Below are 54,870 nucleotides of genomic sequence, written 5' to 3'. Positions count from 1 at the left end.
TCAGCCATGACCTCAGTATGGCATTGGAAATGCCATAGAGCCCGCTCCAGGAGGAGACACACCCGCGACGGCGTCAGAACCACTACCGGGACAGGTTCGCCGGCCGGCCCCGCATTCACCAGCCCGGACAGGAGAGCTACATGGCAGCCCAGGGAAGGCGGCGCACCGGCGGACATGTGGGGAGGCCCGGTCCGGCCGCGTTTCGTTCCTCCGGGTCGTGCTCACCTGGACGGCGATCACGGTGCTGCCGCGCGTCTCGCGCGGTGATCGGCTGTGGAGCGGCCCCGGCAGGCAGGAGAGACGGGGGAAAGACGCGCGGACAGGGGGTGGGCCGCGCGACCATGCTCTACTGCCCGCCGGGGAGCCGGGAGGCACGGCGAGGAAGGGGTGACGCCCTTCCGGCCCCCTCCTCACCGGCGGACTCGCCACCTCGCCGTGCCCGTCTCAGCGACCGACGGAGCCGGCCAGAACCTGTGCGGCACCTTGAAGGTCGCTCACCGGATGACGCTTCTCCGCGGACCGCCAGGAGTAATAGGCCCCGCCGTACCCGACGAACACCCACACCGGAAGACCGGCCCCGCCGGGACGATGGACCATCAGGACACTGTCGTCGTCACGCAGCTCGGCATGGACCTTGTGCTTCAGCAACTCATCGCGCAACCGGGTGAGCGCGAACGCCTCACGCCGCCGACGCTGGTATTCGGTGAAGGCCGCGGCGGCCCGCATGATCGAATTCATCCGACGCTCCCTCCGACCCGGCCGTTCGCCGCCGTCGATTCATCGGTGACGAGAGGCTACGAGCCCATGCGCTGTCCGCCGAGGCCCACCGCATCGCGGCCTCCATCCTGCTCAAGCAGGAGGACAGGAGCCTGGCGAGGAGGTCATCGGCCGCCCGGCGACCCTTCGCCTGGTCCGCGACATCTCCACCACGGCGCCGGTCGGCGTCCGGCGCGAAGCCCGCGAGTACGCGGGTCTCCCTGGGAGTCCTCGCGGCGCTCCGCCTGCTCGGGGGCCGGGCATGCCGGCCAGGGAGCGATCAGGCCACCGGCGACTCAGACCACCGTTGATCCATATTTCCGCACCGCCACCACGATGACGCCAGGCCATCGTGGCGTTCCGATCAACCTCCCGTGTCGGCCCACGCCAGCTAAGCTCGATGGCGGATGTCCCGGCTCGCTCACCGGGTCAGGGCACCCGCGAGTGTGAGGAGGTGGCGGAATGACCGCGGAGCCGCACGGACTGATCGGCATCCGGACGCCTGTACAGATCCTTGAGTCCCTGAAGGCCGATCGGAGTCCGCGTAACATCCGTGCCTGCCTTCCCTCCAGTGATCGCGACCACTTCGACAGGGACTACCGGCAGGCCATGGCCAAGGCCACCGAGGAGCTGGACCTCGCACCCGTCAACGCCCTGCTGGCGCATTGGTGGCACATGGCCAGAATGAAGGCGACCGGAGAGTACGAAGCGGTTCTGGAGCACGGAGCTCGCATCCAGGAGCGGATCGAGCGTGACGAGTACGTTCCGGGGAGACCTCTGCGGGATGTTCTCGCTGAACGGGCGGCCGAGCTCGGCGTGGAGCTCGATCTCTAGATGTACACGGTCGGTAAGAGCAAGCAGGTGGACGAGCAGATCGCCGCCCTTCCGGCTGAAGCGCTCACGGCGTTCCACGAGGTGACCGTGTTCCTTCACGTCGCACCGTGGAGCGGCAACCCTTTCGTACGGGAACGGCCTGACGCCCCGATGCGGACCCAGACGTTCGGCGATGGCGGCTCGGGCATGGTCACCTACCTGATCGTCGAGTACCGCCGGCTGGTGGAGATCATTCAAGTCGCCTGGTACGCCTGAGAAGGCATCGCGCCGGGGGGTGCGTGGGGAAGTCGCGCAGGGGGCGGAGCGGGCCGAGCAGCAGGACGGTGATGGAGAGGAGCTGGACGGCGGCCATCAGCCACATGGTCCCGCGGACGCCGACCGTCTCGCCCAGCACGCCGCCGAGCAGCCCGCCGAGGGGGATCGCGCCGTAGTTCAGCGCCGACGTGCTCGCGGTGATCCGCCCGAACAGCTCCGCCGGGCAGTACCGCTGGCGGAAGGTGGAGGTCAGGATGTTCGAGGCGACGATGCCCGCGCCCGCGCCGAAACCGGCGGCGGTGAAGGACACCAGGCCCGTGCCGCCGCTGCCGGCCGGGCCGAGCAGCAGCATCGGCGCGGCAAACGCCTCGCACAGCAGGAACCCCCGCGCCGTCCCGAACCGGGCGGCGATCCGGCCGGCCAGCGCCGCCCCCAGCAAACCGCCCGCGCCGGCCAGGGCCAGCACCAGGCCCACCTGTCCGGGCTGGGCTCCGAGGTTCCGGGTCAGGAACACGACCTGGATCGACTGGTAGCCCATCAGTGCGATGTTGGACAGCGCGCTGAAGACGGTGAGTGTGCGCAGGTACGGGTCGCCCACGACGAACCGCAGCCCGTCGCGGATCTCCGCGCGCAGCCGCCGCTTCGCCGTACCGCCCCCGTACGCTCCGCTCGCCGTGCCGTCCCGGCGCGGCTCGTTCCCCCCGCCACCTCGGCGCGGCTCGCCCGCCGTGCCGTCCCGGCGTGTTTCGCGTATGCGGATGGAGCGCAGGCACAGTACGGCGACGCCGAAGCTGAGCGCGTCGGCCAGCACGCCGCTGACCGCACCGAAGCCCTGCGCGAGCAGCCCCGCCAGCCCCGGGCCGGCGACCTGGGCGGCCGACTCACTGCCCTGGAGCCTGGTGTTGGCCGCGAGCAGCCGCTCGTCTCCGACCAGGGAGGGGAGGTAGGCGCGGTAGGCGAGGTTGAAGAACACCTTCGCCACCCCGCCCACGATGGCCGCCACGAGCAGGTGCGTCATCGTGAGCACGCCGGACCACGCCGCGACCGGCACGCTCGCGAACACCGCCATCGAGACGGTGTTGCACGCCAGCATCACCGGCCGTTTCGGCAGGCGGTCCACCCACGCGCCCGCGGGCAGTCCGACCAGCAGCCACGGCAGCCAGGCGGCCGCGGTCAGCAGGCCGACGGCGAAGGTCCCGGCGCGCAGCGTCACCACGGCGACCAGCGGGAGCGCCACACCGGCGACGGCGCTGCCGAGCATGCTCGTCGTCTCGCCGATCCACAGCAGCCGGAAGTCGCGCGTCCTCGGCGGACCGTTCCGTACGGCCGGCGTGGCGGCCGCCGCGGTCACGGCTGCCCGGGGACGGCGCGGACGGACAGGAAGACGAGCTCGCGTTCCTGCCCGTCGTCGGGGATCTCCCGGTCCGCCAGTGAGGACAGCAGGGCGAAGACCTTCTCCTCCAGCTCGGCGAGCTCGGCGACCGACAGCCTCGCCCAGTGGTCGGTGGTGAACGCGGCCCGCCGCCACGGCTCGGGGTAGTTCTCACGCTCGGCGAACCACTGCCGGACGAGGGCGGTCTGCCGCTCCAGGACCAGGGACTCGGCCGCCGCCGCCACGGGGTCGTCGGGGAAGTCCGCCGACGACCAGCTGAGGACGCCCGGCGACCTGCGCCACCAGCGTTCCCGGCGGTCGCGGGCGAGCTCGGGGACCTCCTCCACCAGCTCGCCTGCGGCGAGGACCTTCAGGTGATGGCTGATGTTGCCGACGGCCTGCCCGGTCCTTCCGGCGAGCACGGACACCGTGGAGGGGCCGTCCACCCGCAGGATGTCCAGCAGGCGCCGGCGCAGCGGGTGGGACATCGCGGCCAGCACCTTCGAGTCGCGCACCTCGCGCACCTCGTGTACTTCGTCCGCCGCGCGGGCTTCCGGCGTCCCGTCCGCCGTACCGCTCGTCTGGTGATCACGCATTACCCCACCGTAAATGCACAAGAATCATTGTGCAATGTCTCTTGTATATATGTCCGGGGCCCACCGGCAAGTGATTCCGGGCCGGACGGCCGGCGGCATCGTCACCAGCCGGCCGGCATGACATGCCCGGCGGTCAGCGCGGTGCGCCGTGCAGCTCCAGGGCGCGGGAGACGACCGTCTCGGCGGGCCTGCCGAGCACCTTCTCCAGGTCGGGGGTCTGCCGTTCCAGCGCACCCGCGCGCACCTGGGCGTTGATCCAGCTCATGGCGGCCGGACCGGCGTCCGGGACCTCCCGGTACGGCACCCCCAGCGCCTCCGCCACCTCCGGGTGGCTCCACAGCGGGCCGGTGAGGTCGTACGCCCGGCCCAGATGCCCCTCGCCCGTCAGCACGTTCGCGGCCACCTCGGCCAGGTCCGACCGGAACGCGGTGTTCAGGCCGCGCCCCCCGGTGCTCGCGGTCAGCTCCCCGCCGGAGACCCGCGGGACGAACGCGTCGCCGTAGAAGGGGTGCCGCAGGATCGTGTACGGCAGGCCGCTGCCGAGGATGGCCTGTTCGGTGGCGTGGTACGCCTCGGTCAGGCCGGTGGCGGCGGTGTCGGCCCCCAGGAAGCTGGTGAAGACGACGGCGCCGACGCCGGCGTCCTTCGCGGCGGCCACGGCGGCCAGGTGCTGCCCGGCCCTGCGGGCGGTGTCGAGCTCCGGGGACGAGATCAGCAGCAGGCGGCCGATCCCGTCGAAGGCCTCACGCAGGCTCGCCGGGTCGTCGTAGTCGCCGCGCCGTACCGGGACGCCCTCGGGGGCCCGTCCGGGGTCGCGCACCACGGCGGTCACCTCCGTCCGGGTGCGCAGGTGAGCGATGACGAGGCGGCCGAGCGCGCCCGAGGCGGCCGAGACTGCGATCAACGGAGGACTCCCTCTGCGTGCGGTGGGCCCTCAGTGAACTCCCGGCGGGAAGCGCGTCGCCACTCGTTTTCCGGGCGGATCGTTTTCCGGGCGGAGACCCCCGTCTCGGCCCTCCGCTCCTGAACGTGACCCCAGCCGCCGCTCGCCGCCGCCCAGAAGACGGGCGCCCGATGGGCCGGCTGTCAGGCGGCAGTTTTCGGCGACCCGGCTCGGGAACCGCTGAGCAGGAGGCCCCCGGCGAGGGCGACCGCGGCGGCGGTGGCACCGTGCACGCCGAAGGCGGTTGCGGGGTCTCCGCCGGAGAGCAGCACGATGAACATGTCGCCGATCGGGGTGAGCGCCGCAGCCACCATGACCCAGCCCAGGACGCGACGGTTGCCTGTCGCCAGGACCGCGAGGATCACCAGACCGGACACCAGATCCCGGATTCCCTTGACGGCGAGGAATCCCGCGCCCTCGTCATGTGGCCAGCTCGGCAGGCCGAAGTTGGGCGCCATGGACTGAGGAGCCAGCAGGTAACTCACCCCGACATAGCCGATGAACAGGGCGCCGACGACTGCGAGGACAGTGCCGACCGTGGTGCGAGACAGCGGTTTCGTGGACATTGAGAGATCTCTTTCAAGGACGGTGGGGGTCAGGACGCCTGGCGGTCGCGGGTCCAGGCGGGGTGTCCGCGAGGTGTCACCAGGCGGGCAGGTCGATGGCGGTGGCGGCGCGGTGGATCGGCTCGACGACCTTGGCCATGATCCGGTCCTTGCCGGGCAGCAGGTTGACCAGACGCAGCATCAGCATCGACATGCGGACCTGGGAGCGGCTCGACAGGACCATGCGCTTGATGTTGGCGGTGCCCAGGGCCTGGTTGGTCGCGACGAAGGACCGCATCCGCGCCTCGTACGCGGGGAAGGCGACGGTGTGGTCGCCACCGGCCCGCTTGAGCTCGCCCGCCAGCACGTACGCGCCGACCAGCGCGAGACTGGTGCCCTGGCCGGAGGCGGGTGAGGCGCAGTAGGCGGCGTCGCCGACCAGGGCGACCGGGCCGGCGTGCCAGGTGTCCATGCGCACCTGGCTCATGGAGTCGTAGTAGAAGTCGGGGGCGCCGGTCATGGCCTCCAGCAGGCGTGGCACCTCCCACCCTGATCCGCGGTAGGCCTCGGCCAGCGCACGCTCCTGCTCGGCTCGGTCGCCTGCCTTGCCGGTGGCGGCCCACAGGAACATGGCCTTCGCGCCGGCGTCCTGGCGGGTGCTGTAGAGCAGCGCCGTGCGGCCGGGGCCGACGTAGGTGAGCTCCTCGCAGTCGAGCCCGAGGTGGTTGGGCACACTGAAGATCGAGACGTTGTAGCCCATGTCGTGGACGAAGCGCTCCTCGGGGCCGAAGGCCAGGGCGCGGGTGTTGGAGTGCAGCCCGTCGGCGCCGATGACGAGGTCGAAGTCGCGGACGAGCCCGCCGGCGAAGGTGACCCGGGTGCCGTCGATGGCGGCGATCGAGTCGCCGAAGACGTACTCGACGCCGGCGGTCGCCTCGTGGAGGAGCCGGGCGAGGTCGCCGCGGTGCAGTTCGGCGTCCTGGTGGACGCGGCCGCCGAAGCTGTCGCCGTCCATGCTGGCCACCCGGCGGCCCTCGCCGTCGACGACCGAGCCGGCGCGGACGTCGGTGCGCAGGGCGCGGATCTCCTCCAGCAGGCCCATCCTCTCGACGACGTCGAGGGCGGCGCCCCGGATGTCGACCTTGTAGCCGCCTTCGCGGATGTCGGCGGCGCGCTCGACGACGGTCGGGGTGAAGCCGTGCTCGCGGAGCCAGTAGGCCAGGGTCATGCCCGCCATGCCGGCGCCGGAGATCAGGATGTTCGTCACGCCACGAATAGTACATATGTGTTAGACGCATGTGCAAGACGGCTGTGTAAGCTCGGGTCCATGGGAAATCGAGAAGATCTTCTGGAAGGCGCCAAGCACTGCCTCTACGAGAAGGGCTACTTCCGCACGACCGCGCGTGACATCGCCACGGCCGCGGGGGTCAGCCTGGCCGCGATCGGCTACCACTACGGCACGAAAGACGCGCTGCTCAACGAGGCGGTGGTGGAGGCGATGCAGGAATGGGCCGACGACCTGGGCCGGGCGCTGGCCGGGCCGGGAGACTTCGAGACGACCTGGGCCAAGGTCATCGAGTCCTTCACCCGCGCCAGGCCACTGTGGGTGATCCAGTTCGAGCTGGTCGCGCACATGGCGCGCACCCCCGAGATGCGCGAGTCCTTCGCGGAGGCGGGACGGCAGGCCAGGCTGGGGCTGGCGGAGCTGTTCGGCTCCGACTCCGAGAAGGTGGGAGCCGTGATCCAGACCCTGGTGGGCGGCCTGGCGGCGCAGTGGCTGGTGGACCCCGACGGCGCGCCGGCTCCGGCGGACCTGCTGGAGGGCTTGCGCGTCCTGATGGAACCCGCGCCGACGCCGCCAGAAGGGTGAGGCCGCGCACCGCAGGCGGTGACGGTGCGGCGGATCACGGCTCGCCGTGGCGATGCCGCCGGGCCTTCGAACACGAACTCGCCGGGCACGGCGTCAAGCGGAGGGCCGCCTCACGGCCGGGCGGCGATGGCCGTCATCGCCGTCGCCACGCGCACCGGCCACCGCTCTGGAGCCCCGGCCCGAACTCCCCTACGATCGACGCCGGCCCCCGGCAACCGCCCGCAGAGGAGTCGCGCCCATGGCCAACGGCTTCGGCGACGGTCCTCGTGTCCTGAGGCTCTCCAACGGCGCGACCGACGCGTTCCTGTCCGTGCTGCAGTTCGCCCTGTCCGACCTGGCCGCCGGCGAATGGGAACGGGCGCTGGCGCAGTGGATCGCCTGGCACGACCAGAACCTCGCCGGCCGCGGCTGCGTCGGCTTCGACCTGAAGGAGATCGCCTGGGACCCGGCGGAATTCCCCCGGCAGAAGGCGTTCCTCCTGCGCGCCATCGACCTGGCCGGCACCCGCCACCGCTGGGACGAGCTGTGCTACGACCCGGCCCTCGCGGAGCCGCACCTGCGCGCGTACCGGGACATCGTCGAGCGGTTCGAACTGCCCGCGCGGTACGGCCCGTCCGGGACGTGGAGCTGGCCGGGCGCGGATGACGAGGAGACGTTCTGCCCCGCCCACGGCGTCCACTGCTCCGAGCTCGGCTGGTGCCGGGTCTGCGACGACTGCCCGCCCGGCCCGAGGACATGAACCCGCCACCCGGCGGCGCCACCAGGCTTCGGATCGGGCTCTGGATTCTGTTCTGTGGATTTTCGCCGTGGCGAGGTCCCACAGAACAGAACCTGGGCGAGCCGCCGGGCGAGGAGGCCGTCGGGCGCGCCGACCCGCGTGAATCCCGCCCCGGCCAGGAGCGGGGGCAGCGTCCTGCGGATCTCCGGAACGTGCGCGTCCTCGTGGATGAGGTCGTAGAAGGGGAGGGCGATGAAGTCGGTCATGGCGGGCAACGCTATTCCGGACGGCCTGCCGCGCCGGGTTCCGGCGGCGGGACTCGACGGTCTACCGGTTCGAGCCGGACCCCGCGGAGCCGTGAAGGGCGGAACCCGTCCCGATGCCACCGGAACCGTCGGCGGGATCCGTCCCGCCGCCCGGCCCGGGGCGGGTCCGGGAGCGGAAGGTGCGGCGGTAGGTGTCCGGGGGCACACCGACCGTGCGGTTGAAGTGCCGGCGCAGCGTCGTGGCGGTGCCCATGCCGGTGGCCGCCGCGATGGCGTCGACGCCGTCGCCGGTGGTCTCCAGCAGTTCCTGGGCGTGACGGATCCGCTGGGTCATCAGCCACTGCAGCGGGGTGGTGCCGGTCACCGACCTGAAGTGGCGGTTCAGGTTCCGTGAGCTCATCCGCGCCCGGCGGGCCAGGTCCTCCACGGTCAGCGGCCGGTCCAGCCGTTCGATCACCCAGGGGAACAGTTCGGCGAGCGGGTGGTCGTCGGGGGCGGGCACCGGGGCGGTGACGAACTGGGCCTGACCGCCGTCCCGGTGCGGTGGCACGACCAGGCGGCGGGCGACCGTGTTGGCGACCGAGGAGCCGTGGTCGAGACGGACGAGGTGCAGGCACAGGTCCATGGCCGCGGCCTTGCCGGCCGAGGTGAGCACGCTGCCGTCGTCCACGTACAGGACGTCCGGGTCCACCTCCACCCGGGGGTGGCGGGCGGCCAGGTCCCCGGTGTGCGCCCAGTGCGTGGTCGCGCGCCTGCCGTCCAGCAGACCGGCGGCGGCCAGCACGAACGCGCCCGTGCAGAGGGAGGCCACGCGCGCGCCCGCCTCGTGGGCCTCGCGCACCGCGTCGACCAGGTCGGCGGGCGGATCGACGTCGACGTCGGCCCAGCCCGGGACGATCACGGTGCCGGCGTGCCGGAGCCGGTCGAGGCCGTGGTCGGGCTCCAGCAGGAACCGGCCGAGCCGTACGGCGCCCGGCCCGCAGACGGTGACGTCGTACCAGGGGACCGTCACACCGGCCGGGGCGGTGGCGAAGACCTCGTACGCCAGGGACAGCTCGAAGTGCAGCATGCCGTCGGTGGCGGCCAGCGCGACAGTGTTCATGTCCGAAATTGTACGGGCAATGGCATTCCGGACACTCACGGTGGGACGCCCGCCGTCACCAGGATGTTCACCACGGATCGCGGCAGGGCGTTCGAGTGCGAGGAGAGAAGCCATGGCATCGGGGACATCAGAGGCGTCGGGGGCGTCGGGACTCAGGGTGGCGGTGTTCGGCGCGTACGGGCACACCGGGCGCTTCGTGGTGGCGCGGCTGCGGGAACGCGGGTTCGTCCCGGTCCTGTCCGGCCGTGACAGCGGAAAGCTGGAGGCGATGGCGTCCGGAACCCGGCTGGAGGTTCGCCCGGCGTCGGTCGGCGACCCGGCCTCGCTCGACCGCGCGCTGACCGGCGCGGCGGCCGTGATCAACTGTGCCGGGCCCTTCGCCGCCACGGCCGCCCCGGTGATCGAGGCGGCGCTGCGCGCCGGGATCCCGTACGTGGACGTGGCGGCCGAGATCGAGGCCAACGCCGACACCTTCGCGCGCTTCGCGGACCGCGCCCGCGACGCGGGGGTGGCGGTCGTCCCCGCGATGGCCTTCTACGGCGGCCTCGGCGACCTGCTGGCCACCGCCGCGATGGGCGACTGGACCGAGGCCGACGAGGCGCACGTCGCGTACGGGCTGGACAGCTGGCACCCCACCCCCGGGACCCGCGCCGCGGGCGTGGTCTCCGGGGAGCGGCGGGGCGGGCGGCGCGTCCGTCACACGAACGGCCGGCTGGAGTACCACGACGACGAGCTGCCGGTCCTGGAGTGGCCCTTCCCCAGCCCGATGGGCCCCCGGACCGTCATCGGGGAGTTCACGATGGCCGACGTCGTGACCATCCCCAGCCACCTGCCCATCCCCGAGGTGCGCACCTACATGACGGCCGAGGCCGCCAGGGACCTGTCGGACCCGGACACTCCGGCGCCGGCCCCGGTCGACGAGCACGGGCGGTCCGCGCAGACCTTCCTCGTCGACGTCGTCGTGCGCTCCGGCGGCGCCGAACGGCGCGCCGTGGCGAGCGGTCGGGACATCTACGCCGTCACCGCGCCGCTCGCGGTGGAGGCGGTCGAGCGCGTCCTCACCGGGCGGGCCGGGACGGCCGGCGTCGCCTCCGCCGGCGAGATCTTCGACGCCGCCGACTTCCTCCGCGCGCTGGCCCCTCACATCTCCTTCGAGCCGCTTCCATAGCGGGTCCTCCGGAACCGCGGCGACCGGCGAGCTCCCCCTCGCCGGCCGCCGCGGGCGTGTCAGAATCCCTGCGCGAGCCGGTAGTACGCCTGGTTCCAGCGCAGTTCCTTGGCGAACCGCCGGGAGGTGGTCTCGGCGTCGATGACGAGCAGCTCGACGCCGAGCATGTCGGAGAGGTCGGTGAGCTCCTCGGCCCCGACCGCCGCGGACAGCACGGTGTGGTGCGGCGCGCCGGCCGTCAGCCACGACTCGGTGGAGGTCCGCATGTCGGGCCGCGGCCGCCAGACGGCGCGGGCGACCGGCAGGTTCGGCAGCGGCTCCGGCGGGGCGACGACGTCGATCTCGTTGGCCACCAGGCGGAACCGGTCGCCCATGTCGGCCAGGCCGATCACCACGGCCGGTCCGGGCCGGGCGTCGAACACCAGCCGCACCGGGTCCTCCCGGCCGCCGATGCCCAGCGGGTGGATCTCGCACGAGGGCGTGTCCTCGGCGATGGTGGGGCAGACCTCCAGCATGTGCGCGCCGAGGATCAGCTCCTCCCCCGGGGTGAGGTGGTAGGTGTAGTCCTCCATGAACGAGGTGCCGCCCGGCAGCCCGGCCGACATCACCTTCAGCGTGCGCAGCAGCACCGAGGTCTTCCAGTCGCCCTCGCCGCCGAAGCCGTAGCCGTCGGCCATGAGGCGCTGTACGGCGAGCCCCGGAAGCTGCCGCAGCCCGCCGAGGTCCTCGAAGTTCGTGGTGAACGCCCGGAAGCCGCCGGCCTCCAGGAAGGCGCGCAGGCCCAGCTCGATGCGGGCCGCGTAACGCAGGGAGTCGTGCCGCCCGCCGTCCGCGCGCAGCTCGGGGGCCACCCGGTAGACGTCCTCGTACTCCTTGACCAGCGCGCCCACCTCGGCGTCCGACGCGGAGTCCACGGCCTCGACCAGGTCGTTGACGCCGTAGGTGTTGACCGACACGCCGAACCTGAGCTGCGCCTCGACCTTGTCGCCCTCGGTCACCGCCACGTCGCGCATGTTGTCGCCGAACCGGGCGAGCCGGAGGGAGGTCAGCTCGGCCCTCCCGGCGGCGGCGCGCGCCCACGCCGCGACGCGCGCCGCCACGGCGGGGTCGCTGACGTGCCCGGCGACGGTCTTGCGCGGCACCCCGAGCCTGGTCTGGATGTGACCGAACTCGCGGTCGCCGTGCGCGGCCTGGTTGAGGTTCATGAAGTCCATGTCGATGGAGCTCCACGGCAGCTCGACGTTGGCCTGCGTGTGCAGGTGCAGCAGCGGCTTGCGCAGCGCGTCGAGCCCGGCGATCCACATCTTGGCCGGGGAGAACGTGTGCATCCACGCGATCAGGCCGGCGCAGTCGTCGTCGGCGTTCGCCTCCAGGCACACCCGGCGGATGGCCGCCGCGTCGGTGAGCACCGGCCGCCACTCCACCTCGAACGGCAGCGACTCACCCAGCTTCCCGGCGATCTCGCGGGACTGCCCGGCCACCTGGCGCAGCGTGTCCTCGCCGTACAGGCCCTGGCTGCCGGTCAGGAACCATAGCTTCACCGGTGACTCCTCTGTCCGTAGACGTTCTGGTAGCGGTCGTACAGGCTGTCGACGTCGCCCGGGGCGATCGGCACAGGGGTGCCGAGCTGGCGGGAGACGTGCACGGTGCGGGCGACGTCCTCGCACATCACGGCCGCCTTGACGGCCGCCTTCGGCGACTCGCCGATCGTGAAGACCCCGTGGTTGCGCATGAGGACCGCGCGGGAGCGGTGCCCGGTCAGGGTCTCCACGATGCCCTTGCCGATGTCGTCGCCGCCGATCAGCGCGAACGGCCCGACCGGGATCTCGCCGCCGAACTCGTCGGCCATCGCGGTCAGCACGCAGGGGATCGGCTCGTCCCGGGCCGCCCAGGCGGAGGCGTACGTGGAGTGGGTGTGCACCACCCCGTTCACCTCCGGCATGTGCCGGTAGACATAGGCGTGCGCGGCGGTGTCGCTGGACGGCGCGAGCGTCCCCTCGACGAGTTCGCCGGAGAGGTCGCACACGACGATCGACTCCGGGGTCAGGTCGTCGTACGAGACGCCGCTGGGCTTGATGACGAAAAGGTCCGCCCCGGGCACCCGCCCGGAGATGTTCCCCGCGGTCCACGCCACGAGGCCGTAGCGGACCAGCTCGGTATGGAGGCGGCAGACGGTCTCCCGCAGCTCCTCGATCACACGCCTGTCCCCGCTCATGAGCCCGCCCCGATCACACGCTTCTCCTCGTTCCGGTCGCGCCCTGGGCGCTCGTCCCGTTCCCGGTGGCCGCTCACACGCTCGTCCTGTCCCTGGTCGCCGCTCACGCGCCCGCCCCGTCTCCGGTCGCCGCTCACGCGCTCGCCTCGTTCCTGATCGCGCGGAGCCGGTGCAGCATGCCGCCGTCCGCGAAGTGGTCGTGCAGCCGGCGGTACTCGGCGTACAGCCGGTCGTAGGCGTCGGCCCGCTTCTCGTCGGGCAGGTAGGCGTCGGTGACGCGCTTTCCCATCGCCGCCGCGGCCGCCGTGATGTCGGGGTGGGCGCCCGCGGCGACGGCCGCGTGGATCGCCGAGCCGAGGGCCGGCCCCTGGCCGGAGCCGATCACCGACAGCGGCCGGCGCAGCACGTCGGCATAGACCTGCATGAGGAAGGGGTTCCTCAGCAGGCCGCCGGCGACCACGAACTCCTCCACCGGCACGCCGGAGGACTCGAACGTCTCCACGATCAGGCGGGCGCCGTACGCGGTGGCCTCGATGAGCGCGCGGTAGACGTCCTCCGGCCGGGTGGCGAGCGTCTGCCCGGCGATCACGCCGGATAGGGTGTGGTCGACCAGGATGGAGCGGTTGCCGCCGTGCCAGTCGAGCGCGACCAGCCCGTGCTGCCCGACGTTCTGCTCCGCGGCCAGCTCCGTCAGGTACTCGTGGAGGCCGAGACCCCGCTCCGCCGCCCGCCCGGCGTACGGCGCGGGCACGCAGTTGTCCACGTACCAGGCGAGGATGTCGCCGACGGCCGACTGACCGGCCTCGTAGCCCCACAGGCCGGGCACGATGCCGTCGCGCACCACCCCGCACATCCCGGGCACCTCGGCCAGGCGGTCGGAGCACATGACGTGGCAGGTGGAGGTGCCCATGATGGCGACCATCTGGCCGGGCCGGACCGCGTCGGCGGCGGTCGCGGTGACGTGCGCGTCGACGTTGCCGACGGCCACCGCGACACCCTCGGGCAGGCCCGTCCACCCGGCGGCCCGCGCGGTCAGCCGACCGGCGAGGCCGCCGAGCGGCGCGAGCTCCCGGCCGAGTTTGCCGGTGAAACCGGCGAAGGCGGGGTTGAGCGCGGCCAGGAAGCCGTCGGAAGGGTAGCCGCCGTCCTGGAAGACGCCCTTGTAGCCGGCGGTGCAGACGTTGCGGGTCTCCACGCCGGTGAGCTGCCAGATGATCCAGTCGGCGGCCTCGATCCAGCGTTCGGCCAGCGCGTAGGTCTCCGGGTCCTCCTCCAGGACCTGGAGACCCTTGGCGAACTCCCACTCGGAGGAGATCCGGCCGCCGTACCGGGGCAGCCAGGGCTCGCCGCGCTCGGCGGCCAGCGCGTTGATCCGGTCGGCGTGCGGCTGCGCCGCGTGGTGCTTCCACAGCTTGGGCCAGGCGTGCGGCCGGTCGGGCCGCGACTCGCACAGCGGGACGCCGTCCGCGGTGGCGGGCAGCACCGTGCAGGCCGTGAAGTCGGTGCCGACGCCGATCACCTGCTCCGGCGGGACCCCCGACGCCGCCAGGGCCTCCGGTACGGCGTGCCGCAGCACGTCGATCCAGTCCTGGGGCGACTGCAGCGCCCAGTCGGGGCCGAGCCGGACGCCCGACCCGGGGAGGGCGTCCTCGATCACCCCGTGGGCGTACTCGTGGACCGCGCCGCCCAGCTCCGCGCCGTCGCTCACCCGCACCACCACGGCCCTGCCCGACAGGGTCCCGAAGTCGACGCCGACGACGTAGCGCTCGCCGTTACCGCTCACATGCTCTCCAAAACTCGTCACGCGATCTTTCGGACCGACGGTGGGGACTTCCCGGCGGCTACCGCCTGCGAGCCGTGATCAGGCGTTGCATCAGGATGAAGACGAACAGAAGCAGGCCGATGAGGATCCGCGTCCACCAGGAGTTCAGCGTGCCCTCGAAGCTGATGATCGTCTGGATCAGGCCGAGCACGAGCACGCCCAGCACGGTGCCGAACAGGTAGCCGGAGCCGCCGGTCAGCAGGGTGCCGCCGATCACGACGGCGCCGATCGCGTCGAGCTCCATCCCGACCGCGTGCAGGCCGTACCCGGACAGCATGTAGAACGACAGCACCAGGCCGCCGAGGGCGGAGCAGAAGCCGCTGACCGTGTAGACGGCGATCTTCGTCCGCGCCACCGGGAGGCCCATGAGCAGCGCCGACTGCTCGTTCCCGCCGGTGGCGTACACGTTCCTGCCGAGCCGGGTGTAGTGGAGCGTGTACCCCGCCACGACGACCACGGCGGCGGCGACCAGCACGCCGTGCGAGATCCACATGTCCGCGCCGAGGTCGATCCGCGTCTGCGCGAACGCGGTGAACACCGGGTCCTCGATGGGGATCGACCGGGTGTCGATCGTGTAGCACAGGCCGCGGGCCAGGAACATCCCGGCCAGCGTCACGATGAACGGCTGGATCTCGAAGTAGTGGATGATCGCGCCCATGCCGAGGCCGAGGACCGCCCCGATGAGCAGCACGATCAGCATCACCGGCCAGGGGGACCAGCCCTGTTTCAGCAGCGTCGCGGCGACCATGGTGGACAGCGCCACCACCGAGCCGACCGACAGGTCGATGCCGCCCGCGAGGATCACGAAGGTCATCCCGACGGCCACGACCAGCAGGAACGCGTTGTCGATGAAGACGTTGAGGATGATCTGCCCGGTGGCGAACCCCTCGTACCGGATGCCCCCCGCGGCGAACATGGCGAGGAACAGCGCGGCCGTGACCAGGACCGGGACGTACCTGCGCGGCACCCGGACCCGGAGCCGGCGGCCCGGGACTGTCGCGACGGTCATGCCGAGACCCTCACCTTCTCTTCCGCCACCGGGGACGCACCGGCGGGGCGGCGGCGCCGGTGGAAGACCTTCGCGCGGAAGGCCGGGGACTGGATCAGGCAGACGACGGTCACCACGAGCGCCTTGAACAGCAGCGTCGTCTCCGGCGGAACGCCGATCGAGTAGATGGTGGTGGTCAGCGTCTGGATGATGAGCGCGCCCAGCACGGTGCCGCCGATGGAGAACCGCCCGCCCGACAGCGGGGTGCCGCCGATCACGACCGCCAGGATCGCGTCCAGCTCGATCCACAGGCCGGCGTTGTTGCCGTCGGCGCTGGAGACGTTCGAGCTGATCATGAGCCCGGCGATCCCCGCGCACAGCGCGCAGAACGTGTAGACGGTCAGGAGCACCCCGCGCGCGCTGATGCCGGCCAGCCGGCTCGCCTCGGCGTTGCCGCCGACCGACTCGATGAGCAGGCCGAGGGCGAGCCGCCGGGTGAGGAACGCGGTCAGCGCCAGCACCGCGAGCACGATGATGATCCCGAACGGCAGCGTGAGCCAGTAACCCCCGCCGATCAGCTTGTACGGCGCGCTGTTGATCGTGATGATCTGACCGTCGGTGATGAGCTGGGCGAGGCCGCGCCCGGCGACCATGAGGATCAGCGTCGCGATGATGGGCTGGACGCCCACGGTCGCGACGAGCAGGCCGTTCCAGGCGCCGAGCACCACCGAGAGCGCGAGGGCGACGCCGACCGCCCCCAGCACGCCGCCCACCGAGTTCTGGTCTCCGAGGTCACTGATCTGCAGGCACGCGAGGGCTCCGGAGATCGCCACGACCGAGCCCACCGACAGGTCGATACCGCGGGTCGCGATGACCAGCGTCATGCCCAGCGCCACGAGGATCAGCGGCGCGCCGAACCTGACGATGTCGATCAGGCTGCCGTAGAGGTGGCCGTCCTTGAGCTCGATCCTGAAGAAGCCGTCGGTGAACACCAGGTTGACCAGCAGCAGCGCCGCCAGGATCACGACGGGCCACAACAGGCGGTGCCCGAGCAGGCGGCGTCCGGGCGAGGCGGACGCGGGCGCGGAAGCGGAGGAGGGTGCGGGTGCGGGTGCGGTCATGACGCGGCTCCGCTCGCGATCGTCTCCATCAGGGCGCCGGTGGTCAGCCGCTCGTCGTTGTCGATCTCGGCGACGAGGCGACGGTCGCGCAGCACGCCGACCCGGTGGCTGAGCCGCAGGACCTCCTCCAGCTCGGCGGAGATGAACAGCACGGCCATCCCGCCGCCGGACAGCTCGGCCACCAGGCGCTGGATCTCCGCCTTCGCGCCGATGTCGATGCCGCGGGTGGGCTCGTCGAGGATGAGCAGCCGGGGCTCCAGGATGAGCCAGCGGGCCAGCAGCACCTTCTGCTGGTTGCCGCCGCTGAGGTTCCTGACGAGCTGCTCGGGGTCGGCCGGGCGGATGTTCAGCGCGGAGACGTACTTGGCGACCAGCTCGTCCTGTCTGCGCCGGGGGATCGGCCGGGTCCACCCGCGGGACGCCTGCAGCGCGAGGACGATGTTCTCCCGCACGGTGAGGTCGGGCACGAGCCCCTCCTCGCGCCGGTTCTCGGAGCAGAAGGCGAGCCGGTGGCGGATCGCCGCCCGGGGCGTGCGCAGCCCGACCGGCTCTCCCGCGATCCGCAGCGAGCCGGTGCCCGCGTGGTCGGCGCCGAACAGTAGCCGGGCGATCTCGGTACGGCCGGAGCCGAGCAGCCCGGCCAGGCCGACCACCTCGCCTTCCCGGATGGTCAGCGTGAACGGCTCGATCGCCCTGGACCGGCCGAGCCCGTCCGTCTCCACGAGCGGCGCGCCCTCCCTGGCCGGCGGCCTGTCCTCCAGCCGCTCCAGGTCGGCGAGCTCGCGACCGATCATCTTGCCGACCAGGTCCACCTGGCTCAGCTCGCTCGTGAGGTACTCCCCCACGAGCCGGCCGTTGCGCAGGACCGTCATGCGGTCGGCGATCTCGTAGATCTGGTCGAGGAAGTGCGAGACGAACAGGATCGCGATGCCCTGCTCCTTCAGCCGCCGCATCACCCGGAACAGCTGCGCGACCTCGCCGGAGTCGAGGCTGGAGGTCGGCTCGTCGAGGATGAGGACCCGGGCGTCGACGTCCAGGGCCCTGGCGATGGACACCATCTGCTGCACGGCCGGCGAGTACGCCGACAGGGGGGCCGACACGTCGATGTGGAGGTCGAGACGGCCCAGCAGTTCGGCGGCCCGGCGGCGGGCCTCCTTCCACCGGATGCGGCCGAGGCGGCGGGGCTCCCGGCCGATGACGACGTTCTCGGTGACGGAGAGGTTCGGGCAGAGGTTGACCTCCTGGTAGACCGTGCTGATGCCGGCCTCCCGGGCGGCCTGCGGGCCGGAGAAGACCACCGGACGGCCCGCCAGCTCGATCTCGCCGGCGTCGATGTCGTACACGCCGGTCAGCACCTTGATCAGCGTGGACTTGCCGGCGCCGTTCTCTCCCATGAGCGCGTGGACCTCGCCGGGCAGCAGCCGGAAGTCCACGCCGTCCAGCGCCTTCACGCCGGGGAACTGTTTGCCGATCCCTTTCATCCGCAGGATCGGCGCGGGTGGGGCCATGTGGCGTCTCTCTCCTCGTCGGCTGTGCTCACCGGCTGTCCTCGCCGGCCGGCGGGCCGCCCCCGTCCCGCGGGGGCGACCCGGTCCGGGATCAGTACTTACGGCCCGGCAGAGCCTCCTTCGCCTGCTCCTGGGTGAAGGTGGTCTCCTCCGTCACGACGCGGGCGGGAACCTGCTCGCCCTTCACGACCTTCTTGGCCAGGTCCATGAGCTGGGGGCCGAGCAGCGGGCTGCACTCGACGATGAAGCTGATCTTGCCGTCGGCCAGCGCCTGCATGCCGTCGTGGACCGCGTCCACCGAAATGATCTTGATGTCCTTGCCGGGCGCCTTGCCGGCGCCCTCGATGGCCTCGATCGCGCCGAGCGCCATGTCGTCGTTGTGCGCGTACAGGACGTCGATCTTCGGGTTGGCCTTGAGGAACGCCTCCATGACCTCCTTGCCCTTGGCCCGGGTGAAGTCGCCGGTCTGCGAGGCGATGACCTTGAACTTGGGGTCGGCGGAGATGACCTGCTCGAAGCCCGCCTTGCGGTCGTTGGCCGGGGCGGAGCCCGTCGTGCCCTCGAGCTGGACGATGTTCACCTGGTCGGTGCCGTCCTTGTACTGGTCGACCAGCCACTGGCCGGCCTTCTTGCCCTCCTCGGTGAAGTCGGAGCCGAGGAAGGTCTTGTAGAGGCTCGTGTCCTTCGAATCCACGGCCCGGTCGGTCAGGATGACCGGGATCTTGGCATTCTTCGCCTCGTTCAGCACGGTGTCCCAGCCCGATTCGACGACCGGTGAGAAGGCGATGACGTCGACCTTCTGCTGGATGTAGGAGCGGATCGCCTTGATCTGGTTCTCCTGCTTCTGCTGAGCGTCGGAGAACTTCAGGTCGACGCCCGCCGACTGGGCGGACTCCTGGACCGACTTGGTGTTGGCGGTTCGCCAGCCGCTTTCCGCGCCGACCTGGGCGAAGCCCATGACGATCTTTCCGTCGGACGAGCCGCCCGAACCGCCGGAGCCGCCCGAACCACTGCAACCGGCCATGGCCAGTGTCGTGACGCCGACCAGGACCAGCGCCGAGATCCTCTTGAACACGGGGGTTCCTTTCTGGGTGTCAGTGCCGGGACGACGGAGCTCCCCCCTTCGCCCGGCTTCGATGCCCGGCGCTCGGCCCCGCCGAATGCTCGTCGCGTTCGGCCTGAGAAAACTGTGAGCGTTAACATTAGTTGTCGTCAAGGTGGGCCCCGGTTACGTTCTGATCACACCGAAATAATCCGTTAACACCCGTTGACGTTCCCGCCGAAGCACTCTTAAATGGGATTCGGGCCCTGGATGTTAGCGCTCACTACCGGACGGTCAGGTAGGTCGCCGACATCCGGACGGCAGCGACGTCGCAGGTGAGAGAGGCCGGACGGCCGGGATCGCCGTACCCGGGCACACGAGACGGAGCGGTTTTCCGCAGTGCCCGCCGTCGGACTCCGTACTGCCCGAATTCCACCGGGCCGGCGCCGCCGTGAATTCCATCCGCCGTGATTCACCGACCGGCCACGACGACCGGTCCGGCCGGTCCGGCACCCGGGCGCGACGGCGGGTTCGACGCGCCCGCGTCAGGCACGCCGACGGGTTCGGCACCCCCTCACCGGCCGCGCGTCGACCGCGGACCGGCTCGGCCGGTCCGGTGCCGGTCGGCGGCGACGGGCGCTCCGCCGCCGGCCGGCATCGGGCCGGCGACGGCTACCGGCGCGGGAGCACCGAGCGGACGGCCTCCTCGCTGCGGCCGACGACGGCCGATCCGTCGTCGGTGGTGATGATGGGGCGCTGGATCAGGACGGGATGGGCGGCCAGCGCCCGGATCCAGCGGTCGCGGTCCGCGGGGGTACGGGGCCAGTCGGCCAAGCCGATCTCGGCGGCCACGGGCTCGCCCAGCCGGGCGATGTCCCAGGGGTCGAGGCCGAGCCGGGTCAGCACCTCGCGGAGCTCCAGCTCATTGGGCGGGTCCTCCAGATACCGGCGGACGGTGTAACCGGCCCGCTCGGAATCAAGGACGGACAGCGCGGAACGGCACTTGGAGCAGTCGGGGTTGATCCAGATCTCCATATGGTCATCCTTCGGCGCCTGGGCGGCGGGTACGCGGCGGGAACTCGGGGAGCGGGTCTTCCCAGCAGCGTAGAGGCGACCGGCGGGAAGATGTCCATCCGGACGCGGTCACGTCGTTCCGGTCGCCTCGCCCGCCCCGGCGTGCGCCTGCGCATGACCCGCGCCGGGACGTCCCGGCCGCGGGGCCCACCCCCGGCGCGGCCCCGGCGGCACCGCCGGGGCCACCGGCCCCGGTGACACGGCCCTGACCGGGGCGAGGGCCCGCCCGCCGGCGGGCACGTCTCCGAGAACGAGCGCCCGTGCCCCGATGACGGCGTCGTCTCCCACGTGCACCGGGCCGAGGACGGTCGCGCCGACGCCCAGCACCACGCGGGCGCCGATCACCGGGTGCCGCCGCTCCCCAGCGGCCCGCCGGTTGTCGCGCCACCACCCGACCGCGCCCAGCGTCACCTGGTGGTAGATGGTCACGTCGTCGCCCACGACGGCGGTCTCCCCGATCACCACCGCCGCTCCGTGGTCGACGAACACCCTGCGCCCGAGCACCGCACCGGGGTGGATCTCCACCCCGGTGAACCCGCGCGCGAGGAGCATCAGCAGCCGGGCGGGCAGCCGCCGGCCGCGCCGGTGGAGCCGGTGGGCGATCCGGTGCAGCCACATCGCCGGCAGCACCGGGTGCAGCAGCGCCTCCCACCGGCTGCGGACGGACGGGTCCCGCTCGACGATCGTCCGCAGGTCCTCCCCCAGGGTGCGCAGCAACTCCCGGGGGCGGTCTCCGCGCGGCGTCGGCTCGGCGGGGCTCCCGTGTGCCGGGTGGGGCTGGTACATCACCTCATCGTCGGGGGCGCCGGATCCGGCCCGCTTCTTCGCGCGTGCCCGCATGCCGCCATCCGTTCTCACGGTGTGCGGATCATGTGACGGCGCGGTCCCCGGCCGCCGGCGGCGCGACGATCGCGCCCGGCAGGGCCGGGAGTTACCGTTGATCGCAGGGAAGGCACACGGTTCACCCGATCCCTGGAAGGGATGTGGAATGAACGCGTTCACATGGGTCCTCGTCGTCCTGTTCGGCGGGGCGGGGGCGATCTGGGCCGCTGACATCCTCAGGTCCAGGGGACGCCCCGGGCACCGGCGGATCTCCGTGCCGTCCAGCCTCCTGAGAGGCGCCCGGCTCCACCGGACGTACGGCGGCGTCGACACGAGGCCGCTCATCCAGGAGATGCGGCGGGCCGACAGACGTCATCCCTGAGCCGACGCCCGCCGGGTGCCACCGGGGAACGCCACGGTGAGCGCCCGGTGGTCGCCTCGGGAACGGCACGACGGCCGCCCGGAGGCCGTTTCCCGTCAGCCGCCTATCGGACCCCGTCATCGGCGGGGGCGGCCATCCCGGCGGGCATGAGCAGGAACACCTTGGGAGAGAGCCGGTCCATGTCCCCTCTCCTGCCGAACACCAGGCCGGCGGCGAAGTCGACGAACTGTTTGGCCTCGTCGTCCGGCAGCTCGGTGAGGTCCATCACCACCGGCGTGCCCGTGCGGAAGAAGTGCCCCACGTGGAGCGCCTCGTTGTAGTTCTGCGGGCGGAGCGTCTTGATCACCGCTCCAGTCTGCCCTGTTCACGGCCCCGGTCAAGGCGCGCCGGGATGCGTCCGGACGCGGCACGCCGGATGCGGCCGCCGAACGCGGCGCGCCCGAAGCGGTGGCCGAGGCCGGCACGCCGGAAGCGGTGGCCGAACGTGACGCGCGATGTCCGGTCACCGCCCGCGCCCCGGCGTCCTGGGTCGAAGGCCCCCGAGGATTCTAAAAATAGGTAGATCGGTCTACTTGAAATTAATGAACCGATCGGTCTAGCGTCTACGGCATGGCGCGAGCCGAGCCGAGGACGTCGCACGCGCCAGACGGAGCACTCCTCGCCGGCTCCGGGCTCCTCCGGAGCCCTGCCACACACCCACACCGACGCGACGTCACACCATGCACTCGGACACGGGGCACAACGCGGCATGATCTCCGCCGCCCCGTACGGAAGGACACCGATGAAGATCCACCACCTCAACTGCAGTTCCATGCGCGAGGTCGAGGCCACCTACGACGGCCCGCGGCCCGCGGCAGCCGTCTGCCACTGCCTGCTGATCGAGACCGACGCCCACGGCCTGGTCCTCGTCGAAACCGGCCTCGGGCTCGGCGACATCCGAGACCCCGCGACCTCACTGGAGGCGGAGTGGGCGGAGCTGGTGGGGCCGGCACTCGACCCGGCGGAGACCGCCCTGCGCCGCATCGAACGCCTGGGCCACTCGCCCGCCGACGTGCGGCACATCGTGCTGACCCACCTCGACGTCGACCACAGCGGCGGCCTGCCCGACTTCCCGGACGCCCGCGTCCACGTCATGGAGGCGGAGCTGCGGGCGGCGATGGCCGAGGCCCCCAGCCGGCGCTACCGCCCGGCGCACTGGGCGCACCGGCCGCACTGGGTCACCTACGGCGCGGGCGAAGGAGAGTCCTGGTTCGGCTTCGGCGGCGCGCGGACCCTGGAAGGACTGCCCCCGGAGATCCTGCTGGTCCCGCTCGGCGGGCACACCGCCGGTCACGCGGGCGTGGCCGTACGGGATCAGGACCGGTGGCTGCTGCACGCGGGCGACGCGTACTTCTACCACGGCGAGCTGCGGGCCGGGGAGCCGGAGCCGCACCCGCTGATGGACATCCTCCAGAACGACTCCCAGGTCGACCCCGGGCTGCGGCTGAGCAGCCGCGACCGGCTGCGCGCCCTCACCCGTGACCACGGCGACGAAGTGGAGGTCTTCTCCGCCCACGACCCGTGGGAGTTCCAGCGCCACACCACCGCCTGACGCGCTCCGAACGGACGCCGTCCGCGCAGCCGTCCGCGAGGCGTCGGCGGCACCGGCGGCGGCCTCCGAGCGGCCCCGGAGGCGGGCTCAGGGGAGGGTCCGGAAGTGGTAGCCGTGTGAGTAGATGAAACCGATCCGCTCGTAGAGGGCGAGGGCCGCCCGGTTGTCCTTCTCCACCTGCAGGTACAGCCGGTCGGCGCCCTGTCCCGCCGCCCAGCGCGCGCCGGCCCCCAGCACGGCGGCCGCCAGCCCCCGGCGTCGCAGGTCCGGCCGGGTGGCCATGCAGAAGACACCGGCCCAGCCGGAGTCGGCGACGACCATCCCCATCGAGGCGGCCCGTCCCTCGTGCGAGACGCTCAGGAAGGCGGCGGGCCCGGCGACCCGCGAGATGACCTCCCTGCCGACGGTCTCGCTGTCGGAGTGGCCGTCCAGGTCCGCGAAGACGGCGAGCCACCGGTCCGGCTCGCCCGCCACCTCGACCGGCACGGACCGCGCCGCACCCGCTCGTACGGCGTGCGCCTCCGCGGTTTCGTCCGTCGTGACCTCCCCGGTCCCGGCCTCACCTGCCGCGACCTCACATTCCACGGCCGTCGATACCGTGGACACCGCTGCTCCGATCACTGCCGCTCCGATCACCGGCGCCGTACCGGCCGACGACGTGGCGGCGAGGACGTCCTCGGTGCGCGCGGAGAGGACGGCGACCCCGCTCTCGACGCGGTAGCCGAGGCCGGCCAGCCGGGCGTCCAGCTCCCGGTGGTGCTCGGCCGGGCTGATCTGGACGCGGACCGGGGCGCCCCGGTCGCGGTAGAACCTCTCCACGTGCTCGATCGAGGTCACGGGGGCGGGCGGCGGCAGCGCGGAGTTGGAGCGCCGCCGCGTCACGCCCGGACTGTGCCGGAGCAGCCACCCCTCCCGCTCCTCGGTGACCGCGGCCGGCCAGGCCAGTGCCGCACACCGCTCGATCCGCCAGGCGGACCCGGCCTGGAAGGCCCCCCGCCGCCGAGGCGTTCCCATGTCCATGACATCGTGCACTTCGTCCCCTCCCATCACCCGACCCAGTCTCCCGCGAGCAACACCGCTGACAGGACCGAAGGACCCGCTCAGGAGTGCCAGTGCCCGGACCCACCTCAGGAACGCCGCTGCCCGGACCCGCTCAGGAACGCCGCTGCCCGGACTCGCCTCAGGAATGCCGGTGCCCGGACCCGCTCGGGGGCGCCGGTGTCTGGACTGAGGAACGCAGCCGCGAAGCGGCGGAGAGACGAGGGAAGACACCGGGTAAGAGCCCCCGAGCCGCGACGCGCCAGCGTCGCAATGAGCACTACCCCGAGCCGCGACGCGCCAGCGTCGCCATGAACACAACCCCCGAGCCGCGACACGAAGTGTCGCCATGAGCACAGTAAACGGCGTTCTGTACGTCATCGTGTGCGCTTCCGGCGGGGCCGGTGAGGTCGGCCGCCTCGTCCGGCTCGCCCAGGAAGAGGGGTGGGTCGTCCAGATCGTCGCCACCCCGCCCGCCCTGGACTTCATCGACGTCCCCGCCCTGGAACGGCAGACCGGCCGTCCGGTTCGCAGCCGTTACCGCAGGCCGGACGAGCCCAAGCCTCCGCGAGCCGACGCGATCATCGTCGCCCCGGCCACCTTCAACACGATCAACAAGTTCGCGCTGGGCATCGCCGACACCTACGCCCTCGGGCTCCTCGCCGAGGCTCCGGGCCTGGGCATCCCGGTGGTCGTACTGCCGTTCGTCAACGACGCCCTCGCTTCCCGCGCGCCCTTCCGCCGGAGCGTCGAGAGCCTGCGGGCAGAGGGCGTCTCGATCCTGTCCGGGCAGGGGCAGGACGGGTCCGGCTCCCCTGCCGTCCACGACCGGACCGGGGACCCGGAGGACCGGCCGTGGGCGCGGGCCCTCGACGCCCTCGGACGGCTGCGCCGGGAGACGCCCGGCGAGGTGAGCGGCCCCTGATTCCCGGGGCGGTCCCCGGGTATCCCGGAACGGGCCTCCACCAGGTCGGCGACCGGAAAGGGAGCACCTCACCGCGGCCCCGGAGCCCTGACGCGGCCGGAGCGCCCTCGCCGGATCCCCGCCGGACCGGGCGGACGGGAGTACCCCTGAATCGGAACGCCACACCCCAGAATCACGCGGAGGAAGTGGCCGCGCGCACCACGCGTGCATACCGTTTCGACCATGGGTGACACGAAGAAAGTAGACGATTTCCTGAGCAAGCTCGACCACCCGATGAAGGCCGAGATCGTGGCCGTCAGGGACATCATCGCCAAGGTGAGCCCTGACATCGAGGAGGACGTCAAGTGGGGCGGCCCCAGCTTCTTCTACAAGGAGGACATGGCCAGCCTCAACCCCCGGGTGAAGAACTACGTCGCGGTCATCTTCCACAAGGGGTCGCTGCTCAGCGACGAGACCGGACTGCTGGAGGCGGGCCCCAAGGGCAGGGCCTACGTCAAGTTCCACTCCATGGCCGAGGTGGAGGCCGGTCGGGAGACCCTTGAGAAGCTGGTGAACGACTGGATCAAACTCATGGACCAGTGACGGAGCCGGCCCGCGCCCGCGCCCGCGGCCGCGGCCGCGGGCGGGCCGGCCGATCGACCGGAGGCCCCAGGGCCCCCGGAGGACCGGCCGGCCGGAGACCCCCGGATCCCGCAGAGGACCGGTCAGCCTGAGATCCTCCGGTCCCCGGAGCCGTTCGCGGCGGCCGTGGCGCGCTCCGCCGCCGCGACCGCGTTGCGGAACAGCATGGCGACGGTCGTCGGGCCCACGCCGCCGACCCTGGGGGTGATGGCGCCGGCCACCTGGGCGCAGGACTCGTCCACGTCGGGCAGCAGGCGGCGTCCGGCGTAGCGCACGCCGCCGCCGATCACGACCGCGCCCGGTTTGACGTGCTCGGGCCGGATGATGCCCGGCACCCCGGCGGCGGCGATCAGGATGTCGGCGCGCCGGGTGTAGCGGGTCCAGTCGGGCACCCCGGTGTGGACCACCGTGACGGCCGCGTTGGCCGTGGGCCGCTTCTGCCCGAGCAGCATCGCCAGGGGGCGGCCGAGGGTCGCCCCCCGGCCGAGGATGACCACCTCCCGGCCGGACACCGGGATGCTGTGGTGGGCGAGGAGTTCCTCGATGCCCGCCGGGGTGCAGGGCAGCGGACCGGGCAGCCCGAGCGCGAGCCGTCCCATGTTGAGCGGGTGCATGCCGTCGACGTCCTTGTCCGGGTCCACGGCCATCAGCGCCCGGTCGTAGTCCAGGTGCGCCGGGACGGGGTACTGCACGAGCAGCCCGTGCACCGCGGGGTCGGCGTTGAAGGACTCGATGACGGAGTGCAGGTCGGCCTGGGTCGCGTCCGCGGGCAGGTGCGCGTGCGGGGAGGCGAAGCCGAGTTCGGCCGCCTGGCGCTGCTTGATGCGGATGTATCCGGCGCTGGCGTCGTCGTCGCCGACGAGGACCGTCGCCAGGGCGGGCGTGACGCCCCGCCGTACCAGGGCGGCCACCCGTCCGGCCACCTCGGCGAGGATCCGCTCGGCCACCGGACCGCCGGGAAGGAGCCGCGCGGTGGGCGCGGCGTCACCGGAGACGGCGGAGGCGGTGGGAGAACCGGACGGGCCGGAAGCGGTGGGCGCGGCGTCGCCGGAGGAGCCGGGAGAACCGAAAGGGCCAGGGGGGCCGGAGGTAACGGGCGCGGGGTCACCGTACGGAGGCTGGGACATGTGTCTCCTCGGAGTGGGTGCCCAGGCGGTCGACCCCCACGACGAGCTCCCCGATGGTTGACGCCATCCCCGTGCCGCCAGTCGCTTGGCCTCCAGGATGCCCGATCGACGCCCTTCCCGCCAATCGACCCCGCCAATCGACCCCGCCGATCGACCCCGCCGATCATCCGCGCCGGTCGGCCCCGCCGGTCGTCTCGACCGGTCGGCGGCCGGCCGGGGCGGCGCGTCCGTCAGCGCAGCAGCCCGACCCCGCTGTAGCCGTCGACGCCGGGCATCTTGGGGAGGCGGGGCTCGTTCGCCTCGGGACGCCAGTCCTCGGTCGTCGTCAGGCCGGGCTCCACCAGTTCGAAGCCGTCGAAGAGACGCAGGATCTGCGCGTGGGTGCGGGGGGTCGGGGAGCCCGCGGCGGTCCGGGTGTACAGCTCGCGCCCCTGGCGGACGCTGTTCTCGTCGAGGTCCCCGAAGGACAGGTGGCTGATCGCCACGGCGCTGCCGGGGGCGAGCCGGCCGCGCAGCGTCGCGACGATCCGCTCGGCGAGGTCGTCGTCCGGGACGAAGTGCAGTACGGCGAGCAGGAGGACGCCCACCGGCCGGGTGAAGTCGAGATGCTTGGTGACGCGGGGGTCGTCGAGGACGGCCTCGGGTTCCCTGAGGTCGCCGTCCACGACGATGGTCCGCTGGTCTTCGGCCAGCAGGGCGCGCCCGTGGGTGAGCACGATGGGGTCGTTGTCGACGTAAACCGTACGGGAGTCGGGGTCGGCTCCCAGCGCCACCTGGTGCACGTTCTCCTGCGTGGGCAGGCCCGCGCCGACGTCGAGGAACTGCCGGATCCCCTGCTCCGCCATGAACCGTACGGCCCTGCGCAGGAAACGCCGGTTGGCCCGGACCCCCTCCCGGACGTTCGGCGTGAGCTCGATGAGCTTCTCGGCCGCGGCCCGGTCGGAGGCGAAGTTGTCCTTGCCGCCCAGGAGGTAGTCGTAGATCCGGGCGGCGCTCGGAATCGCCGGGTCGATCCCTTCGGGCACAACGCTCACGTCTCATCCCACCTTCACGCGTTTCCGCCGATCATAAAGGAGCGGGCGAGGATTATGGCGGACCAAAGCCGAGAACCCCTCACATTTTCCCGGCCCATATTCCCCCGCGGCCTCCGGAGCAGGCGTCGGCCCGAGTGAAGACCGCGCGGCGGTCGCCCGGAACCGGTCCTCCTGGGAGAACCGGCCCTCCCGGGGTAGGAGGGGCCCGTCCGGGAAGGCCGTCGGCCCCGGTTTGGAAGGCCCCCGTCGCGGTGAGGATCCATCGGCGAGCCGGAGGAGGAACGATGTGGACGACGTGAGCGATCTGCCGATCTGCGTGACCTGCGGGGTCCAGTACGGCGGACCGCGTGACGACTGCCCGATCTGCGAGGACGAGCGGCAGTACGTCGGCTGGGAGGGGCAGCGCTGGACCTCCCTGCGCGAGCTGCGCGGAGCCGGGCACCGGTCCGTGGTCGCCGAGGAGGGGACGGGCGTGTTCGGGGTGGGCACCGACCCGGCCACGGCCATCGGGCAGCGGGCGCTGCTGGTGCGCACCCCGTCCGGCAACGTGCTGTGGGACATGGTCACCCATCTGGACGACGACCTGATCAGACAGGTGAACGAGCTGGGCGGGATCGACGCCATCGCGATCAGCCATCCGCACTTCTACGGCACGATGGTGGAGTGGGCGCACGTATTCGACGCCTCGATCCACATCCACTCGGCCGACCGCCGGTGGGTGGCCCGTCCCGACGAGTCGGTCGTCTTCTGGGACGGCGACACGCACGAGATCGCCGACGGCCTCACGCTGATCAACGCGGGTGTGCATTTCGACGGCGGGCAGGTGATGCACTGGCGTGACGGCGAGGACGGCCGGGGCGCGCTGTTCTCCGGCGACATCCTCCAGGTGGTGCCCGACCGCCGCTGGGTGGGCTTCATGCACAGCTATCCGAACCTCATCCCGGAGCGTCCCCGCACGGTCCGCCGGGCTCTGTCGCTGCTGGAGCCGTACGGCTTCGACCGCGTCTACGGCGGGTGGTGGAAACGGGTCGTCCGCACCGACGGCGCCGCGGCCGTGCGCCGCTCCGCGGAGCGCTACCTCCGCTTCGCCCTGGACGACGCCCCGGACAGCGATCCAGACAACGCTCCGGACGAAGCCCCGGACAGCGCCCCGGGCGGCTCAGGAACCGGAGCCGCAGCAGGCGGCGCGGCCGGCGCTCCGGGCCATGGCGGACGGCAAGGAATCGCTGTAAAAACCGGTCATACCCCGCCCCGCAGCCCGTATACCTGGTAAGACGGATGGATACCCGCCCTGTGAACTGCGGGTCTAAGGAGCCCCCTGATGTCATCCGAAGGCGCGACGGCGCTCCTCATATCATCGGACTCGTACGGCGTCGTCACCGTCGTCCGTACCACCGGTGAACTCGACTACGACTACGCCCAGATGTTCCAACGAGAGCTCGCCCGGGCTCTGGACCGCGGCTCCGGCCCGCCGGGGCTGCTCGTCCTCGACCTCGCCGGGCTCACCTTCTGCGACTCCACCGGAATGGCCGGGCTGCTGTGGGGCATGCGCCGGAGCCGGGAGGCCGGGACCCGCATGGTGCTGGCCGGCGCGTCCAGCGCCCTGCTCCACATGCTGAGGATCACCGGCCTGCTGCCCTACTTCGAGACGGCGGTCTCCACGGCCGAGGCCGTGGAGCGTTTCGAGACGGCGGCGGACGCGGATCCGGAACGGGACCCCGGCCGGCCGGAACCGGAACCGGGATCAGTACGGATCGAGGTCGATGTGCAGCCGGATGACCGTGCCGGTCCCGGGAGCGGACCGGATCTGGACCAGGTCGCACAGCTGGTGGATCAGCCAGAGACCCCGGCCGCCCAGTGAGCCGGCCTCGGGGAGGCGGCGGCCGGCCATGGGGTCGGCCATCACTCCCTCGTCACGGAACTCGCACACGAACGTACCCCGCCACGTCCAGACGCGGAGGGTGCCGTGCCCTCCCCCGTGGACGATGCTGTTGGCGGCCGCCTCTGTGACCGCGACGAGGACCTCCTTGAGCCGCTCCCTCCGCAGCCCGTACGGCGCCGCGCGGGAGGCGACCGCGTCACGGACCGCGGCGAGGTCCCCCGGGCCGTAGGGGATCTCCTCGGAGGGGCCTGGGGCGGGTTCGAGCTCGTCCCAGGCGAAGGGCTCGGCGCTGTACGCCTCGTGTCCCCGATGGACGCCCCCCTCCAGAAGGAACGGGTGGCAGCGGGCGATCTCCCGCACGGTCCCGGCGCCGACCGCGGCGGTGTCGCAGGGGCACAGCAGCCACCAGTCGGGCGCGGCGGTGAACGCCACGTTGAGCAGCCACTCGTGGTAGCACAGCTCGGTGGTCTCCGCGGCGTTCCGCCCGTCCCAGCCGCTCTCCCCGATGCCGCGCACCGGCCGCCCCCGCTTCGCCCACTCGGCGATCCACCGCTGCCAGGCGGGGATGAGCCGGGCGGGGTTGCGGCCCAGCCCGGAGGGGTCCATGAACGCCACGCGAGGGTCGGGGGCGGGAAGCGCCGCGCGCAGGATCCGCTCCCTCCGCTCGGGCACGGAGACCAGGACGACCTCGTCGGCCGTCAGGGCGTCCTCGATGAAGGACAGCGCCCCGGAGAGGAACTGCGCCTCCCCGGAGTAGAGATAGAGCTCGTGGTGCAGCCCCGGCGCCTTCGCGGATCCCGTGAGTGTGTCGTGTGTCCCGGTGATGTCCATCGGCTCCAACCCGTCCTTGCGGGGCCGCGGCGGCCCGGATACCCGGATGCCCGGATGCGTGGTGCCGCGACCACGGAGGGCCGCCGGACGACGCGCCGCCGGAACAGCCGGCTCCGGCGGGCGTCCCGGTCTCCGATCCCCGAGCCGGAGTCCCGGGACGACGACCCTCGCGTTCTCGTGCCCCGTGCGCGGGGAGGCACACCTGCCGTGGAGCGGTCGGCCGAATTAACTATAAAACACAAGAAAAATAATGAAAAAAGAGAACTTCTCGAACGATGTCGCGAAACCCTGCGCGCGGCGCTGACAGGTGCGTCAAAATCGTGTCACCAGGGACGGTCCACTACATCGCGAAAGTGGGTCCCATGCGAAAAATGGTGCCGCGCATGACCGCGGAGTCGTTGCCCGAGCGGCTGGACGACCTGCCCGTGGAGCCGAAGGACTTCCTCCAGCTCGTGGCCGTCGACTTCACCGGGACCTACAACGTCTACCTCTCCGCCAAGGACGAACGACTCAAGATGACCAGGCTCTCCATGAGCCTGCTGTCGGCGCCGTTCGCCGCCGCGATCGCGCTGGCCAGCACGAAGGTGATCGACCCCCGGGCGCTGACCTCGTGGGACGGTGTGCCGGGCTACCTGTTCGCGATGGTCACCGCGTTCGGGCTGCTGAACATGCTGCCGTTCCTGCGGCTGATCGAGGCCGTGAACGCCCACATGCGGACCGCCCGCGCCATCAACAACTTCCGCCTGCTCTACGTCGTCCAGCTCAAGGACCACCTGTCCGCGCTGGGCTGGACCCCCAACCTGCCGGTGGACCCCCGCTATCCCGAGACGTACGCGCCGCTCGCCTGGCCGGGCGTCAACGTGATGATGCTCGCCGTGGTCAACGGCGCCTACATGGCGGTCGGCGTGCTCGGCCTGGTGGGCGCCGATCCAAATCCGGCGTTGCTCATGGTGGTCATCGGACTGATCGCGCTGATCCACTATTTCATCTACTACGTCCGCGCGAACGTCTCCCGCCGCCGCAGGCTTCCCCACAATCCCTACCATTTCCCCAACGTGGAGACCTGAATGCCCAACTACCTCAGATTCGCGTCTTGTGGGGAGACGTGGATCTGGCTGATGCGCCACGTGCGGCGCCACGGCCTGCCCGCCGAGGACGACCGCGGCCCGGTCCTCGAGGCCCCGCCGGCGCTGTTCGAGATCACCGGCCTCGGCTGGGACGACCCGATCCTGCGCTCCTACGGCGACGCCCGGAAGATCCCGCCGTACTCCAGGAAGTTCAGTGAGCGCGTGGTGATCCCGCCGTTCAAGTACAGCTACGGAGGCCGGCTCCGGCAGCTCCTCGGCGTCGACCAGCTCCGCTGGGCGGCCGGCGTGCTGCGCGCCAAGCCGTACACCAAGAGCGCCTGGATCTCCCTGACCGTCCCCGGCGAGCCGCCGGACGCGGTGCCCTGCCTGACCAGCCTCGCCTTCCGGCTCCGCGAGGGGCGGCTGGCGATGACCGCGGCCTTCCGGTCACAGAACGCCCTCACCTCCTACCTGAACTACGTGCCGCTGCGTAGTATCCAGGGCGAGGTCGCCGAAGACCTCGGAGTGGGCTGTGGGGCGATGAGGGTCTTCGTCGACGTTCCGCACATCTACGCGGTGGACGCGGCGGCGGTCGAGGAGATCCTCCGGCTGTCGGAGCGCGATGGGCTCGGCGAGGGCGGGTCGGCACCGGGTGATGCTGGTCGACCTGGACGGGACGGTGGTCGACTATGCCCGGACGGAGCGCGCCGCGCTGGCTGAGGTCCGCCGCCGGTTCTTCCGGATGGACCACGCCGAGTTCCTGACGGCCTTCCACGCCGCCAACGAGCCGCTCTGGGCCGCCTACCGCGAACACCGGATCACGCTGGCGGAACTCCGGCTGGAACGCTGGGCACGGCTGGGCGCCCCCCGCGGGGTGGCGGCGGCGTTCGAGGACGCGCTCGGGCGGCACGTGGCCCTGTTCCCCGAGGCCCGCGCCGCCCTGCGGCGGCTGGCGCGGCGCCTCCCGCTGGCCCTGGTGACCGACGGCCTGGCCGACGTGCAGCGGGCCAAGCTACGCCGTACCCGTATCGGGGGGTTCTTCCGGCACGTGGTGATCGCGCCCGAGGTGGGCATGCGCAAGCCCGACGGCGACCTGCTGCACCACGCCCTCGGCCTGCTGGAGGCCAAGGCCGGCGACGCGCTGATGGTCGGCGACTCCCCGGCGAGCGACGGCGCCTGCGCGCGGGCCGCCGGGGTGGACTTCTGCTGGGTGAACCGCACCGGGGCGGCGTGCGTCCCGGAGGTCCCGGTCCACCGGACCGTCACCCATCTCGGAACCGTCTGAAGGGATCAGACCGGCTCGGGGGACGCCTCGAACGCCTCGGCGACCGCGGCCCGGACCCGGTCCATGCCGACCGGGGAGCCGATCTCGCGGCTCAGGGAGGTCATGTCGACCTCCGGCATGCCGCACGGCACCGCCCAGTTCCACGGGGACAGGTCACCCTCGACGTTGAGGGCGAACCCGTGGCTGGTCACGCCGCGGCTCTGCCGCATGCCGATCGAGACGATCTTCCGGCCGGTCTCGACGGTCCACACCCCGGTGAGCAGCTCGGCGCCGGGCGGGGTGTCGCGGCGCTCGGCCGGGACGCCGAGCGCGCCGAGCGCGCGGACGAGGCGCAGCTCGACCTCCCGGACGTAGTCGACGATCTTCTCGGTCTCGTCGAGCTTGACGATCAGATAGCCGACGAGCTGGCCGGGGCCGTGGTAGGTGAGCTGCCCGCCGCGGCCCGTGGTCACCACCGGGATGCCGTGGGACGGGTCGGGCAGGTGCTCCTGGAGCGTGCGCTTCCCGACGGTGTACACCTGCGGGTGGCTGAGGAGCCAGAGGGCGTCGGGGCGCTCGTCGCGCTGCCTTCCGCCGACCAGGTCGGTCATCCGCTCCATGGCCTTCTCGTACTCGACCAGCTCGTCCTGGATCAGCGACAGGGGACGTTGCCTCATGCCCCCAGCATATTTTCCCCTGCGGGTCCCGTCGGCGGCCGCCCTCCGTCGGCGGCCGGCCTCCGGTTCGGGCGGCCTCCGGTTCGGACGGCTCCCGGTAGCGGGCGGCTTCTAGTAGCGGAGGGCTTCTAGTAGCGGGGGGCCGCGGAGGCCTTCGGCATGACGATCCACAGCACGACGTAGGCGACCCACATCGGCCCGGGGAGGAGCGAGAGGATCAGCCACAGCACCCGGACGAGGGTGGGCGGCACGCCGAGGCTCTCCGCGATCCCGCCGCAGACGCCGGCGATGACCTTGTGGTTGACCGAACGGTGCATTTCTTCCTCTTTCCGAGTCGTCGTTTCCACCCCGTTCAACGAGGGCCCGAGACGTCCACGTTCCCCATGCGACCCTGAGAAAACCCTGACAGGGTCGCGCCGGCCTCGCCTTTCCCGGACGCGACCCGCTTCACCTGGTAAAACCCGTGTCCGCCTTCGCGTTCCCGACCGGCGCGTCAGACCCGCCTCGGGGTTTTACGCCGCTTACGGTTTACGGGGGTGCGCGCCCCTCGGAGTGCCCCGCACGTCCTTTCCGACCCGAGGAGCATGAATGCGCAACCACCTGGCCGCCGGAACCGCGGCGATCCTCACCGTGCCCCTGGTGCTCGTCGCACCGGCCGTCTCGGCGGCCGTCCCGCCGACGGTGCCGCCCGTCGCCACGCCCCCGGCGGCCCCGCACGCCGTCCCGGTCGCCGTCCCGGTCACAGCCCCGGGCGCCACTCCCCCGACGACGCCGCACGCCGTCCCGGCGCCGGCCCCGCCGGCCCCGACGGCTCCCCCGGACATCGCGGTGCCGACGCTCATCCCGCCCCCCACTCCGCCGACGTTCGCCCCGGCGACGTTCGCCCCGCCGACGGCGACCCCGCTGCCCGTGCCGCCCCTCTCACTGGCGAACATCAAGGCGCACCTGGCCCGGTTCCAGGCCATCGCCGACGCCAACGGCGGCAACCGCGCCCACGGCAGCCCCGGCTTCCTCGCCTCGGCGAACTACGTCAAGAACCTCCTCGACGGCGCCGGGTTCACCACGACCCTGCAGCCGTTCACCTACGGCGGCCTGACCGGCTACAACGTCATCGCCGACTGGCCCGGCGGCGACCCCGACGACGTCATCATGCTGGGCGCGCACCTCGACAGCGTCAACGCCGGACCGGGCATCGACGACAACGGCTCCGGCAGCGCCGCCCTGCTGGAGACCGCGCTGGAGGTCTCCCGCCGGGCGCTGAAGCCCACCAGGCATCTTCGGTTCGCCTGGTGGGGCGCGGAGGAGCTGGGCCTGCGCGGCTCGGCCCACTACGTGAACAACCTCACGGCCGCCGAGCGCCAGAAGATCAAGGCGTACCTGAACATCGACATGATCGGCTCCCCCAACCCCGGCTACTTCGTCTACAACGGCGGCAACGCCGACAACACCACCGGGGTCCCGGCCCCGGAGGGCTCCGAGGAGCTGGAGCGGACTTTCCGGGCCTACTACGCCTCCATCGGCGTGCCCGTCGCGGAGGTCCAGCTGAACGCCCGGTCCGACCACGGCTCGTTCCTCGCCGCGGGCATCCCGGTGGGCGGCATCTTCAGCGGGGCCGAGGACATCAAGTCCCTGACCCAGGTCCAGCTGTGGGGCGGCACGGCGGGCAGGCCGTTCGACTCCTGCTACCACCAGCAGTGCGACACCACCTCCAACGTCAACGACACCGCGCTCGGCCGCAACGCCGGCGCCATCCCCTACGCGGTGTGGACGCTCTCGCTGAGCGCGCCGCCGAAGGCCGTCTGGCAGGACGAGTTCGAGTCGGCGACCGGCTGGATCACCAATCCCGCGGGCACCGACACCGCCACCAGCGGCCGGTGGGAACGCGGCCGCCCCGAGGCCACCTCCTATGAGGGTCCCAAGCAGCTCGGCACCACGACCAGCGGCGTCAACGACCTGGTCACCGGGCGGCGGGCCGGGTCGTCCGCGGGCGCGAACGACATCGACGGGGGCAGGACGAGCATCCAGTCGCCGCCCATCACGCTGCCGGCCGGCGGCCCGCTGAAGCTGTCCTTCTCCTGGTATCTCGCGCACGCCGCCAACGCCACCGACGCCGACCACCTCCGTATCAAGGTCGTCGGCCGCACCACGCGCCAGGTGTTCGAACGGCTCGGCCAGCCCGCCAACCGCGACGGCGTCTGGGCCACCGTGGAGACGGACATCTCCGAGTTCGCCGGTCAGACCGTCCGCATCCTCATCGAGGCCGCGGACGAGGCCACCCCCTCGCTCGTCGAGGCCGGTGTCGACGACGTCAGGATCCGCTGGGGATCCGACCGGCTCCCCTAGGGACCCCGGGGTACGGCTCCCGCCGGGCGGGAGCCGTACCCGCGAAGCGAGCCGCACCCCGGGAAGTGAGCCGCAACGCGGGGCCGGGAGGGGCCCCGCGCGGGCCGTACCGTGGCGACCAGGGGCGCCCCCATAACGTTTCACATCCCCGTTCGGGAGGATCTAGGCGCGGACCGTTTATGACGGTACGTTCCGCCTTAGTACACACGGGGGACCTTCCACGTTCCACCTCCCGAGGAGCGCAATGCGCCTTACGTCACGCCGCGGCACGGTCAGGACGGCCGTCCTGGTCACGGCCGTCGCCCTTCCCCTCGCCCTCGCGGCACCCGCCGCGACGGCCGGGACCGCCGCGCCCGCCGCGCCCGGCGTCTCCGACATCCTGGCGGAGGCCGTCTCCCACCTGGTCAAGGGCCAGAACGTCAAGAAGCACCTCGACGCGCTCCAGGCCGTCGCCGGCGCCAACGGCGGCAACCGGGCCGTGGGCACGCCCGGTTACGACGCCTCGCTGGCCTACATCAGGGACAAGGTGACCCGGGCCGGCTACAAGGTGTCCACCACCGACGTCGAGTTCCCCGTCAAGTGGGAGGAGTTCTCCCCCTCGGTCCTGCAGAAGGTCTCCCCCGAGGCGAAGACGTACGCCAACCCCACCGACTTCGTCACCGTGACCCCGTCCGACGGCGGGGACGTCACCGCGGAGGTCCAGGTCGTCGACCCGGTCATCCCGCCCGCGCCCGTCCCCAACACCTCCACCGCGGGCTGCGAGAGCTCCGACTTCGCCGGCTTCGTCCCCGGCCGGATCGCCCTCATCCAGCGCGGCACCTGCGCGTTCATCGACAAGGCCACGAACGCGAAGGCCGCGGGCGCGGCCGGCGTGATCTTCTTCAACGAGGGCCAGCCCGGCCGTACCGACCCGTTCGGGTTCGACATCCGCGAATGGCGCTTCGGCTTCCCGATCGTCATCACGAGCACCGCCGTCGGCCTCGACCTGGCCCGCGACCCGGGCACGGTCGTCCACCTGAAGGTGGACGCCAAGACCACGCTCGGTCACGCGAAGAACCTCATCGCCGAGTCCCGGTACGGCGCCGCCGGCGAGGTCGTGATGGCCGGCGCCCACCTCGACAGCGTCCCCGCGGGTCCCGGCATCAACGACAACGGCTCCGGCAGCGCCGCCATCCTGGAGACCGCGTTGAAGACGGCGCACCTGCCCACCAAGAACCGGCTGCGGTTCGCCTGGTGGGCCGGCGAGGAGCTGGGCCTGCTCGGCTCCGACCAGTACGTCGCGGGCCTGTCGCAGGCCGAGCGGGACCGGATCCGGCTCTACCTCAACTTCGACATGATCGCCTCGCCGAACGACGTCACCTTCCTCTACGACGGCGACGACTCCGACGCCGAGGGCTCGGGCCCCGGCCCGGACGGCTCCTCCGGGATCGAGAAGGTCTTCGAGCGGTACTACGGCAAGCGCGGCCTGTCGTACAAGGGGACCGACTTCGACGGCCGCTCCGACTACGGCGCGTTCATCGCCAACGGCATCCCGTCCGGCGGCATCTTCACCGGCGCCGAGGGGATCAAGACCGCCGAGGAGGCCGCCCGCTTCGGCGGCACGGTCGGCCAGCCGTACGACCCCTGCTACCACGACGTGTGCGACACCATCGCCAACGTCAACGCCGCCGCCCTCGACCGCAACGCCAAGGCCGTCGCCTACGCGACCGCGCGTTACGCCTACGACCTGACCGGCATCCCCGACCGGAACGCCGCCGCCCGGGCCAAGGCCGCCGCCCCGGCGCGGACCCCGGCCCGCGGCGCGGCGAGCTGACCCACCCGGCCGCGCCGCGTCCACGGCGCGGCCGGGCCACACCAGAACCACACCGGGCGTCGCCTCCGCGGCGCGCCGGGCCGCACCCGCGCCGTGCCCACGGCGCACCGGACCGGACCAGAACCACACCGAACGCGCCGCGTCCGCGGCGCGCAGGCGCACCACCAGGTTGTACGGCGCGCGCCCCACGAAGGCGCGCGCCGATCGGGGGATCCCCTCACCTCCCAACCCGAGGAGCATGATGCGCAGACTGTGGAGCATCGGGGCGGCGGCGATCCTGGCCGTCCCGCTGACGCTCACCGCACCGGCCGTCTCGGCGGCCGCCCCGCCGGACATCTCGCTGACGAACGTCAAGGCCCACCTCACCCAGCTCCAGTCGATCGCCACCGCCAACGGCGGCAACCGCGCCCACGGCCGCCCCGGCTATCTCGCCTCGGCGAACTACGTCAGGAACCTCCTGGACGGCGCGGGCTTCACCACCACCCTGCAGTCGTTCAGCTACAACGGGGCGACCGGCTACAACGTCATCGCCGACTGGCCCGGAGGCGACGCGAACGACGTCCTCATGGTCGGCGCGCACCTCGACAGCGTGACCGCCGGACCGGGCATCAACGACAACGGCTCCGGCAGCGCCGCCATCCTGGAGACCGCGCTGGAGGTCTCCCGCCAGCGGCTGACGCCGTCCAAGCACCTGCGCTTCGCCTGGTGGGGCGCGGAGGAGCTGGGTCTGCGCGGCTCGCAGTACTACGTGAACAACCTGCCGTCCACCGAGCGGTCGAAGATCAAGGGTTACCTGAACTTCGACATGGTGGCCTCGCCCAACGCCGGTTACTTCATCTACGACGGCGACAACTCCGACGGCGTGGGCTCGGGCCCCGGCCCGGCCGGCTCGGCGCAGCTGGAGGCGACGCTCGCCGCCTACTTCGCCTCGATCGGCGTGCCGACCCGGGGCACCGACTTCGACGGACGCTCCGACTACGGGCCGTTCATCAGCGTCGGCATCCCGGCGGGCGGCACGTTCACCGGGGCCGAGGGCATCAAGTCGAGCGCCCAGGCGAGCCTGTGGGGCGGCACGGCGGGCGCGGCGTTCGACTCCTGCTACCACCGCTCGTGCGACACCGTCTCCAACGTCAACGACACCGCGCTGAACCGCAACGCCGACGCGATCGCCTACGCCGTGTGGACGATCGCCACCGCCACCCCGCCGGTGACGGTCTACTCCGACACCTTCGAGACGGCGACCGGCTGGACCGCCAACCCGTCCGGCACCGACACCGCCACCAGCGGGCAGTGGGAGCGCGGCGACCCCGAGGCCACCGCCTCCAGCGGCGCCAAGCAGCTCGGCACCACGGTCAGCGGCACGAACGACCTGGTCACCGGACGTCTGGCCGGGGCCTCGGCCGGTGACCACGACCTCGACGGCGGCACCACCACCGTGCAGTCGCCGCCGATCACGCTGCCGTCGGGCGGCCCGCTCAAGCTGGGCTTCTCGTGGTACCTCGCGCACGGCTCCAACTCCTCCAGCGCCGACTACCTGCGCGTCAAGGTCGTCGGCTCCACCACCACCCAGGTCTTCCAGCAGCTCGGCGCGGCGGCCAACCGCAACGGAGCCTGGGCCGCGGCCGAGGCGGACGTCTCCGCCTACGCCGGGCAGACCGTCCGCATCCTCGTCGAGGCCGCCGACGCCTCCACCGCCTCGCTCGTCGAGGCCGGCATCGACGACGTGAAGATCACCCGCTAGAACCCGCGGGTATCCGCGGGGCCCGCAGGACCCCGCGGATACCCGCGGCTCGCAGGACCCCCCGTACGGCTCCCGCCCCCTCGCGGGAGCCGTACCCGTGTTCACGGGCCGCACCGTTCCGCGCCGCCCGGCGACGGCGTCCTGGTCACGGGAGCCTCCTAGCTCCGCTAGCCTCGCCTACGGCACGTACACGCCGGGACGAAAGGCACCAAGTTGATCGGCTGGTTCGAAGCGGTGGTCCTCGGGCTCGTACAGGGGCTGACGGAGTTCCTGCCGATCTCCTCCAGTGCCCACATCAGGGTCGTCTCGGCGCTCCTGGGCTGGCAGGACCCGGGTGCGGCGTTCACGGCGGTGATCCAGCTCGGCACCGAGGCCGCGGTGGTGATCTACTTCCGCCGGGACATCTGGGAGATCATCTCCACCTGGGCCCGGTCGCTGTGGCGGCCCGACCTGCGGTCCCACCACGCGGCGCGGATGGGCTGGTACGTCATCGCCGGTACGATCCCGATCGTCGTGCTGGGCCTGCTGTTCAAGGACAGCATCGAGACGGTCTTCCGCGACCTGCGCCTGATCGGCACCACCCTGATCGTCTTCGGTGTGATCCTGTGGCTGGCCGACCGCACCGCCCGCAACAAGCTCACGCTGCAGAAGAACCTCAGCCTCACCCACGCCCTGGTGTACGGCCTCGCCCAGTCGCTGGCCCTGATCCCGGGCGTCTCCCGCTCCGGCGGCACGATCAGCGCCGGTCTGGTGCTCGACTACCGCCGGGAGGAGGCCGCCCGGTACTCCTTCCTGCTGGCCATCCCGGCCGTGCTGGGCTCCGGTTTCCTGGAGCTGTTCAAGATCGGCGAGGGCCGGGCGCCCGAGTGGGGGCCGACCATCCTGGCGACGGTGATCTCGTTCTTCGTCGGCTACGCCGCGGTGGCGTGGTTCCTGAAGTACATCAGCACCCACCGCTTCACCGGCTTCGTGGTCTACCGGATCATCCTGGGCGTCGCCATCATCGCCCTGGTCTCCTCCGGCGTCCTCAACCCCATGGCGTAGTCCCCGCGCGGACGGCGCAACCGGGACGACGGACGCCCCGGAGGGCCGGGACCGCGCGGTCGTCCGGATCGGGAAGACTGGACGGGTGCGTCCCGACCGCTTCGACCTGCCCGTCCGCCACGCCCTGCCCGAGCTGCTCGCGGCACTGGACGAGCGCGGCGTCGCCGTGCTCGCCGCGCCGCCCGGCACGGGCAAGACCACGCTCGTCCCGCTCGTCCTGGCCGGACTCGCCGGAGCCCGCCGACCCGCGGGCGAGCCGGTTCCCGGCCAGGAACCGGGGCGGGTGATCGTCTCGGAGCCCCGCCGGATGGCGGCGCGGGCCGCGGCCCGCCGGATGGCCTGGATGCTGGACTCCCGGGTCGGTGCGGAGATCGGGTTCTCGGTCCGGGGCGAGCGCAGGGCCGGACCGGACACGGTCGTCGAGGTCGTCACCACCGGGGTCCTGCTCCAGCGGCTGCAACGCGACCCCGAGCTGGCAGGCGTCGGCACCGTCCTGCTGGACGAGTGCCACGAGCGCCACCTGGACGCCGACACCGCCCTCGCCTTCCTCCTCGACGTCCGCGCCACCCTCCGCCCCGACCTGCGGATCGTCGCCGCCTCCGCCACCGCCGACGCCGAACCGTGGGCCCGGCTGCTCGGCTCCGGCGCCCCGCCGTACGGCGACGCGGCGTCCGGTGACCCTCGCGGCGCCTCGTCCGGCACGGCACCGCCCTCGCCGTCCTCCGGCGCGGCGGGCGGCGACCACGCGGCCGGCGGCCCGCCGTACGGCACCGGCGTCTCCGGCGGCGACGTGGCGCCGGTCGTGCGGGCCTCCGGTGAGGCGCACCCCGTCACGCCCGTCTGGGCGCCCCCGCCGGGCCCGGTGACGCCGCCGCGCGGCCTGCGGGTGGACCCGGCGTTCCTGTCCCACGTCGCCGCCGTCGTACGGCGCGCCCTGGCCGAACGGGAGGGGGACGTACTGTGCTTCCTGCCGGGGGTCGGCGAGATCGGCCGGGTCGCCGCGCTGCTCGGCGGGCACACCGGGGGCGCCGAGATCCTCCAGGTTCACGGGCAGGCCCCGGCCCGCGTCCAGGACGCGGTGCTCTCCCCCGGCCGGGGACGACGGGTCGTGCTCGCCACCTCGGTCGCCGAGTCGAGCCTGACCGTGCCCGGCGTCCGGGTCGTGGTCGACTCGGGTCTGGCCCGCGAGCCCCGCACCGACCACGCCCGCGGCCTGGGCTCGCTCGTCACGGTCCGCGCGTCCCGGGCGTCGGCCGTCCAGCGTGCCGGGCGGGCGGGCCGCGAGGCTCCGGGGACGGTGTACCGATGCTGGTCGCAGGCCGAGCACGACCGTCTGCCCGAGTACGCGCGGCCCGAGATCGCCCTGGCCGACCTGACCGGCTTCGCCCTCCAGGCCGCCTGCTGGGGCGACCCCGAGGCCACCGGTCTCGCGCTGCTCGACCCGCCCCCGCCGGCCGCGATGGACGCCGCCCGGCGGACCCTCCTCGCCCTGGGAGCCCTGGGAGCCCTGGGAGCCTCCGCCGGACCCGTCGCTCCCGGTGGACCCGGCGTCCCCGGAGGCCGGGTCACCGCCCGGGGCCGCATGATGGCCGCCGCGGGGGTCCACCCCCGCCTGGCCCGCGCCCTGATCGACGCGGGTCCCCGGGCCGCCGAGGTGGTGGCGCTGCTGTCGGAGCCGCTGCCCCGGGACGCCGGTGACGACCTGGTGGCGATCTGGCGTTCCGTCCGGCGGGGCGGGAACGGGCCCGGGGACGGCTTCCCGGCCCGCTGGCGCGGGGAGGCCGCCCGCCTGGCCCGCGCCGTACCCCGTGAGGACGCCGGCCGGGACGGGACCGCGCCGGAACCGTCACGCCGCCCGGGGAGCGGTGAACGCGCGGCCGGCCGCTCCGGGACGCGGCGATCCGGAGACGGCGGCCCCGGAACCGGCGGGCCCGGGTCCGACGACGCCGTGGCCGGGCTGACGGTGGCGCTGGCCTACCCGGAGCGGGTGGCCCGGCGGCGCGGCGGCGCGTACCTGATGGCGTCGGGGACGGCGGCGGAGCCGCCCGCCGGGTCGCGGCTGGGCGACGCGGAGTGGCTGGCGATCGCGGTGGCGGACCGGCCGGTGGGGTCGGCGGCGGCGAGGATCAGGCAGGCCGTCGTGATCGACGAGGAGACCGCCCGGCTGGCCGCCGCGTCCCTGTACGAGGCCGCCGAGGAGGTCGCCTGGCGGATCCCGCCGGGTGAGCGGCGCGGCGACGTCTCGGCGCGCCGGGTGGAGCGCCTGGGCGCCGTCGAACTGTCGTCGGTCCCGCTGCGCGACGCCGATGTCCGGCCCGCCGTACTCGCGGGCCTGCGCGCCGAGGGTCTCTCGCTGCTGCGCTGGACGCCCGAGGCCGTCGCGCTGCGCGAGCGTTTGGCGTTCTGCCGGCGCGCGCTCGGCGACCCCTGGCCCGCGACGGACGACGACGCCCTCGTCGAGGCTGCCGACCGGTGGCTGGAGCCGGAGCTGTCGCGCGCCCGCCGCCGCGCCGACCTGGAGCGCGTCGACGTGGCCGCCGCGCTGCACCGCCTCGTCCCGTGGAACGCCCGGTTGGCGGAGGTCGCCCCCGAGCGGATCGAGGTGCCCAGCGGCTCGCGGGTCAGGATCGACTACTCCGGCGACCGGCCGGTCCTGGCGGCGAAGCTGCAGGAGCTGTTCGGCTGGGAGGAGGCCCCGCGGATCGCCGGGGTGCCGCTGGTGGTGCACCTGCTGTCCCCGGCGGGCCGTCCGGCCGCCGTCACCGGCGACCTGGCCACGTTCTGGCGCGAGGGCTACCGCGCGGTCCGGGCGGAGCTGCGGGGCCGCTATCCCCGCCATCCCTGGCCGGAGGACCCCCTGTCGGCGGTCGCCACCCGCCGCGCCAACCCGCGCCGCTGACGGGGTTCAGCGCGGGCGGACTCCGTCGATGGCGAGTGCCAGCAGGCGGTCGGCTTCGGCCGGGCCGTCGGGCTCCTGCTCGGTGGCCAGGGAGATGGCGCCGACGAGCTTCAGGAGATGGGTGACGGCGATCCCGGGGCGCACCGCGTCCGCGGCCCGTGCGCGGGCGAGGAGCCCCTCGCCCGCCGTGATGATCATTTCGTGACAGGTACGGCCGAGCGCCGGGTCGCCGCCGCTCATCAGCGAGGCGCCGAGGCCCCGGTTGGCCGCGGCGTGGGCGCCGACGGCGCGAAGCCAGGTGAACAGCGCCTCTCCCGGGTCGGAGGCGGTGAGCAGGTCATCGGCCCTGGCGCAGAGCGCCTTCACCCGGTCTTCGAAGACCGCTTCCAGGAGGGCCCGCCGGGTGGGGAAGTGCCGGTGCAGGGTCGCCGAGCCGACTTCGGCACGCCGGGCGATCTCCTCCAGCGACGCCTCGGCACCGTGCTCGGCGACGAGGGCCCCGGCGGCGGCCACGATCCGGTCGAAGTTGCGGCGGGCGTCGGCACGCATCCGCTGCCGGGATGGCACGACGGCGTCCTTGGACACTGCGGCTCCTGATGACTTGCTAAACGGGGTGGTCCTCCATATCGTAGCGAACGCCAAACGGAGGACCACCCCACTTAAGTGGACGGCTCCTCCTCGCATGAGCGCAGAGCTCGCATGAGCACAGAGGGAGAAGCGGTGACACCGACGAACAGGACCGTCGTGGTGGTGGGGGCGACCGGCTCGCAGGGCAGGGCCGTGACGCGTCACCTGCTCCGCGACGGCTGGCGGGTGCGTGCGCTCACCCGCGATCCGGACGGGGACGGCGCCCGGGCGCTGGCGCGGTCCGGTGCGCAGGTGATGCGGGCGCGGATGGAGGACGTCGCCTCCCTGACCGCGGCGGCCGAGGGCGCCTGGGGGCTGTTCAGCGTTCAGCCCACGGTCGGCTCGCCCGGCACCGCGCCCGGCTTCACCACCGAGGACGAGGTGCGCTGGGGCGTGAACGTCGCCGAGGCCGCGCACGCCGCCGGTGTCGGGCACCTGGTGTTCACCTCGGTCGCAGGCGCGGACCGCCATCCCGGCGAGAAGGTGCCGGTGAACCTGGTCAGCAAGTGGCGGATCGAGAGGCGCATCGCCGAGCTCGGCCTGCCCGCGACGATCCTGCGGCCGGTCTCCTTCATGGAGAACTTCACCGGCGGCTACGCGTTGCGGAACGGCATCCTGTCCACCGGGATCGCACCGGACACCGTCCAGCAGCTCATAGCCGTCGACGACGTCGGCGCCGTCACCGCGCTGGCCTTCTCCCGGCCCGGGGAGTGGATCGGCCGGGCGGTCTCCCTGGCCGCCGACGAGCTCACCCCCGTCCAGGTCGCCGAGGCCGTCGGGAAGGCACTGGGGATCCCACTGCCCTACGTCCAGATCCCGATCGAGGTGATCCGGGACCTGAGCGAGGACTTCGCCTACGCCAACGAATGGCTCAACGAGCGCGGCTACCGCGCGGACATCCCCGCCACCCGGCGGATCCATCCCGCCGCGATGGACTTCTCCACCTGGCTGAGCCGCACCGGCGCCGCGCGGATCTCCGCGTTCCTGGACTCCGCGCGCACCGCCGGGCAGGGCGCGTGAGCGTCCGCGCGCCCGGCCTCGGACGCGTCGGGATCTGGGCGGGGGAGTTCGACGCGCTCCCCGCGGCCGACGTCCGCCAGGCCGCGGCCGTGATCGAGGACCTCGGTTACGGCGCCCTGTGGATCCCCGAGACCACGGGTCGCGAAGCCGTCGCGCAGGCCGCGATCCTGCTGGCCGGCACCCGGCGGATCACCGTGGCCGCCGGGATGACCGACGTCTACGCCCGCGACGCGGTCACGGCCGCCGCCGCGCAACGCACCCTGGAGGAGGCCTTTCCCGGACGGTTCCTGCTCGGCCTGTGGGACGGCCATCCGAGCCTGGCCGAGGACGTCCGCGGCCACCGCTTCGGCCCTCCCCTGGCCACCATGCGCTCCTACCTCGACGCTCTCGACACCGCCCCGTTCGGGCCCCCCGCCACGACGGCCTCACCCCACCGCGTCCTGGCCGCACTGGACCCCGGCATGCTCGCCCTGGCCGCCGAACGCGCCCGGGGCGCGACCGTGCTGGGCATGCCCGTCGAGTACACCCGCACCGCACGCGAGATCCTCGGAGACGATCGTCTTCTGGCCGTCACCCAGTTGTGCGTCCTCGGCCGCGACCGCGCGCACACCGCCGAACCGGCCCGCACCACGGCCGCGGCCGCCCTGCCCAACCGCCGCGAACTGCTGCGCGGGCTCGGGCACCCGTCCCCGGAGACACTCGACGACCGGCTCGTCGAGGCGATCGTGGCCCACGGCCGCGCCGAGGACATCGCCCACCGTGTCCGGCGGCACCTCGACGCCGGAGCCGACCACGTCAGCCTGCACGTCGTGACGGCCGGGTCGCACGTCCCGCTCACCCGGCGGTGGGAGGAACTCGCCGCGCACCTCCTCGCTTGATCCGGCGCCGCCGGCCTGCGGTGAACGAGCCTCGGTGAAACCGGGCGGCCGGCCCCCGCGGCTGCGGCGCGGCCCGTGTCCCACCGGGCGCCGCCCCGGTCACGGGGAGGCCGTACGGCCGGGCCCGGCCGGTCCGGTCAGGCGGGTGCGGCGGTGATCTTGGACGGGTTCATCATCCACAGCACCCGGTCGATGCCCTCGGCGGAGGCGTCGACCGTGAGGACCGTGAACACCTCGCCGTCGCGGCTGAGCAGAGCGGACGTCTGCCCGTTCGTGCTCGCGTACCGCACGTCGACGCCGTCCCAGAAGTGGCTCGCGAACGCCCTGACGTACTTCGCCACCCGGGTCGCGCCCACAACGGGGAAACGGGAGGCGCGCACCGCGCCGCCGCCGTCGGAGTAACTGATCGCGTCCGCGGCGAGGATCTCCTCCAGCGCGTCCAGGTCGCCGGAGCGGGCGGCGGTGACGAAGGCCGTCAGCAGCCGGCGCTGCTCGTCCCTGGCCACGGGCGCGCGGCGTCCTTCGAGCACGTGCCTGCGGGCCCTGCTGACCAGCTGGCGAACGGCCGGCTCGCTCGCCCCGACGATCTCGGCGATCTGCCGGTAGGGGTAGTCGAAGGCCTCCCGCAGCACGTAGGCCGCCCGTTCGGTGGGCGAGAGCCGTTCCAGCAGGACCAGCACCGCGAACTCCAGCGCCTCGCCCCGCTCGGCGCCGAGGTAGGGGTCGGCGCCGGTGTCGACCGGTTCGGGCAGCCAGGGGCCGACGTAGGTCTCGCGCCGCGCCCGCGCGCTCTGGCTCTCGTTGATGGCCAGCCGGGTGGTCACCGTCGCCAGGAACGCGGCGGGGTTGTCCACCGCGGCGCGATCGCAGCCCTGCCAGCGCAGCCAGACGTCCTGGACCAGGTCCTCGGCCTCGGCGGCGCTGCCCAGCATCCGGTAGGCGATGCCGAACAGGCGGGGCCGCACGTCCGCGAACACCGCGACGGCGTGGTCCAGATCCCCCGCTCCGCCGGACGTCCCCACCGGCCCGCCGTCCACCACGCCGTCACCTCCCGCTCGGGTCTCCCCTCATCCTGTCATCCGCCCTCAGTGGAGCCCGACCGGGGCGGTAAGAGGTCTACCACCGTTTGAGGCCCCCTCAGATGAGGAGGCCGCTGCGGGCGGCCAGACCGCGCAGTTCCGGTGTCGTGCGCCCGGACGTCAGGAGACCGGAGACGAGGGACCTCACCGCCGGACGGCTGTGTGTTTCTTCGGGGGCGTGGCGTTCGGCGGTCAGGATCGCGCGTATGCAGTCGTCGCGACGGCCCAGTTGTCCGAGGGCTGCGGCGATGTCGGTGTGGTAGCGGGAGCGGCGTTCCACACTGGGAAGCTTCTGCGGTGTGATGGCGCTTGCGGCGGCCAGCGCCGCAGCGGGGTCACCGGCTGAGTTCTCCGCCGAGATGAGATGCAGCTGAACGGTGACCGGGCTGATGCCTCCGCCGTGGTCGCGCAGGAGAGTGGCGCCGCCGAGTTCGGTGGCGATGGCGGCGGCTTCGGCGGTGAGCTGCCGCATGCCCTGGCGGTCGCCGCTGCGCGCGGCGGTGTAGGCCGCCGATTGGATCAGCAGGCCACGTTCGGCGGCACCGGCGCGTCCTGCGCTGCGCAGGCCGGGATCGTCGGCGGCGGCCAGCGCGATGGACATGGCCTGGTCGTTCCACCCGGCTTTGCGAGCCAGGACGGCGAGGTTCCGCGCGGCTTCGGCCATGGTGAGCATGTCACCCCCTACTTCGGCGAGTTGGCGGGCACGGTCTGCCGCCATCCATCCGAGGTGATGCTCGTCGAGTTTGACGAGCATCCGGGTCACCAGGACGTAGGTCTGCGCGAGGGTCGTGTACTGATCCGTACCGGCGCCGAGGGCGTGCCCCGCGCGGATCAACCAGGGCAGGCGCACGGCTAGGCCGCCGTAGCAGCAGGCGTGGAAGTCGCTCAGGGCACGCGCAAGCTCCGCGGGTACCTGCTCCGGCGACAGCGCCGCCGGAGCGTCGCCCAACCCGAGCATCGCGTCGCGCAGGCCGACGACAAGCGCGTCGCCGAGCGTCGCCTCGCCGGGTTCCGCGCCTCTTACGGGGATGCGGGAGCTTGCGGCAGCGACAGCCGTGACCGCCAGGTTCGCCAGCAGATTCCTTCGCCGCACCGGGTCTTCACCATCCCCCCGCCGAGTGCTCTCCACCTTATGAGGAGGAGGCAGGCGAGGGTAAGCGACAGGCGCGGTGACCTGGCTGTGCCGGACATTCCATGGCGGGGCCAGACCGAACGCCTCACAGGCGATGCCCAGCGCCCCGGCGAAGCGGCGCAGCACCGCGACGTCGGTCATCGGTGAGATACCCCGTTCGTAGCGGGAGACCTGAGCGGCGGAGTACCCCGTCCTCTCACCGAGCTGGGCCAGCGTCAGCCGTTGCGCCTGTCGTGCTTGACGAACGAGATCCCCGGGCGTTGTGATCACCTGGGGGATTGCTCGTGGACTGCCAATCGCATCCATACCCTGTCCCCGCTGGTAGCCGAGACTGTGTCTTTCCACGGTAGCCGCCAAGGGGGCCAGGGAAAGGGGCTTTGCGTCGGATGCAAACGCCTTTGCAGCTCATGCCAGTGTCTCTCCCGCAGGCCGACGAGATGCGGTGACCTCGAAGGGCAGACGGCTCGCGCTGTGCGGGCCGCCATCCGGATCCCTTCCAGGAGGTCTCGATGCACTCTCCGCTTCCCGTCCGGCCCCCAGCGCTTTCCGCCGTGGATGAACGCCTGGCCCCCGGCTACTACGTACAGGTCGGCGACCTCACCCCTCGCATCGCGCAGCTGCTGGCACGCTGCACAACGGTCTTCGACATCAAGGACGCGATGGCCGCCGACCTCGACGGCTTCACCGGTGCGGGCGAGGAGCCGCGCGGTGCCGTGGAGGACGGCGCCCTGATCGAGGGCGACGTCATCGTCCAGGCCGGCGCTCGCGTCGAACAGGGCGCTCGAATCGCTGGGCCGGTGCTGATCTGCGCTGGTGCGGTCATCGCCGCCGGCGCGCTGGTGCGCGACCACAGCATCGTCGGTCCCGGCTGCCGCGTCGGGTTCGGTGCTGAGATCACCCGTAGCCTGCTGGCTGGGCACGTCTTCGCCAAGCACCCGTGCTTCATCGGCGACTCGGTGATCGGGCGGCGCGTCAACGTCGGCGCGTTCTGCTCCACCACCGGGTTACGGTGCGATCGAGGATCGGTCGCCGAACCGGCGATCGAGGAGATCACCGTCACCCTGGACGGCCATCGGATCGGCACCGGGCAGACGAAGTTCGGCGCCATCATCGGCGACGAGGTCGCCCTACCGGCCGGGACTGTGCTGTCTCCGGGGACGCTGATCGGCCCCGGCACAGTGATTTACCCGCGCGGCCACGTCGGCGGGTTCCTGCCAACCGGCTCCCGGGTGCGGTGACAACCATGATCATCATCCCTGACCGGGCCGCACTGGACACCGCCGTCGTGCAGGTCGCCGGCGGACGGCCCCTGCACGGCCGTGTCCCGGTGCAGGGCAGCAAGAACATCGCCCTGCACCTGTATGCCGCCGCGCTGCTGGCGGACGCGCCGGTTACGCTCATCGCGGCGCCCGACATCATCGACACCGGCGTATGTGCCCAGATCCTCACATACACCGGAGCCTGCGTCACCACCGCGCTGGGCCGGTTCGCCGTGGCCCCGGCCGAGGCGGTCCGCCCGGTCATCCACTCCGACCTCGGCCGACAGGTCCGCACGACCGCCGTCCTGGCTGCCGCGGTGCTGGCCCGCGCCGGGCAGGTCGACTTCCCTTACCCTGGCGGGGACGCCTTCTGTGCCCGGCTGATCGACCGGCATCTGGCGGCGATGCAGTCCGCCGGTGCCGAGATCACCGCTGATACCACCGGCATCCGCGCCCGCTACGGTCCCCGTGGTCCGCAGGCGTTCACCATGGATGTGGCGACCCCGTACGGGCCGAGCCTGGGGGCGACGGTGACGGCGATGCTGCTGGCCGCCCGGATCCCGGGCACCAGCCTGATCACGAACCCGTCGATCGAGCCGGAGGTCATCGAGACCGCCCGGTTCCTGGCCGAGCGCGGTGTCGGCATCGGGTTCGACGGCCACGGGCTGCACGTCAATGGGACCGACCGGATCGGTGGCGGGGCGTTCACCGTCATCGGTGACCGGATCGAAGCCGCCACCATGATCATGGCTGCTGCCGCCACCGGCGGTGACGTCCACCTTGATGGGATCACCACCGCCGCCTTCCCCGAGGGCCTCACCGCGGCCCTGGCAGCGACGGGCGTCACCGTCACCGACGACCGGGCCGGCGGCGTCCACACCACCCTGGACGGTCCCCTGCGAGGCATCGACGTGGCCACCGGCCCGCACCCGGCGTTGCCGACCGACACCGCGCCGCAACTCGCGGCGATGCTCACCCAGGCCCGCGGCACCTCCCTGATCGCCGAGGGGGTGTATCCGCGTCGCGACACTCACGTGGAGGGCCTGCGAGCATTCGGCGCCGACATCTTCTCCACCGGCGCGGTCGTCTGCCTGCGCGGACCCGTCCGGCTGCACGCCACCACGGCGGCCGCCGCCGATATCCGCGCGGTGACCGCTTTGCTGATCGCCGCGCTGACCGTCGACGGTGTCTCTACGATCCGGGGGGCGTACCACCTCCGGCGCGGCTATGGCCATCTGCTGGCCAACTTCGTCACGCTGGGAGCCGACGTCACCACCGTGGAGGGCCCCTGATGCCTGCCGTACCGTTCAGTGCCGACGACACCGCCCGGCTGCGGGACGCCCTGGGGAAGGTGATCGCTGACGGCGCCGCCCCCGGTGGCGTCATCGTCTGCGGCACCATCGACGGGCAGCGCGAGGTCCTCACCGGCGGCATCATCGCCACCGAGGCGGGGAATGCGGTCCCGGCCGAGAGCACGATCTATGACATCGCGTCACTGACGAAGATTGTTTCGACGTGGCCGCTGGTCGGCCGGGCCCTCGACGCCGGCCTGCTAGACCTGGACGCGCCCGTGCGCAACGTCCTGCCCGCCGTCAGCGGGGAGGCGCCGAGCGGCGAGGCGACCGTACGCCAGCTCTTGGCCCACACCTCCGGCGTGCGGGCGGCGACCCGGCTGGACCGCTACCGGGGCGCGGACGCGCCGCTGCACGAACTGCTGTGCCGTGAGCCGCTCGAGGACGCGCCCGGCTGCCACCGTTACATCAACCGCGGCTACATCCTCCTCGGCCTGGCCCTCGCACACGTCCACGGCCGGCCACTGGATGCTCTCGCCGACGAGCTATGGCGGTGCCTGGGGATGCGGTCCACGATGTACGGGCCCGTGGGCCGCGGACCGCACGTCGCGCCGACCGAGCAGCGCATCCCCGGCGCACCGCGCATCTGGGGTGCCGCACACGATGACAACGCCGCGCTCATGGGCGGCGTGGCCGGCCACGCCGGCGTGTTCTCCACCCCGCACGACCTGGCTGTGTACGCCCATGCCCTGCTCGCCGCCCACGCCTGTGGTGACGGTCTGGGCGACTGGCTACGGGCGAGCCTTGTCACGCAGGCCGAGATCGAGCCGGGAGTGGACCGCGGCCTGTCGTGGATCCTCACCACCGGCAGGCGTGTCGCCTACCATCACGGTTTCACCGGCACCAGCCTCTACCTCGCCCCGGACGCCGGTCGCTACTTGGTGATCTGCACCAACGCCGTCTACCACGGCACCGCCCGATCCCGGATCGCGCCGCTGCGGACCCTTGCGCTCAAGCTGATCTCCGCCGCCTGGCGTTCGGAGACACGACATGAGTGACCTGCTGGCCGACCACACCACGCTGCGCGTCGGCGGTCCCGTCGGTCGACTGCTGGCCCACACCGACCCCGCCGCTTGGCCCGACCTCGTCCGCGCCGCCGCCACCGAATCCGCGGTGCCCTTCACCCTCGGCGGCGGCAGCAACGTCCTTGCCGACGACGCCGGATACCCGGGACCGGTGATCCGCGTGGCGACCCGCGGCATCTCCATCCGTCCCCTCGGTGGCGGCGTCGTGGACGTCACCGCTCACGCCGGCGAACCGCTGCAAGCACTCGTCGACGTCGTCCTCAACGAGGGCCTGTCGGGCATCGAGTACCTCGCGGGAATCCCGGGCACCGTAGGCGCCGCCCCAGTGCAGAACACCGGCGCCTACGGGCAGCAGATATCCGACACCCTGACACATTTGACCGTCTACGACTGGAGCCGCCATCAGTTGGGCGTCTTCCGCCCCGAGGCGTGCGGCTTCGGCTACCGCACCAGCATTTTCAAGACCCATCCGGGCCGGTGGACGATCCTGGAAGCCACCGTGCGCCTCACCTACAGCGCCCTGGCTGCTCCCGTCGCCTACCGGCCTCTCGCCCAAGCGCTCGGCGTGCCCCTCGGCACCCGGCCGCCGCTCAAGGAGGCGGCACACGGGGTCCTCGCCGACCGCCGCAGGCGTGGCCTGTCCCTGCCGGAAAGCGGCCCCGATGCCCGCCAGGCCGGGTCGGTCTTCCTCAACCCGGCCATCACCGCAGTTCAAGCAGCCGTGGTTCAGGCGGCGGGCGGCGTGGTCACGGTGGGAGACCGCGGTGTCCTGCGGACCAGCGCCGGATGGCTGCTCGAACTGGTCGGTTATCGTCCGGCCAGTCCCCTCACACCGGGGGTGTCCTGCTCGACGCGCCGAACCCTCACCTTCACCGCTCACGACGGCGTCACCGCGGCTTCCTTCCACGCTGCGGTACAGAAGGCGGCCGACGACGTGTTCGACACCACCGGCATCCGTCTGCATCCTGAGCCGGTGCGGCCTGCTCCGATACGACCGCTGCAACGGCCATACGGCTGAGCGGCCGGGTCTCGGGCTCCCCGGCGGAGCCGAAGGCCGACCTCGGTGAGGCGTGCGGCCCCTGTGCCCCACCCTGCCGGGCGCATTCCAAGAAAACGGGGCGGCGGGATACGGGTTGCGTGCGGTTCCGCTTTGGGCGCTATCGTGGTGATATCACTCCGATAGCAGAGGAGAGCACATGGAACGACGCGCCTTCCACTTCAACGGGTTCGCCGTGCTGGGCGGGCTGGTGCTGCTCGGCGCCGCCCTGGCCGCGGCGGGCCTGGCGGCCGGACCGGCCGTCCTGGTCGCCGCCGCGATCGCCTGGGGCGTCGTCGCGCTCGTCGTGGCCAGCGGTTTCACCGTGGTCAACCCGAACGACGGGATGGTGGTCCAGTTCCTCGGCCGCTACATCGGGTCCCTGCGCGACGCCGGTTTCCAGTGGACCGCGCCGTTCACCAACCGGCGGCGGATCACGCTGCGGGTGCGCAACTTCGAGACCGCCAAGCTCAAGGTCAACGACGCCGACGGCAACCCGGTGGAGATCGCCGCCGTCGTCGTCTACAGGGTGACCGACACCGCCAAGGCGGCCTTCTCCGTGGACGACTACGAGCAGTACGTGGCGATCCAGTCGGAGGCCGCCGTCCGGCACCTGGCCACCAGCCACCCCTACGACTCCCACGACGACAGCCGCACCAGCCTGCGCGACGGCGCGGAGGTCGCCACCGAGCTGACCGCCGAGCTGGGCGAGCGCACCCACCTCGCCGGGGTGGAGGTGCTGGAGGCGCGCATCACCCACCTGGCCTACGCACCGGAGATCGCCCAGGCCATGCTGGTCCGCCAGCAGGCCGCGCAGGTGGTCGCGGCGCGCACGCAGATCGTCGCCGGCGCGGTAGGAATGGTCCAGCTCGCGTTGACCCGGCTGGCCGAGGAGGATGTGGTGGATCTCGACGAGGAGCGCAGGGCCCAGATGGTGTCCAACCTGCTGGTGGTCCTGTGCGGTGACCGCGCGACCCAGCCGGTGGTGAACGCCGGCAGCCTGTATGGCTGAGCGCAAACGGATCCTGCTCAGGCTCGACCCGGCCGTCTACGAAGCGATCGCCAAGTGGGCGGCCGACGACCTGCGCAGCGTCAACGCCCAGCTGGAGTACGCCCTGCGCCTGGCCCTGCGCGGGGTGGGCCGCGAGGTCAGGCGGACGGGACGGGAGGCCGCGGACCATGACGAGCAGGGTGATAAGGGTGAACCCGGATAGCGCCGGATGACACGGACGGTACCCAACAAGTCACCTGATTGAGACGTGTAACGCTTCCGTCGGCGTGCCGTCCGTACCAGACTCGGGGCATGCCGTGGGTGGGGAAGTCCGCAGGTGAGATCGCGGAGGCCGTTCGACGTGGCAAGGCCGGCGCTCCGGAGGTGGTCGAGGAGCACCTGCGGCTGATCGCCGAGCGCGACGGGCGCGTCGGCGCGTTCCGCAAGGTCCGGACCGAACGGGCCATGGCCGAGGCGCGCGCCGTACAGGGGCGGCCGGACCTCGCCGAGCTGCCGCTGGCCGGGGTTCCGGTGGCGGTCAAGGACAACATCCCGGTCCGCGGCGAGTCGACGCGCAACGGGTCGGCGGCCTCCTCCAGCGAGGCCGCCGCCGCCGACCACCCGGTGGTCGCCCGGCTCAGGGCGGCGGGCGCGGTGGTCGTCGGCCTCACCAACGTGCCGGAGCTGTGCCTGGTCGGCTTCTCCGACAGCGTGTACGGCATGGCGCGCAACCCCTGGGACCCGCGGCGCACGCCGGGCGGCTCGTCGGGCGGCGCCGCCGCCGCGGTGGCCGCCGGGATGGTCCCGCTCGCCCAGGGCAACGACGGGCTCGGCTCGCTGCGCATCCCCGCCGCCTGCTGCGGGCTCGTGACGATCAAACCGGGTCCGGGCGTGGTCCCGCCGCCCGGGAACGACTGGCACGGGATGTCGGAGAACGGCCCGCTGGCCACGACCGTGGGCGACCTCGCGCTGGGCCTGGCGGTGATGGCCGGAGACATGTCCCTCGCGACGCCCGGCGACAGCGAGTACCTGGAGGCCGGCAGCGCCATCGACGACTACCCGGGCGGGCTGACCCCCGCGGAGCCGGTGCGGCTGCGGATCGCCACGGCGCCGGCGCCGCTGCCGCCGGGCTTCTGGGTGGACCCCGAGCTGCAGCGGGCCGTGGTCGAGGCGGG

55 protein-coding genes and 1 riboswitch (2 of these 56 only partly in view) are annotated in these 54,870 nt (G+C 72.4%); of the genes, 28 read left to right on the top strand and 27 right to left on the bottom strand.

The window, feature by feature from the left end:
• A protein-coding gene (locus AB0D67_RS18860; RefSeq protein WP_362936691.1) for a hypothetical protein crosses the window boundary here: on the bottom strand, positions 1-8 show its 5' portion. 271 nt of this gene lie to the left of the window's left edge; only the first 8 of its 279 coding nucleotides appear in the window; it begins with the start codon at positions 6-8; its stop codon lies beyond the left edge, outside the window.
• Positions 9-444: 436 nt separating this feature from the next.
• Positions 445-738, bottom strand: coding sequence for a hypothetical protein (locus AB0D67_RS18855; RefSeq protein ID WP_362936688.1), 294 nt, complete (start codon positions 736-738; stop codon positions 445-447).
• A gap of 480 nt (positions 739-1,218) precedes the next feature.
• Here AB0D67_RS18855 and AB0D67_RS18850 point away from each other — a divergent pair, with 480 nt between their 5' ends.
• Complete coding sequence (locus AB0D67_RS18850; protein WP_362936685.1) at positions 1,219-1,590, top strand: DUF6247 family protein; 372 nt, start codon at positions 1,219-1,221, stop codon at positions 1,588-1,590.
• Positions 1,591-1,845: a hypothetical protein gene (locus tag AB0D67_RS18845; RefSeq protein WP_362936682.1), complete on the top strand. Its 255-nt coding sequence runs from the start codon at positions 1,591-1,593 to the stop codon at positions 1,843-1,845.
• Here AB0D67_RS18845 and AB0D67_RS18840 read toward each other — a convergent pair.
• The 5 genes from AB0D67_RS18840 to AB0D67_RS18820 form a co-directional block, all read right to left on the bottom strand.
• The gene (locus AB0D67_RS18840) at positions 1,820-3,196 is read right to left on the bottom strand and encodes an MFS transporter (protein ID WP_362936679.1); all 1,377 of its coding nucleotides are present in this window, start codon (positions 3,194-3,196) and stop codon (positions 1,820-1,822) included. The genes AB0D67_RS18845 and AB0D67_RS18840 overlap by 26 nt on opposite strands.
• Complete coding sequence (locus tag AB0D67_RS18835) at positions 3,193-3,813, bottom strand: helix-turn-helix domain-containing protein (RefSeq protein WP_362936676.1); 621 nt, start codon at positions 3,811-3,813, stop codon at positions 3,193-3,195. Before AB0D67_RS18835 ends, AB0D67_RS18840 begins: the two co-directional genes overlap by 4 nt.
• Before the next feature lie 133 nt (positions 3,814-3,946).
• A complete protein-coding gene (locus AB0D67_RS18830; protein WP_362936673.1) occupies positions 3,947-4,717 on the bottom strand; it encodes an NAD(P)H-binding protein in 771 nt (256 codons plus the stop codon).
• 182 nt (positions 4,718-4,899) lie between these two features.
• The gene (locus AB0D67_RS18825) at positions 4,900-5,322 is read right to left on the bottom strand and encodes a DUF4267 domain-containing protein (RefSeq protein ID WP_362936670.1); all 423 of its coding nucleotides are present in this window, start codon (positions 5,320-5,322) and stop codon (positions 4,900-4,902) included.
• Between the two features lie 76 nt (positions 5,323-5,398).
• Complete coding sequence (locus tag AB0D67_RS18820) at positions 5,399-6,568, bottom strand: FAD-dependent monooxygenase (RefSeq protein WP_362936667.1); 1,170 nt, start codon at positions 6,566-6,568, stop codon at positions 5,399-5,401.
• Between the two features lie 60 nt (positions 6,569-6,628).
• Here AB0D67_RS18820 and AB0D67_RS18815 point away from each other — a divergent pair, with 60 nt between their 5' ends.
• Positions 6,629-7,171, top strand: coding sequence for a TetR/AcrR family transcriptional regulator (locus tag AB0D67_RS18815; RefSeq protein WP_362936664.1), 543 nt, complete (start codon positions 6,629-6,631; stop codon positions 7,169-7,171).
• Between the two features lie 238 nt (positions 7,172-7,409).
• Entirely contained in the window at positions 7,410-7,910 is a 501-nt protein-coding gene (locus AB0D67_RS18810) for a hypothetical protein (RefSeq protein ID WP_362936661.1), read from the top strand.
• 306 nt (positions 7,911-8,216) lie between these two features.
• On the opposite strand, the gene AB0D67_RS18805 is transcribed toward AB0D67_RS18810, so the two are convergent.
• Positions 8,217-9,257 (bottom strand): helix-turn-helix domain-containing protein, encoded by a 1,041-nt coding sequence (locus tag AB0D67_RS18805; RefSeq protein WP_362936658.1) that lies wholly within the window; start codon positions 9,255-9,257, stop codon positions 8,217-8,219.
• A gap of 112 nt (positions 9,258-9,369) precedes the next feature.
• On the opposite strand from AB0D67_RS18805, the gene AB0D67_RS18800 reads away from it, so the two are divergent.
• Complete coding sequence (locus tag AB0D67_RS18800) at positions 9,370-10,425, top strand: saccharopine dehydrogenase NADP-binding domain-containing protein (protein ID WP_362936655.1); 1,056 nt, start codon at positions 9,370-9,372, stop codon at positions 10,423-10,425.
• A 59-nt stretch (positions 10,426-10,484) separates the two neighbouring features.
• Here AB0D67_RS18800 and araA read toward each other — a convergent pair whose 3' ends face one another.
• The 9 genes from araA to epsC all read right to left on the bottom strand — a co-directional run bounded on the left by araA (position 10,485) and on the right by epsC (position 21,035).
• A complete protein-coding gene (gene araA, locus AB0D67_RS18795) occupies positions 10,485-11,966 on the bottom strand; it encodes an L-arabinose isomerase (protein ID WP_362936652.1) in 1,482 nt (493 codons plus the stop codon).
• On the bottom strand, positions 11,963-12,640 hold the full coding sequence (locus AB0D67_RS18790; protein ID WP_362936649.1) for an L-ribulose-5-phosphate 4-epimerase: 678 nt from the start codon (positions 12,638-12,640) through the stop codon (positions 11,963-11,965). The genes araA and AB0D67_RS18790 overlap by 4 nt, the downstream gene beginning before the upstream one ends.
• A 133-nt stretch (positions 12,641-12,773) precedes the next feature.
• Positions 12,774-14,423: a ribulokinase gene (gene araB / locus AB0D67_RS18785; protein WP_362936646.1), complete on the bottom strand. Its 1,650-nt coding sequence runs from the start codon at positions 14,421-14,423 to the stop codon at positions 12,774-12,776.
• Positions 14,424-14,481: 58 nt separating this feature from the next.
• Positions 14,482-15,471: a galactofuranose ABC transporter, permease protein YjfF gene (gene yjfF, locus AB0D67_RS18780; protein WP_362936643.1), complete on the bottom strand. Its 990-nt coding sequence runs from the start codon at positions 15,469-15,471 to the stop codon at positions 14,482-14,484.
• Positions 15,468-16,571 (bottom strand): ABC transporter permease, encoded by a 1,104-nt coding sequence (locus AB0D67_RS18775; protein WP_362936640.1) that lies wholly within the window; start codon positions 16,569-16,571, stop codon positions 15,468-15,470. Before AB0D67_RS18775 ends, yjfF begins: the two co-directional genes overlap by 4 nt.
• Positions 16,568-18,079 (bottom strand): sugar ABC transporter ATP-binding protein, encoded by a 1,512-nt coding sequence (locus AB0D67_RS18770; protein ID WP_362936637.1) that lies wholly within the window; start codon positions 18,077-18,079, stop codon positions 16,568-16,570. Before AB0D67_RS18770 ends, AB0D67_RS18775 begins: the two co-directional genes overlap by 4 nt.
• 91 nt (positions 18,080-18,170) lie before the next feature.
• The gene (locus AB0D67_RS18765) at positions 18,171-19,154 is read right to left on the bottom strand and encodes an ABC transporter substrate-binding protein (RefSeq protein WP_362936634.1); all 984 of its coding nucleotides are present in this window, start codon (positions 19,152-19,154) and stop codon (positions 18,171-18,173) included.
• Between the two features lie 639 nt (positions 19,155-19,793).
• On the bottom strand, positions 19,794-20,156 hold the full coding sequence (locus tag AB0D67_RS18760; protein ID WP_362936631.1) for an ArsC/Spx/MgsR family protein: 363 nt from the start codon (positions 20,154-20,156) through the stop codon (positions 19,794-19,796).
• Between the two features lie 108 nt (positions 20,157-20,264).
• A complete protein-coding gene (epsC, locus tag AB0D67_RS18755; protein WP_362936628.1) occupies positions 20,265-21,035 on the bottom strand; it encodes a serine O-acetyltransferase EpsC in 771 nt (256 codons plus the stop codon).
• A gap of 148 nt (positions 21,036-21,183) precedes the next feature.
• Between epsC and AB0D67_RS18750 the strand changes: the two genes are divergently transcribed.
• Complete coding sequence (locus AB0D67_RS18750; RefSeq protein WP_362936625.1) at positions 21,184-21,399, top strand: hypothetical protein; 216 nt, start codon at positions 21,184-21,186, stop codon at positions 21,397-21,399.
• Between the two features lie 103 nt (positions 21,400-21,502).
• On the opposite strand, the gene AB0D67_RS18745 is transcribed toward AB0D67_RS18750, so the two are convergent.
• Complete coding sequence (locus tag AB0D67_RS18745; protein WP_362936622.1) at positions 21,503-21,745, bottom strand: cell division protein SepF; 243 nt, start codon at positions 21,743-21,745, stop codon at positions 21,503-21,505.
• Between the two features lie 435 nt (positions 21,746-22,180).
• Between AB0D67_RS18745 and AB0D67_RS18740 the strand changes: the two genes are divergently transcribed.
• Positions 22,181-22,990 carry an MBL fold metallo-hydrolase gene (locus AB0D67_RS18740; protein ID WP_362936619.1) on the top strand — a complete coding sequence of 270 codons (810 nt, stop codon included), beginning with the start codon at positions 22,181-22,183 and terminating at the stop codon, positions 22,988-22,990.
• Between the two features lie 87 nt (positions 22,991-23,077).
• Here AB0D67_RS18740 and AB0D67_RS18735 read toward each other — a convergent pair whose 3' ends face one another.
• Positions 23,078-24,022 carry a GNAT family N-acetyltransferase gene (locus tag AB0D67_RS18735; protein WP_362936616.1) on the bottom strand — a complete coding sequence of 315 codons (945 nt, stop codon included), beginning with the start codon at positions 24,020-24,022 and terminating at the stop codon, positions 23,078-23,080.
• 355 nt (positions 24,023-24,377) lie between these two features.
• Here AB0D67_RS18735 and AB0D67_RS18730 point away from each other — a divergent pair, with 355 nt between their 5' ends.
• Both AB0D67_RS18730 and AB0D67_RS18725 read left to right on the top strand, forming a co-directional pair.
• Positions 24,378-24,953 carry a flavoprotein gene (locus AB0D67_RS18730; RefSeq protein WP_362936613.1) on the top strand — a complete coding sequence of 192 codons (576 nt, stop codon included), beginning with the start codon at positions 24,378-24,380 and terminating at the stop codon, positions 24,951-24,953.
• Positions 24,954-25,175: 222 nt separating this feature from the next.
• The gene (locus AB0D67_RS18725) at positions 25,176-25,535 is read left to right on the top strand and encodes a DUF1801 domain-containing protein (RefSeq protein ID WP_362936610.1); all 360 of its coding nucleotides are present in this window, start codon (positions 25,176-25,178) and stop codon (positions 25,533-25,535) included.
• 122 nt (positions 25,536-25,657) lie between these two features.
• On the opposite strand, the gene AB0D67_RS18720 is transcribed toward AB0D67_RS18725, so the two are convergent.
• Together AB0D67_RS18720 and AB0D67_RS18715 are read right to left on the bottom strand one after the other, a co-directional pair.
• Complete coding sequence (locus AB0D67_RS18720) at positions 25,658-26,701, bottom strand: bifunctional 5,10-methylenetetrahydrofolate dehydrogenase/5,10-methenyltetrahydrofolate cyclohydrolase (RefSeq protein WP_362936607.1); 1,044 nt, start codon at positions 26,699-26,701, stop codon at positions 25,658-25,660.
• 12 nt (positions 26,702-26,713) lie between these two features.
• Positions 26,714-26,796: riboswitch (ZMP/ZTP riboswitch) on the bottom strand.
• Between the two features lie 135 nt (positions 26,797-26,931).
• Positions 26,932-27,735: an SAM-dependent methyltransferase gene (locus AB0D67_RS18715; RefSeq protein ID WP_362936604.1), complete on the bottom strand. Its 804-nt coding sequence runs from the start codon at positions 27,733-27,735 to the stop codon at positions 26,932-26,934.
• A 286-nt stretch (positions 27,736-28,021) separates the two neighbouring features.
• Here AB0D67_RS18715 and AB0D67_RS18710 point away from each other — a divergent pair, with 286 nt between their 5' ends.
• Together AB0D67_RS18710 and AB0D67_RS18705 are read left to right on the top strand one after the other, a co-directional pair.
• The gene (locus AB0D67_RS18710; RefSeq protein WP_362936601.1) at positions 28,022-29,008 is read left to right on the top strand and encodes an MBL fold metallo-hydrolase; all 987 of its coding nucleotides are present in this window, start codon (positions 28,022-28,024) and stop codon (positions 29,006-29,008) included.
• A 48-nt stretch (positions 29,009-29,056) separates the two neighbouring features.
• A complete protein-coding gene (locus AB0D67_RS18705; protein ID WP_362936598.1) occupies positions 29,057-29,596 on the top strand; it encodes an STAS domain-containing protein in 540 nt (179 codons plus the stop codon).
• Here the strand turns inward: AB0D67_RS18705 and AB0D67_RS18700 are convergent.
• Positions 29,480-30,448, bottom strand: coding sequence for a sensor histidine kinase (locus AB0D67_RS18700; protein ID WP_362936595.1), 969 nt, complete (start codon positions 30,446-30,448; stop codon positions 29,480-29,482). The two genes, AB0D67_RS18705 and AB0D67_RS18700, sit on opposite strands and share 117 nt — an antisense overlap.
• Before the next feature lie 362 nt (positions 30,449-30,810).
• Between AB0D67_RS18700 and AB0D67_RS18695 the strand changes: the two genes are divergently transcribed.
• From AB0D67_RS18695 to AB0D67_RS18685, 3 genes are read left to right on the top strand one after another with little or no spacing between them, the layout of a single operon-like run.
• Positions 30,811-31,515 (top strand): hypothetical protein, encoded by a 705-nt coding sequence (locus tag AB0D67_RS18695; RefSeq protein ID WP_362936592.1) that lies wholly within the window; start codon positions 30,811-30,813, stop codon positions 31,513-31,515.
• Positions 31,516-32,235 carry a hypothetical protein gene (locus tag AB0D67_RS18690; RefSeq protein ID WP_362936589.1) on the top strand — a complete coding sequence of 240 codons (720 nt, stop codon included), beginning with the start codon at positions 31,516-31,518 and terminating at the stop codon, positions 32,233-32,235.
• Entirely contained in the window at positions 32,171-32,800 is a 630-nt protein-coding gene (locus AB0D67_RS18685) for an HAD-IA family hydrolase (protein ID WP_362936586.1), read from the top strand. The genes AB0D67_RS18690 and AB0D67_RS18685 overlap by 65 nt, the downstream gene beginning before the upstream one ends.
• Before the next feature lie 5 nt (positions 32,801-32,805).
• Here AB0D67_RS18685 and lipB read toward each other — a convergent pair whose 3' ends face one another.
• Positions 32,806-33,456 carry a lipoyl(octanoyl) transferase LipB gene (lipB, locus tag AB0D67_RS18680; protein WP_362936583.1) on the bottom strand — a complete coding sequence of 217 codons (651 nt, stop codon included), beginning with the start codon at positions 33,454-33,456 and terminating at the stop codon, positions 32,806-32,808.
• A gap of 128 nt (positions 33,457-33,584) precedes the next feature.
• Positions 33,585-33,773 carry a PspC domain-containing protein gene (locus tag AB0D67_RS18675; RefSeq protein WP_362936580.1) on the bottom strand — a complete coding sequence of 63 codons (189 nt, stop codon included), beginning with the start codon at positions 33,771-33,773 and terminating at the stop codon, positions 33,585-33,587.
• A gap of 271 nt (positions 33,774-34,044) precedes the next feature.
• Between AB0D67_RS18675 and AB0D67_RS18670 the strand changes: the two genes are divergently transcribed.
• From AB0D67_RS18670 to AB0D67_RS18650, 5 genes are all read left to right on the top strand, one after another.
• Positions 34,045-35,799, top strand: a complete 1,755-nt coding sequence (locus AB0D67_RS18670; protein ID WP_362936577.1) for a M20/M25/M40 family metallo-hydrolase — start codon at positions 34,045-34,047, stop codon at positions 35,797-35,799.
• Positions 35,800-36,043: 244 nt separating this feature from the next.
• The gene (locus AB0D67_RS18665; protein WP_362936574.1) at positions 36,044-37,612 is read left to right on the top strand and encodes a M28 family metallopeptidase; all 1,569 of its coding nucleotides are present in this window, start codon (positions 36,044-36,046) and stop codon (positions 37,610-37,612) included.
• A 241-nt stretch (positions 37,613-37,853) separates the two neighbouring features.
• Entirely contained in the window at positions 37,854-39,353 is a 1,500-nt protein-coding gene (locus AB0D67_RS18660; RefSeq protein ID WP_362936754.1) for a M28 family peptidase, read from the top strand.
• 213 nt (positions 39,354-39,566) lie between these two features.
• The gene (locus AB0D67_RS18655; RefSeq protein WP_362936571.1) at positions 39,567-40,397 is read left to right on the top strand and encodes an undecaprenyl-diphosphate phosphatase; all 831 of its coding nucleotides are present in this window, start codon (positions 39,567-39,569) and stop codon (positions 40,395-40,397) included.
• Between the two features lie 85 nt (positions 40,398-40,482).
• Positions 40,483-43,296 carry an ATP-dependent helicase C-terminal domain-containing protein gene (locus AB0D67_RS18650; protein ID WP_362936568.1) on the top strand — a complete coding sequence of 938 codons (2,814 nt, stop codon included), beginning with the start codon at positions 40,483-40,485 and terminating at the stop codon, positions 43,294-43,296.
• A 6-nt stretch (positions 43,297-43,302) separates the two neighbouring features.
• Here the strand turns inward: AB0D67_RS18650 and AB0D67_RS18645 are convergent, their stop codons facing one another.
• Positions 43,303-43,881, bottom strand: a complete 579-nt coding sequence (locus tag AB0D67_RS18645) for a helix-turn-helix domain-containing protein (protein WP_362936565.1) — start codon at positions 43,879-43,881, stop codon at positions 43,303-43,305.
• A 135-nt stretch (positions 43,882-44,016) separates the two neighbouring features.
• Here AB0D67_RS18645 and AB0D67_RS18640 point away from each other — a divergent pair, with 135 nt between their 5' ends.
• Together AB0D67_RS18640 and AB0D67_RS18635 are read left to right on the top strand one after the other, a co-directional pair.
• Positions 44,017-44,943 (top strand): NmrA/HSCARG family protein, encoded by a 927-nt coding sequence (locus tag AB0D67_RS18640; protein WP_362936562.1) that lies wholly within the window; start codon positions 44,017-44,019, stop codon positions 44,941-44,943.
• Complete coding sequence (locus AB0D67_RS18635; protein ID WP_362936559.1) at positions 44,940-45,821, top strand: TIGR03620 family F420-dependent LLM class oxidoreductase; 882 nt, start codon at positions 44,940-44,942, stop codon at positions 45,819-45,821. Before AB0D67_RS18640 ends, AB0D67_RS18635 begins: the two co-directional genes overlap by 4 nt.
• A gap of 137 nt (positions 45,822-45,958) precedes the next feature.
• Here AB0D67_RS18635 and AB0D67_RS18630 read toward each other — a convergent pair whose 3' ends face one another.
• A complete protein-coding gene (locus tag AB0D67_RS18630) occupies positions 45,959-46,861 on the bottom strand; it encodes an RNA polymerase sigma-70 factor (RefSeq protein ID WP_362936556.1) in 903 nt (300 codons plus the stop codon).
• A gap of 97 nt (positions 46,862-46,958) precedes the next feature.
• Positions 46,959-48,338: a helix-turn-helix transcriptional regulator gene (locus tag AB0D67_RS18625; protein WP_362936553.1), complete on the bottom strand. Its 1,380-nt coding sequence runs from the start codon at positions 48,336-48,338 to the stop codon at positions 46,959-46,961.
• A gap of 245 nt (positions 48,339-48,583) precedes the next feature.
• On the opposite strand from AB0D67_RS18625, the gene AB0D67_RS18620 reads away from it, so the two are divergent.
• The 7 genes from AB0D67_RS18620 to AB0D67_RS18590 all read left to right on the top strand — a co-directional run.
• Complete coding sequence (locus AB0D67_RS18620; RefSeq protein ID WP_362936550.1) at positions 48,584-49,270, top strand: hypothetical protein; 687 nt, start codon at positions 48,584-48,586, stop codon at positions 49,268-49,270.
• A gap of 5 nt (positions 49,271-49,275) precedes the next feature.
• Positions 49,276-50,583 carry a UDP-N-acetylglucosamine 1-carboxyvinyltransferase gene (locus tag AB0D67_RS18615; protein WP_362936547.1) on the top strand — a complete coding sequence of 436 codons (1,308 nt, stop codon included), beginning with the start codon at positions 49,276-49,278 and terminating at the stop codon, positions 50,581-50,583.
• Positions 50,583-51,641 (top strand): serine hydrolase domain-containing protein, encoded by a 1,059-nt coding sequence (locus tag AB0D67_RS18610; RefSeq protein WP_362936544.1) that lies wholly within the window; start codon positions 50,583-50,585, stop codon positions 51,639-51,641. The genes AB0D67_RS18615 and AB0D67_RS18610 overlap by 1 nt, the downstream gene beginning before the upstream one ends.
• A complete protein-coding gene (locus AB0D67_RS18605; protein WP_362936541.1) occupies positions 51,634-52,686 on the top strand; it encodes a UDP-N-acetylmuramate dehydrogenase in 1,053 nt (350 codons plus the stop codon). The genes AB0D67_RS18610 and AB0D67_RS18605 overlap by 8 nt, the downstream gene beginning before the upstream one ends.
• A 178-nt stretch (positions 52,687-52,864) precedes the next feature.
• Entirely contained in the window at positions 52,865-53,716 is an 852-nt protein-coding gene (locus AB0D67_RS18600) for an SPFH domain-containing protein (RefSeq protein WP_362936538.1), read from the top strand.
• The gene (locus tag AB0D67_RS18595; protein ID WP_362936535.1) at positions 53,709-53,918 is read left to right on the top strand and encodes a hypothetical protein; all 210 of its coding nucleotides are present in this window, start codon (positions 53,709-53,711) and stop codon (positions 53,916-53,918) included. Before AB0D67_RS18600 ends, AB0D67_RS18595 begins: the two co-directional genes overlap by 8 nt.
• Positions 53,919-54,007: 89 nt before the next feature.
• A protein-coding gene (locus AB0D67_RS18590; protein ID WP_362936532.1) for an amidase family protein crosses the window boundary here: on the top strand, positions 54,008-54,870 show its 5' portion. 544 nt of this gene lie beyond the right edge of the window; 863 of the gene's 1,407 nt are visible here — the first part of the coding sequence; the start codon lies at positions 54,008-54,010; its stop codon lies off the right edge, out of view.

Source organism: Streptosporangium sp. NPDC048047 (assembly GCF_040653115.1).
In the GTDB taxonomy this organism is placed as follows: Bacteria; Actinomycetota; Actinomycetes; order Streptosporangiales; family Streptosporangiaceae; genus Streptosporangium.
The sequence above is the reverse complement of the archived record's forward strand: the minus strand, read 5'-3'. Positions and strand labels throughout refer to the sequence as shown.

What these genes read in the sequence shown, in the direction of transcription:
- lipB (WP_362936583.1), bottom strand. Translation starts at nt 33,456, where the DNA reads ATGAGGCAACGTCCCCTGTCGCTGATCCAGGACGAGCTGGTCGAGTAC.
- AB0D67_RS18670 (WP_362936577.1), top strand. Translation starts at nt 34,045, where the DNA reads ATGCGCAACCACCTGGCCGCCGGAACCGCGGCGATCCTCACCGTGCCC.
- AB0D67_RS18730 (WP_362936613.1), top strand. Translation starts at nt 24,378, where the DNA reads ATGAGCACAGTAAACGGCGTTCTGTACGTCATCGTGTGCGCTTCCGGC.
- AB0D67_RS18665 (WP_362936574.1), top strand. Translation starts at nt 36,044, where the DNA reads ATGCGCCTTACGTCACGCCGCGGCACGGTCAGGACGGCCGTCCTGGTC.
- AB0D67_RS18660 (WP_362936754.1), top strand. Translation starts at nt 37,854, where the DNA reads ATGCGCAGACTGTGGAGCATCGGGGCGGCGGCGATCCTGGCCGTCCCG.
- AB0D67_RS18695 (WP_362936592.1), top strand. Translation starts at nt 30,811, where the DNA reads ATGCGAAAAATGGTGCCGCGCATGACCGCGGAGTCGTTGCCCGAGCGG.
- AB0D67_RS18750 (WP_362936625.1), top strand. Translation starts at nt 21,184, where the DNA reads ATGAACGCGTTCACATGGGTCCTCGTCGTCCTGTTCGGCGGGGCGGGG.
- AB0D67_RS18805 (WP_362936658.1), bottom strand. Translation starts at nt 9,257, where the DNA reads ATGAACACTGTCGCGCTGGCCGCCACCGACGGCATGCTGCACTTCGAG.
- AB0D67_RS18610 (WP_362936544.1), top strand. Translation starts at nt 50,583, where the DNA reads ATGCCTGCCGTACCGTTCAGTGCCGACGACACCGCCCGGCTGCGGGAC.
- AB0D67_RS18760 (WP_362936631.1), bottom strand. Translation starts at nt 20,156, where the DNA reads ATGGAGATCTGGATCAACCCCGACTGCTCCAAGTGCCGTTCCGCGCTG.
- AB0D67_RS18775 (WP_362936640.1), bottom strand. Translation starts at nt 16,571, where the DNA reads ATGACCGCACCCGCACCCGCACCCTCCTCCGCTTCCGCGCCCGCGTCC.
- AB0D67_RS18705 (WP_362936598.1), top strand. Translation starts at nt 29,057, where the DNA reads ATGTCATCCGAAGGCGCGACGGCGCTCCTCATATCATCGGACTCGTAC.
- AB0D67_RS18720 (WP_362936607.1), bottom strand. Translation starts at nt 26,701, where the DNA reads ATGTCCCAGCCTCCGTACGGTGACCCCGCGCCCGTTACCTCCGGCCCC.
- AB0D67_RS18605 (WP_362936541.1), top strand. Translation starts at nt 51,634, where the DNA reads ATGAGTGACCTGCTGGCCGACCACACCACGCTGCGCGTCGGCGGTCCC.
- AB0D67_RS18770 (WP_362936637.1), bottom strand. Translation starts at nt 18,079, where the DNA reads ATGGCCCCACCCGCGCCGATCCTGCGGATGAAAGGGATCGGCAAACAG.
- AB0D67_RS18825 (WP_362936670.1), bottom strand. Translation starts at nt 5,322, where the DNA reads ATGTCCACGAAACCGCTGTCTCGCACCACGGTCGGCACTGTCCTCGCA.
- epsC (WP_362936628.1), bottom strand. Translation starts at nt 21,035, where the DNA reads ATGCGGGCACGCGCGAAGAAGCGGGCCGGATCCGGCGCCCCCGACGAT.
- AB0D67_RS18810 (WP_362936661.1), top strand. Translation starts at nt 7,410, where the DNA reads ATGGCCAACGGCTTCGGCGACGGTCCTCGTGTCCTGAGGCTCTCCAAC.
- AB0D67_RS18675 (WP_362936580.1), bottom strand. Translation starts at nt 33,773, where the DNA reads ATGCACCGTTCGGTCAACCACAAGGTCATCGCCGGCGTCTGCGGCGGG.
- AB0D67_RS18700 (WP_362936595.1), bottom strand. Translation starts at nt 30,448, where the DNA reads ATGGACATCACCGGGACACACGACACACTCACGGGATCCGCGAAGGCG.
- AB0D67_RS18625 (WP_362936553.1), bottom strand. Translation starts at nt 48,338, where the DNA reads ATGGATGCGATTGGCAGTCCACGAGCAATCCCCCAGGTGATCACAACG.
- AB0D67_RS18855 (WP_362936688.1), bottom strand. Translation starts at nt 738, where the DNA reads ATGAATTCGATCATGCGGGCCGCCGCGGCCTTCACCGAATACCAGCGT.
- AB0D67_RS18800 (WP_362936655.1), top strand. Translation starts at nt 9,370, where the DNA reads ATGGCATCGGGGACATCAGAGGCGTCGGGGGCGTCGGGACTCAGGGTG.
- AB0D67_RS18595 (WP_362936535.1), top strand. Translation starts at nt 53,709, where the DNA reads ATGGCTGAGCGCAAACGGATCCTGCTCAGGCTCGACCCGGCCGTCTAC.
- AB0D67_RS18835 (WP_362936676.1), bottom strand. Translation starts at nt 3,813, where the DNA reads ATGCGTGATCACCAGACGAGCGGTACGGCGGACGGGACGCCGGAAGCC.
- AB0D67_RS18725 (WP_362936610.1), top strand. Translation starts at nt 25,176, where the DNA reads ATGGGTGACACGAAGAAAGTAGACGATTTCCTGAGCAAGCTCGACCAC.
- AB0D67_RS18850 (WP_362936685.1), top strand. Translation starts at nt 1,219, where the DNA reads ATGACCGCGGAGCCGCACGGACTGATCGGCATCCGGACGCCTGTACAG.
- AB0D67_RS18815 (WP_362936664.1), top strand. Translation starts at nt 6,629, where the DNA reads ATGGGAAATCGAGAAGATCTTCTGGAAGGCGCCAAGCACTGCCTCTAC.
- AB0D67_RS18690 (WP_362936589.1), top strand. Translation starts at nt 31,516, where the DNA reads ATGCCCAACTACCTCAGATTCGCGTCTTGTGGGGAGACGTGGATCTGG.
- AB0D67_RS18685 (WP_362936586.1), top strand. Translation starts at nt 32,171, where the DNA reads ATGCTGGTCGACCTGGACGGGACGGTGGTCGACTATGCCCGGACGGAG.
- AB0D67_RS18615 (WP_362936547.1), top strand. Translation starts at nt 49,276, where the DNA reads ATGATCATCATCCCTGACCGGGCCGCACTGGACACCGCCGTCGTGCAG.
- AB0D67_RS18740 (WP_362936619.1), top strand. Translation starts at nt 22,181, where the DNA reads ATGAAGATCCACCACCTCAACTGCAGTTCCATGCGCGAGGTCGAGGCC.
- AB0D67_RS18600 (WP_362936538.1), top strand. Translation starts at nt 52,865, where the DNA reads ATGGAACGACGCGCCTTCCACTTCAACGGGTTCGCCGTGCTGGGCGGG.
- yjfF (WP_362936643.1), bottom strand. Translation starts at nt 15,471, where the DNA reads ATGACCGTCGCGACAGTCCCGGGCCGCCGGCTCCGGGTCCGGGTGCCG.
- AB0D67_RS18790 (WP_362936649.1), bottom strand. Translation starts at nt 12,640, where the DNA reads ATGAGCGGGGACAGGCGTGTGATCGAGGAGCTGCGGGAGACCGTCTGC.
- AB0D67_RS18845 (WP_362936682.1), top strand. Translation starts at nt 1,591, where the DNA reads ATGTACACGGTCGGTAAGAGCAAGCAGGTGGACGAGCAGATCGCCGCC.